Source organism: Cyclobacterium sp., assembly GCF_014762705.1.
Classification (GTDB): domain Bacteria; phylum Bacteroidota; class Bacteroidia; order Cytophagales; family Cyclobacteriaceae; genus Cyclobacterium.
Map to the genome: position 1 here is coordinate 1 of NZ_JABURL010000065.1, position 57,671 is coordinate 57,671.

Sequence of the window (57,671 nt, forward strand, 5' to 3'; positions counted from 1 at the left end):
TTATTAATTAAGTATTTTTTAAAAATAATATTTAATCAGAATTATTTTTATGTCAAATTTATTTTTTTAAATGCGTCTTAAATTATTAATTTAATTTGTTTTACGCTGATTAAAATAAAATTTAAGAATCATAAAATAATCTTTCTTAATAAATATTAAATGGAATAAAATATTGTGTTTAATGCTAAAAATACATTAATTGTAAGATAAAAATGTTTGAATAACCGATGATAGCAGACAATACATATTCGGTTCCCGAGCTTGTTGCCTTATTGAGGGCTGGAGACCCTAATGCTTTTCAGCAACTCTATGAAAAATTTTCCTCCAAAATCCTTAGTACCTGTAAAAAAATGTACCTGCCACAAGAGGATGCAGAGGAAGTGGTTCAGGAGGTTTTTTTAAAAGTTTGGGAAAAGAGGGAGGGATTGGACAGTTCCTTGTCTTTTAACGCCTACCTTTTTACCATTATGCGTTGCTCCATTTTTAAAAGGTCCCGAAAAAATGCCATGGACATTGCTTATAAAACATACCAGCTAAACAATGGCACTAATGCCAGTTGCTGTACGGAGGAAGCATTGGACTTTGAAGAATTGAAAGTTTTTTCTGAAAGGATCATTGATGCACTTCCCAAAGGTCAACAGAAAATTTTTAGATTGAAGTTCACCGAAAATCTCACAGCCGATGAAATTGCAAGTAGGCTTCATCTTTCGAAGAGAACAGTAGAAAACCAGCTCTATAAAGCCAATAAAAAGCTAAAACAAGAATTTATTTCCAATGATCTGATACCTTACGATTTGGTTGTTTTGTTTCTGATTTTTTAATTTACTCACCTTTATTTTTAATATTTTATAAAATAAATAATTTTCATTAAAATATATGGAAAATTTATTTTTCATGTGAGTAAATGACCTGAGTTATGGATATATACCATATAACCTAAGGGGTCAAGATGAAGGATTTCATTCAAAAGTGGAAAAAATTTCATAAAGGCAAGCTTTCCAGAAGCGATGCAGCATCATTTCTGGCATATTTGAATAGTCCCGAAGGGAAGAGTGATTTTCAGCAAATGTTGAAAATGATTTGGGAGGCAGAAAATAAAGCTGATCAAGCGAATTTGAGGTCTTCTCCAAATCACCCTGTTCTTAAAGTTTCAAGCCGGCAAAAAAAAACCGGGAGCCTAAGTCAGCAGAATAACAGAAAAGTCCGGCATGTATTCACCTGGATCCGATATACGGCTTGTTTGGTAGCCATTTTAATGATAGCCAAGGAATGGGGGATTTTCAAAAATTGGCCACAAGGACAAGAGGATCCACCGCCGGTAAAAGAGACTGCATGGATCACCAAATCAAACCCAAAAGGAGTCAAGTCCAAGATTTTATTGCCGGACAGTTCCTGGGTATTTTTAAATGCCGATAGCAGGATCAGGTATATCAGGGATTTTGCCAAAAACCGGAAGGTTATTTTAACTGGTGAAGCATTTTTTGATGTAAAAAAGAAAGCTGGATTGCCATTCTATGTGCAGGCTGGACAAGTTACGGCAACCGTCTTGGGAACCTCCTTTAATATCAATACCGAATATCTGGAATCTATAGAAATAGCTTTGGCTACAGGAAAGATTCGAATCTTGAATGAACAAACCGGAAAGGATATTTTGCTTCAGCCCGGAAAAGCCGGCAAGATATCCAAAAATACACAGTCTATGGAAATAATTGATGTAGATCCGGACAAAATATCTCTCTGGAAGGAAGGAATCCTCCACTTTGAAAAAGAACCATTTCAGCTTGTGATAAAGAAGTTGGAAAACTGGTATGGGGTCAGCATATCTGTTGAGGGAGAACTTCCAAATGACCTTTGTACAGGAACATTCCAAAGGAAAGCTTACCTGAGTGATGTGCTTAAGGTATTAGGCCATGCATTACAATTTGATTATGACTTAAATGGAAAAAATGTAGCCATCTATCCTTTGTCATCAGGCTGAATAGCCTGAATACTTTACTTAAAATGTTAACCATTTCCCAAAATCCCATGAAACATGTTTTATTAAAACCAATTGAAAATCTGAAAGTCAGGATACTGGCTTTAGTAATCCTGTGCATGCTGGTTTTTCATACCGGCTATGCCCTTGACAGCGCAAAAAGCATTGAAGATGTGTTCATTGAAATGGATATCATGCAGGGAAGCTTGCAGGATATATTGGAACACATTGAAAGTAAAACCGATTACCGTTTTTTCTATACGGAAAAGGGACTCAATGACCATGAAATTATTCATTTGGACCTGACCAAAGGAAGTGTAGCAGACATATTAAAGGAATTGGCAGGAGAAAAAGGACTTTATTTCAAGCAGGTGAACAACAGCATCAGTGTCCGTTTTCTTACCGATAATCCCAATGAAGAAGTGATGGAGGCCGGAATGGAACAAGCAGATATTGAAGTAGCTGGCAAGGTGGTCGCCGAAACCGGTGAGCCTTTACCGGGAGTTGCTGTATCTGTGGCAGGCACTACCATCGGCACCATAACCAATATTGATGGGGAATTTTCACTCACAGCACCTGAAGATGGTGTTTTACTGTTCTCCTATATAGGATTTGCCACCCAACAGGTCAATATCAATTCCCGGTCAATTATCAATATTACCCTGAAAGAAGATATTGCAGGTTTGGAAGAAGTGGTGGTAACGGCATTAGGTATAAAAAGGGAGGCAAAAAGTCTTGGATATGCCACTTCAACGGTGGAATCTGAAGAGATGACCATCAACAGAACACCAAATTTCATGAATTCCCTTCAAGGCAAAGTTGCAGGGGTCAACATCACTCCTATGGGTTCTGGACCACAGGGAAGCAGCAAAGTGAGGATCAGGGGGGTATCTTCTTTTGGAGGCAACAATTCCCCACTGATTGTGGTGAACGGGGTGCCCATAGACAATACCAATTTCGGGGTTAGTGGTGATGTGTCTGAGGTAGGCAGCAACCGAAAATCAGATAGCGGTGATGGATTGAGTAGTATCAACCCCGATGACATCACTTCCATGACGGTCCTCAAGGGTGCAGCTGCTTCTGCCCTTTATGGTGCAAGGGCCAAGGATGGGGTCATCATGATCACCACCAGGAACAGGGCTACCGGATCCGGAATCCAGGTAGAACTGAATTCAAACTTTACAACAGATACCCCATTTGATTTTACCGATTACCAATACGAATATGGTCAGGGGGAGGGTGGAATAAGGCCCAACTCTCCCAGACCGGTTTCTGGTGTATGGAGTTTCGGGGAAAAATTTGAGCCTGGAATGACCCAGATTTTATTTGATGGGATAGAGGTTCCTTACGAACCTCAACCCAACAAAGTAAGGGATTATTACCGGAATGGATCCACTTTTTCCAATACCATAACACTCTCTTCCGGAGGGGAAAATGGTGGATTTAGTCTTTCTGTAGCCAATATGGACAGCAAAGCTATTCTTCCAGGTTCTAATTATAACAGAAAAACCATTAACCTGGGTTTTACCCAAAACATCAAGAAACTGACTGTTTCGGGCAATATTAATTATTCCAAGGAAGACCGCATCAATCCTCCGAATATAGCCGAGCAGGACTTCAGCCCGGTGGTCATTTATACCTTGGCTACTTCCATGCCAATGGATCTGTTGGAAGAATATGCTTTTGATGAGAATGGGGATGAATTTCCCTATTCCAGGTTTACCAACCGGACCAATCCCTATTTTGCACTGTCGCGATTTGAAAATAATGTTCGTGACAGAATTTATGGTAACATTACTGCCAGGTATGAATTTACAGACTGGCTGTATTTGCAGGGAAGGTTTGGGCAGGATTTTTTCTCAAGGGACTCAGAGTATAATCTCCCCACTGGTTCTCAAAGACAGTCCTCACCTCCCCCGGGTTTTGTAAATGGCCAATATGTACAAGACATAAGGCGTTTCAGGGAAGTAAATGCAGATTTCCTACTTGGCATAAACCGTACTTTTGGAGATTTCGGATTACTAGTGAATCTGGGAGGCAACCAGATGTACAGAAGGTTGGATGTTAATACCCTGTTGGGGGAAAATTTTTATACCCGTGGCCTGTACACTATAGGCAATTCCAGTAAAATTACCACAGATTATTCCATCTCAGAAAGACAGGTAAATTCTTTGTACGCGAGTACTGAATTGTCTTACAGAGGCTATTTATACCTGAACGGAACTGTAAGAAACGACTGGTTTTCTACGCTCTCTCCGGCCAACAGAAGTATACTCTATCCCTCCATCACAGGTAGTTTTGTTTTTTCTCAGGCCTTTGCCAATTTACCCAATTGGATTTCTTTTGGCAAAATCAGGGTAGCTTATGCTGAAGTGGGTAGCGATACGGACGTTCAACCGTATGCCAACAACCTTTTTTACAACATCAACCAGCAGCAATTTCCTAATTCAAATGGTACCGCCCAGCCGGTAGGGGCCATTAGTGGATCCGTGGTGCCTAATGATAACCTTAGGCCAATGAGGGTTACTGAAAAGGAAATAGGCCTTGAAATGACTTTATTTGATAATCTCCGGTTTGAAGTTTCCTATTATGATAAACTTTCATCTGATCAGATCCTGCAAGCTCAGATTTCAGATGGGTCTGGGTTCCTGGATCAATTAATCAATGTGGGGGAAAGCCGAAATCAAGGAGTTGAAATGTTTGCAGCTATTTCTCCGGTAACCACCAATAATTTTAACTGGAATTTCAGCGCCAATGCTTCTTACAACCAATCTGAAGTGCTGAGTTTGGGCGATGATGTGGATGGCAGCTTTATCACGGTGGGTACCGCTGAGTTCCACGGTGAGGTAAGGCAGGAGGTGGGTAAACCCATGGCCCAACTTTATGGATGGGGATACCTCAGGGATGATCAGGGGCGACAAATATTTGATCCAAACAACGGACGTCCACTTCGTTCCAACCAGCAATTGAATTTTGGAACAGCAATTCCTATTTGGGTAGGGGGATTTACCAATGGTTTCACCTACAAAAACCTGAATTTTTCATTTCTGATTGACTACAAGTTGGGTCATAAGATGATTTCAGGTACCCATACCAATGCTTATAGACATGGCTTGGATAAGGCTACCCTGGTAGGCAGGGAGCAGGGGTTCGTTGTGGGAGATGGCGTCAATCCTAATGGAGAAATCAATACAGCCCAGTCTCCGGTACAAACCTACTATGAGACGATTCGCTCCGGAAGGATGTCTGAGCAATCTGTTTTCAATGCGGGTTCCTGGCAATTGAGGCAATTAACTTTGGGATATGATTTTACATCTCTTCTCCCTGAAAATAAATTCATAAGGGGGTTGCGTCTGAATCTGGTATCAAACAATGTGGCCGTTATCAAGAAATGGGTGCCGCATATCCATCCCGATCAAAACGGAATCATATCCGACAACAATGCGGGTCTGGAAGCCACAGGATTGCCGGTCACCAGAAGCACGGGATTCAATCTCAATGTTAAATTCTAAGCAATCCTTGCTTCAAAGAACCATTGATATTTACAAAAAACAACAACTGAAATGAAAAAGTCAAAAATAATATATCTGATTAAAGGGCTGCTTATAGTCCTGTTTATGGGCTCCTGTGATGAAGGTTTTGATGAAATGAATACCAATCCAGTGCGTCTTACCTCCATTGATCCAACATTTCAATTGAATCAAGCCATTATTTCCAGTTCTCCTGGATACAACAACCTGACGTATGAAACAACCATTGTCAAGCAAATGATTACTCCCTTTCAGGGGGTAGGAACAGGTGGAAACCTTAACCAGGATAACCGATCTGCTACTCAGGGAAACTGGCAAACCGGCTACAGGACAATCGTGAAAAATTTAATAGATGGCCTTGAAAGCCTGGGAAATGCCCCTGAAAGAACAAATCTCTACAGTATCATCCGGATCTGGAAGGCCCATGCCTTCATGATGCTTACCGATACCTATGGTGACGTTCCATATTCTGAAGCAGGTCTGGGCTACATTTCGGGAAATGTATTCCCAAAATACGATTCCCAGGAAGCTATTTACACCAACATTCTGAATGATCTGGAAATGGCCGTTCAGGGCCTTGATGAAAACAAGGACCCCATTAACCAGGAAATACTATACAGCGGCAATATTGAGCAGTGGAAAAGGCTGGGCAATTCCCTGTTGTTGCGTGCGGCCATGCGTCTGGTTAAGGTAAATCCAACTGTAGCTTCCCAATATGCCGTAAAGGCCGTAAATGGCGGATTAATGCAATCCAACGATGATAATGCGGTAATACGGCACAATGCCGATTACCGTAACAATGTAGGGACAAATTTAAATGGGGGACAGGCACCCTTTTATTACCTGGATGAAGATTTTGTCAACTTTCTACAAAGCAATAACGATCCAAGATTGGAATCCATTGCCGTAAGGTATGTTGGTGCGCTGAGTGGGGGCGAGCAGGTGGAAGCCAATGCAAACAGGTCACCAGAGGTTCAAATTGGAATGCCTCAGGGCTATGACAATACGACCATTATACCGGTGGCAGAAGCTGCCGGGCTGGCCAGCCTGTTTAGCTATAGTCAATTGGACCGTACCCGTCTGGGGAATCCCGAAGCGCCGAATTTTCTGGTTACTTATTCCCAGACCCTTTTGCTTCATGCTGAAGCAGCCACCAGAGGTTGGGTACCGGGAGATGCAGAGCAGCTCTATCATGATGGCATCCGGGCGCATATGGAGCAAATGGCACTTTGGCCCAATGACACCGAAATAGCTCCCGAAGCGATTGATGCCTATATCGAAAATCATCCTTTGGAAACAGGCAATGAGCTGGAACTGATCAATACACAGTATTGGGTTTCTTCTTTTCTTATCGGACCTGAAACCTGGGCAAACTTCAGGAGAAGCGGGTATCCGTTGGTAAATCCCAATCCTTATCCGGGAAGCGATTTACAAAACGAGGATTTCATCCGAAGATTGACTTATCCTGATTCGGAACTTACAGTGAATAAAGAAAATGTAGACGAGGCGACCAGTCGCATGGGGCCGGATGTATTGGATACGCGGGTTTGGTGGGATGTAAAGTAGGTTTTTATGTATATAATTCTAACTTTAGTACTTTCTTCCAAATAACCAACCTATAATATTGAATGAAGCAAATTAAAAAACGATTAAAATCCGGAGAATCCCTGATTGGCTGCTGGCTAAATCTAGGCAGCTCAATAACAGCAGAAATTGTGGGACTATCGGGATTCGATTGGGTATTGATAGACCTGGAGCATGGTGCAGGGGAACCAAAAGACCTGTTGCACCAGCTTCAGGCTTTGCAGCATACCCCGGCAGCAGCCATTGTCAGGGTAGAAAGTTACCATAAAGAACGCATTCACCGCGTATTGGACCTGGGCGCAGAAGGGGTCATGTGTCCCAGGATAAATTCTGCCATGGAAGCTAAAACAGCCGTCCGAGGCATGCATTACCCACCAAAAGGTATCAGGGGAGTGGCCAAAATGGTACGGGCTACGGGCTTTGGTAAGGATTTCAATCAGTATAAATCCAGTACCTGGGAAAATCTTTTGGGGGTTATCCAAATAGAAACCCTTGAAGCACTGGAGGAACTGGATCAAATAGCCGCAACTCCCGGCGTTGATGCCTTGTTCATAGGACCAGCCGATTTGACAGTTGCCCTGGGAATAGACGGAGACCTGAACCACCCCCTGTTTCTGGAGGCAGTAGACCGAATAGTAAGAGCGGCAAAAAATGCCTCCAAAGCTGTGGGTATTTTAATCTTTGATCCTTCGGATTTCGGAAAGTATCAGGACATGGGCATTCAATTGATAGCCTGTGGGTCAGATGCCACCTTTGTTGCCTCAGGGGCCCGGGACTTACAAAGCAAGCTAAGTCAATACAAAAAACCAGGAAAATGATACAGGACCCCTTTTTTATTTTATTGGTAGGGATGTTGATTGTGGTAGGGGGGATTTTAGCAGGCAAGTTAAATCCCTTTATTGCCTTGCTTCTTGCGGCATTGGTAGTAGCCTGGATGACTCCCGCTGAGGCAATTGTAGAATTTGCCCTCAGCAGGGGCCAATCTGATGCTAATGCCCAAGCCCTGGCAACCACACCTATTGGAGAAAGGATAGCAGGAGCATTTGGGAGCACGGTTGGGAAAATAGGGATCCTGATAGCCATGGCGGCGATTATTGGTAAATCCATGCTGATGAGTGGGGCAGCAGAACGGATTGTACGTTCCATTCTCGGATTGACCGGTGAAAAAAATGCCCCTTTGGCATTTCTTAGTGGTAGTTTTTTTCTTGGGATTCCAGTTTTTTTTGATACCGTTTTCTACCTCATGATCCCCCTGGCCAAGGCTATGGCAATGCGCCTTAAGGAAAGTTATCTTTTACTGGTACTTTGTATTACGGCTGGGGCGGCCATGGCCAATTCCCTTGTGCCCCCTACACCGGGCCCTTTGTTTTTGATTGCAGAAATGAACATTCCTATTGGCATGATGATGGTCGGGGGGTTTTTGGTTGGCCTGGTTACCATAGCCGCCGGATATATCTTTGCTGTTTGGACCAATAAAAGAAACCAAATCCCTTTAAGGGATTCATTGGATGCCCCTTTGAATGAAATTCAATCCCTGGCCGATAAAGACAGTGCCCAATTGCCATCTCTGGGATTTTCTTTATCCCCCATATTGGTCCCGCTTTTATTGATTACCGGAAGTGCTACCATCAGTACTTTTTGGGATCAGGCAGCAGGAGGTACGGTAGGGGTAATTTTTGATGTGATTCATTTCCTGGGTGAGAAAAATATGGCTTTAATTTTGGGGGCTTTGGCCGCTTTGCTGACATTATTTTTACAGCAGGATAAGGAAAGGGCTGGTATGAAGGGTGCGGTTCAGGCTGCCCTGACCAGTGGAGGGGTAATTATTTTGATTACAGCGGCAGGTGGTGCTTTTGGTGCCATGCTTCAGCAAACCGGGATAAGTATCCGGATAGAATCGATGACCGAAGGCTTTCAGATAGCCCTGATACCCCTGGCCTTCTTTATCACGGCCCTGGTTAGGACAGCACAGGGCTCAGCCACCGTAGCCATGATAACAGCTTCCGGCATATTGTCGGGAATGTCCACCGCAGGATTGGAGTACCATCAGCTGTATCTTGGGCTTTCCATTGCCTGTGGGTCAAAGCTGATCCCCTGGATGAATGACAGTGGTTTCTGGATCGTATGTAAAATGAGCAACCTTACGGAAAAAGAAGCCTTAAAGACCTTTTCACCATTATTGACAATCATGGGAATAGTTGGGTTGATTACCATTTTGGTGGCTGCCAAACTATTCCCATTGGTATAAAAAACAGATAAACCCATAGACTTATGAAACATTTCCTGAAAGATCTGCACAGAAGAAAATTTGTAAAGTTATTTGCCTCAGGGACAGCCGGGGCATTCGCCGCCGCTTCGGCTGCTTTTGGAACAGAAAATAGCCCTGATCAAAGGCCTGGCAAAGCAACAGCCAGGAAAAAGGAGGTATTGATGAAAGTTGGTTGTCAGTCCGGTGGCACTTCTGAAGAGAACCTGGCTTTCAAAGCCCGCCACGGGGTATTCAATATGGATGGAGGCATGCCAAAATTCATTGAAGGAAAGGGTTGGGATCTTGAAGATTCCCTTCGGAAAAGGGATGCCTGTGAGAAGTATGGTATCAGTCTGGACGCTTACCACCTGCCTTTATCTTCCGCAGGAATTGACCGGGTGATCATTCCCCACATCATGATGGGAAAAAGTCCCGAAAGAGACCATGAAATTGAAATGGTTCAGCAGATGATTGAGGTTGCAGCCAAAACAGGGGTTAAACTTCTGAATTACAACACCACCATCCTGCCGGTATTACGGACAGGAAGAACCATTGATCCTGCAAGAGGAAATGCCTCCTATAGCACATGGAATTACGAGGAGGCATTGAACCGCGAACAGCAGCTTACCAAAGCAGGAAGGGCAGATGCGGATGAAGTTTTCGAAAGAATTACTTATCTTTTGGACAGAATTCTTCCGGTGGCTGAAGAATACCAGGTCAAATTAGGAAACCACATTGCGGATCCACCGGTACCAGATGCATACAATGGCATCATGCGGTGGAATAGCCCTGAGGTTTTTGAGGGTATCAAACGTTTTGCCCAGCTATATGATAGTCCATATCATGGATTTAATTTCTGCATAGGTTCGATTGCAGAAGGTCTTCGGGATCCTAAAAACGAGATTTTCCCTATTATTGATTGGGTAGGTAAACGAAAACAGATTTTCAATATTCATTTGAGAAATATTAAGGGGCACTACAATAATTTTCAGGAAGTCTATCCGGATAATGGGGAAATGAATTTCTTTCATGTCATCCGGGCTTTGCGGGATGTGGAATTTGATGGTATGGTAATGCCCGACCATGTGCCACAACACGAAGCCGAAGGAGCCGGTTTGCAAGCCTTTGCTTTTGCGTATGGCCATATCATCGGTCTCCTTCAAGCCGTAAAAGATGAAGCCTGAAACCAGCTGATCTTAGAATTTTCAATATGTATTATAAATAAAATTTTAATTGTTATGACGAAAGTAGGATTTATAGGTTTGGGAATCATGGGGAAACCCATGGCTATCAATTTATTGAATGCAGGACATGAGCTAATTGTGCTGGAAACAAACAAGGCAGCAGGGGACTTGACCCATAAAGGTGCCACTGCATTTTCCACCTGTAAAGAAGTAGCTGAGAATGCGGAAATCATCATTACCATGCTGCCGGATTCTCCGGAAGTAAATGAAGTTGTTTTTGCTGATCATGGGGTATTGGCAGGCATCAAATCCAAAAGCATTTTTGTTGACATGTCTACCATTGCGCCCTCCACAGCAAGGGAAGTAGCTGAGGCCATGAAAAAAAAGGGAGTGGAAGCCTTGGATGCACCTGTTTCCGGAGGACAAGTGGGAGCTGAATCAGGAAACCTTTCCATTATGGTAGGTGGAAGCCAGGAAGCCTATGAAAAGGTAAAACCATTATTTGAGATAATGGGAAAAAGTGCCGTTTTGATAGGCGATGCCGGAGCGGGGCAGATGACCAAAGCTTGTAACCAGATGATCGTGGGAATGACCATACAGGCAGTGGCTGAATCATTTACTCTGGCTAAAAAGGCGGGTGTAAACCTGGAAAAGATGAGAGAAGCGCTTTTGGGAGGCTTTGCCCAAAGCAGGATTCTGGATCTCCATGGGCAACGGATAATAGACCGTAATTTTGATCCCGGCTTTAAAATTAAATTGCACCGCAAGGACATGAATATTGCATTGATGGCCGGAAAGGAATTTAAAGTACCTCTATATGGGTCAGCTCTGGTAGCCAGTCATATGGATGCGGTGCTGGCCGCTGGATTGGATGAAAAAGACCACAGTGCCCTGGCTTTATTGATGGAAAAGCTCAGTGGTCTTGAGTAATAATTTAGTCCATAGCAGCCCAATTTTATTTTACTTATGAAACAAGTTCATTCAGCAAAAGGGCCCTTGATCCGCGAAATCCGTATCACCCCTATTGCCATAACAGATCCTCCCTTGCTTAATGCCGCAGGATTACATGCACCATATGCCTTACGTACCATTGTGGAATTGGAAACAGAAGACGGTATTGTGGGCATCAGTGAAATTCCCGGCAATGAGGCTATTGATGAGGCCTTGCGGGAGGCTTCCCCTATAATTATCGGAAAAGATGTTTATCAATTGGGTAAAATTCAACAAGAGCTGGAGGCCTGGTTTGGTAAAGACTCCAGTCTTGATCGGGGTGATGCGCCTTGGGATCAAAGAAAACTGGTCCATATATTTTCAGCATTGGAGGTGGCATGTCTGGATATCATAGGCAAAATTGTTAACCGGCCAGTAGTAGATTTGCTGGGTGGAAAGATGAGAGATGCTGTCCCGTTTGCGGCTTATCTTTTTTTTAAGTATGAGGGGGCAGGAGGTAAATTAGGCTTTGCAAAGAAGCCCTCAGCTACAGGATGGGATGCTGCAAGGCAGGAGAAAGCCATAGATCAGGAAGGGGTTGTTGCACAGGCACGGGCCATGTGTAAAGCCTATGGTTTTCAATCCATCAAATTAAAGGGAGGGGCTTTTGAACCAGAACTGGAAGTAGCCAGTATGCAGGCCCTTTTCCAGGAATTTGGTGGGGGAGTTCCCCTGAGATTTGATCCAAATGCCATTTGGAAACCGGAAACTGGCCTGAAATATGGAAAAATCATGGAACCTATTTTGGAGTACCTGGAAGATCCGGTAAGGGGGCAGGAAAACATGGCCTGGCTGCGAAAAATGATCCGAACCCCTTTGGCCACCAACATGTGTACTACTTCATTTGATGAAATCCCTTCAAGTATTGCTTTGGGATCCGAGGACATAATTCTGAGTGACCACCATTTCTGGGGTGGTTTGAGGGCTTCCATGGAATTATCCAGACTATGTGACACCTTTGGCCGACACCTTTCCATGCATTCCAACAGTCATCTGGGAATTTCCCTGGCAGCCATGGTCCACCTGGGAGCAGCGCTTCCCCAACTTCCCTACGCCCTGGATACGCATTACCCCTGGCAGTCGGAAGAAATCATCAAAGGAGGTGCCATGAAATTCCAGGATGGTGCTGTGGCTGTGCCATCCGGACCGGGACTGGGAGTTGAATTGGATCGTGAGGCCCTGGCAAAACTCCATCAGCAATACCTGGATAGTGGTCTTAAAAAGAGGGACGATGAAATTGAAATGAAAAAGGTTCATCCAGATTGGACTTTTCAAAAGATCAGATGGTAATAGAAAACTTTCAATATTTCACAATTTGTATTCTTAATTGAACAAAAGATCTGTTTTTAGGAAAATAGTTAAAAAAAATAACATGAAGCAAATCGGTATCATTTTTCAGCATTTTGTTTTTACAGTATTCTTTTTCCTTATGGTTAATCCGCTGTACGCCCAACAAATCACCAAAGAGGAAATGCTTTTCCTTACCCCCCTATGGGAAGGAGAACGATTTGAAGACGGCAGGCCAAAAGTACCGGATGATATCATTCAGCGCATGAAGGAAGTAACCCACGACGAGGCCTGGGCAGTCATGAAAAATGAAGGATATAAGTACCAATATGCGGAAGGTTGGGAAACCATCCATCCGGATAGCATACTGGTGGGCAGGGCGGTCACGGCTACCTTTATGCCGGGCAGGCCGGATATACATGATGCCATCGATGAAAGGGGTAAGGCAGCAGGAAAAAAAGGGCAGAATTCCTGGCCCGTAGATGTATTGGTTCAGGGGGATGTTTATGTGGCTGACCAGTTTGGTGCCCATGTAGATGGCCCGACGATAGGCGACAATGTGGGAAATGCCATATTTGCCCGTTCGGGAAACGGGATTGTTTACGACGGTGCTATCAGGGATATTGTGGGTTTGAGAGAAATAGAAGGATTTACCTCCTTTTTTACCAGTTATCATCCCTCTCACCATAACCAAAGAGGAAATTTAAATACCATGCTGATTGGGATCAACCAGCCCACTAAAATACGGCAAGCCACTGTGATGGCCGGAGATGTTGTCCTGGGAAGGGATGGGGCTGTGTCGTTTATTCCACCTCACCTGGCAGAAAAGGTTGTCGTCACTTCAGAAATTGTAAGGCTGAGGGACATGTTTGGACACGAAAGGCTTCGGGCAGGAGTTTATTCAGCAGGACAGATCGATACCCGCTGGTCTGATGAAATAGAAAAAGATTTCTCTGGCTGGCTGAATGAACACATCGATGAATTGCCGGTACCCAGGGAGCAGGTTCAGGAAATTCTAAAAAACCGTACCTGGTAAAGCTGATTCAATAAATCAAATCTATTTTCTTCATTACCTAAAGGTTTAAACAATTTGTATGAAGAATGAATAAACCTCAAAATACACCAACATGAAAAACAAATTGAATAGAAGGTCCTTTCTTTCCAAGACTACTTTGGCTGGGATTACAGGGGCCGCCTTTCTTTCCAGTTATGGTTCTGGCCTTTCGGCAGCAGTGGAAAGGATGCCATCAGCTTCCAATCCCTCTGATCTGAAAATCACAGATGTCAAATGTGGTTACGTAAGGGGGGCTGTTTATGTAAAAGTATATACCAACCAGGATGTTTGGGGCTGCGGGGAGGCTGTGGATGCCATTCATGGTACTTATCACCTGGTCAAAAGATTGGGCAATCAAATCAAGGGACAAAATCCATTAAACCCCAATAGACTTGCCGAGCAATTGAGAAAAGGGGCTTTTTTTGGTGGGGCTCAGTCAGGCGTTTTCGTGGCCGTATTGACAGCCATAGAAACAGCCCTTTGGGACATTACCGGAAAAGTATTTAATGTACCCGTGTACCAGTTATTGGGTGGAAAATTTCGGGACAAAGTCAGGGTTTACTGTGATACAGCCCTATATACAGCTACAAACCCCAGCCCCTCGGACTATGCGGAAGCGGCCAGAGGTGCAGTGGACCGGGGTTATACTGCCGTCAAGTTTGATGTGGACGATGGAAGAGATCCAAATAAATATGATCGCTTCAACTGGACAGCAAGTCCCCCGGAGATTGAAAGGATGTATAATGCCATTGCTGCGGTCAGGGAGGAAGTTGGGCCTGATATAGATATTTGTGTGGACATGCATGGCAGGTATGACTTTATTACCGGGGTTAAGATGGCCCAAAAGTATGAAGATCTTGACCTGATGTGGCTGGAAGAACCTTTACCTGCTGACAATCCTGACCTTTATCAAAAGCTAACCAGCGAAACCTCCACGCCTATTTGTACTGGTGAAAACATCTACCTGGCCTATGGATTTGTCAATTTGTTGAACCAGGGCGGGGCAGACATTATCATGCCGGATATTCAGAAAGCCGGAGGATTGGGCGAAGCCCAGCGAATAGCCAATTTGGCCAATCTGTATTATGTTCCTTTCAGTCCCCATATGGTAGCATCCTTTTTAGGAGCTATGGCCTCCTGTCACGTTTGTGCTTCTGTTCCCAATTTTCAGATTATGGAATGGCAAATATATATGGATACCGACCAGATGTGGCAGGATATTGTCAGCTATGATGGTCCCAGAACCCAGGATGGATTTATTAGTCTTTCAGAGAAACCAGGTATAGGGGTGGAGATCAACGAGGAGGGGATGAAGAAATATGCCGTGGAGGGGATCCCCTTTTTTGAATAAGCCTATCAATTAACCAAACCCAGATACCATGAAACCTTATCACAATCCCAAATTCAATGACTTGTTCAAATTACCCGGAAAAAGCAAAGACAAAATAGAAAAGAAGTCTGAATTGCATCCGAAGCCGGTGCCTTCCCGGAGGGAATTTATGCAAAAAGCAGGACTAGGTGGCCTGACTTTAGGAGCCTTTATGTTCCAGCCCATAGAAGAAACGCTGGCCCACAGTACACAAAAGGTAAACAGAAATTCAAGCCCCTCCGAGCTGAGGATTACCGATCTCCGTATTGCTGAAGTGGCAGGGGCCCCCATGCGCTGCCCCATCATCAGAATTGATACCAACCAGGGAATTTATGGTTTGGGTGAAGTCAGGGATGGAGCCAGTGCCAGGTATGCACTCGTATTAAAAAGCCGCTTATTGGGAGAAAACCCCTGTCAGATTGAAAGGATATTTAAAAGGATCAAATTGTTTGGCAACCACGCCCGGCAGGCTGGTGGTGTTTGTGCTGTGGAAATGGCCCTTTGGGATTTGGCAGGCAAAGCCTATAATATCCCGGTTTATCAAATGTTGGGCGGGAAGTACAGGGATGAGATACGGCTTTATTCCGATACTACCCAATCAAAAGACCCGGAGGTTTTTGCGGATCGCCTAAAGGCAAGAATGGATCTGGGCTATACCTTTCTCAAAATGGATTTTGGGGTACAAATGGTCCGGGACAATGAGGGTTCTGTGGTCAATACCAAAGCATTTGATAAGGGGAATCAATGGGCATCTGAATATGGTAGCTACGGTAGGACCGCCCATCCTTTTACCGGCGTGCAGCTTACCGACAAAGGTGTGGCAGAGATGGTAGAATATGTGGCGGCGGTAAGAAGAAAGGTGGGATATGACATACCTCTGGCAGCAGACCACTTTGGCCATTTTGATTATAAGGAATGTATCCGCCTGGGCGAAGCATTGGAGCCCTATCGCCTGGCCTGGCTGGAAGACATGGTACCCTGGTTTTATACGGAAAAATGGAAGCAAATCACCGATGCCATCAAGACACCTACCTTGACAGGAGAGGATATCTTTTTAAAAGAAGAATTCATAAAATTAATAGATGCCAGGGCCATTGACATGATACAACCGGATTTGGCATCTTCAGGAGGTATCCTGGAAACCAAAAAAATAGGCGATTATGCAGAAGAGCAGGGAATTCCCATGGCCATGCATTTTGCAGGCACTCCGGTATCCTTTATGGCAAATATCCATTGTGCGGCAGCCACCGAGAATTTTATTTCCCTTGAGCACCACTCAGTGGATATTCCCTGGTGGGAAGACATGGTAAAAAATATACCCAAGCCCTTGGTTGTAAATGGATTTGCCAAGGTTCCCGAAGGCCCGGGATTAGGAGTTGAGTTGAATGAGGAGGTAATCAAACAGCACCTGGTAGAAGGGACATCTTATTTTGCTCCTACAGAGGAGTGGAATACCGACCGCTCCAATGACAGGTGGTGGAGTTGAAATTTCCGAATCCTAATTAAGAGAATCTGTGACCACTTGGATAAAAGGATGGGGTATGGGTTGCTTTATTAGGTTCTTTTCAAGAAATTGACGAAAAAAACTATTTAAACCTAAAATGATGATTAGAATAACGCTGGTATCTTTTGTTTTGTGTCTCACTATTACCGGATTGGGATTTTCCCAACAGATTTCCCCAACTCCGGATCAGATTAGGGCCCTGACTTCATCCTGGGAGGGGGAAAGATTTCCTGATGGGCGTCCAAAAGTCCCGGACGATCTACTGGAAAGACTCAAGGGGATTTCTATGGAGGAGGCCTGGGGCATCTTGCGGAATAATGGTTACAACAACCAGTTCGAAAATGACTGGATTATCCTAAAGGAAGACGAAGTATTGACGGGAAGGGCTGTAACAGCCCAATACATGCCGTTCAGGGAAGATGTTAATGAGTTGGTAAAAGAGGTTGGCAAAAAAGAAAACAGGGCCCAATCGGGGGGAACAAATTCCTGGCCTATAGATGTATTGGTAGATGGCGATGTTTATGTTGCAGATGGATATGGAAAAATCGTGGATGGTACCCTGATAGGTGACAATCTGGGTAACGCCATTTATGCCAATTCGGGTAATGGAGTAATTTTCAATGGTTCTGTAAGGGATATGGCAGGTCTTAGTAAAATTGACGGGTTCAATGCCTGGATCAAAGGTCATGACCCTTCTTATATTCAGGAAATGATGCTGACCACCATTAATTATCCCATCCGCATGGGCAGGGCAACTGTTTTGCCCGGAGATGCGGTTTTGGCCAATAAATGGGGTGTGATTTTTATCCCGGCTTATCTGGTGGCAGACCTGGTTATCAATGCGGAATTTACGGCCCTAAGGGACCAATTCGGCCATCAGCGACTCAGGGAGCAAAAGTATACCGCCGGTGAAATAGACAGTCGCTGGAGTGATGCCATCAAAGAGGATTTTTTGAATTGGCTTAACGACAAGCAGGACCTGCCCATGAGCAGGGAGGAGTTGGATGCCTATCTTAAAGAACGCAATTGGTAATTAGTAAAAATCCCTTTCGGCTCCGGTTGAAAGGGATTTAATTTTTTATTCCAATCAATCATTTGCGTGACAGGATCTTTGGTATTATATTAATGCTTACCGTTATGAATGATAAACCCAAATTAATGAAAATCTTTAAGCCCTTTTGTGCTGTTGTCGTATTTACCCTTTTTTTCCTGAGCGCATTTGTCTCACCAGCTTATCCGCAAACGAATAGCGAAGACCAATCAGTCGCGGGTAAAAGGTATTTATATGTAGCTGTACCTGGAATAAGAAATTACCTGGGGTATGGTGGTCACGGATTGCTGGTCTTTGACATGGACAATGACCACAAATTTGTAAAAAGAATACCTACCAGAGGTTTCAAAGCAGATGGAAAGCCCTCCAATGTGAAAGGGATAGATATCAGCATTCCACTGAACAGTATTTTTATCAGCACCCTTGAGGGTCTGCAAAGGATAGACCTGGAAACCGAGAAGTTGGTTTGGGAAAGGGAATATGAGGGTGGGGCAGATCGGATGTCCATCTCACCCGATGGGCTGACCATGTACATGCCCTCTCTTGAAAAAGATTTTTGGAATGTGGTGGATTGCGAGACTGGTGATTTGATTGCTAAAATCAAAGTGGTACAAAGAGCCCACAACACCATCTATGGGCCATCAGGAAGACAGGTTTATATGGCCGATATTGCCTCCCCTTTATTGCATGTGGCAGAAACACAAAACCATACAGTGGCTAAAAAAATCGGTCCCTTTTCCAATGGTATCAGACCTTTTACCATCAATAGCGATGAAAGTCTTGTATTTGTCAATGTGAATGATTTGTTGGGTTTTGAGGTGGGTGACCTAAAATCCGGGAAGAAATTGGCACAGGTGGTGGTGGAGGGTTGGGACAAGGGGCCTGTCAGAAGACACGGCAACCCCAGTCACGGCATAGGGTTAACCCCGGACGAGGAGGAAATATGGATTAGCGATGGTCACAACATGCGCATGCATGTTTTCAGTGCAAAACCTCCCTATCAACAATTGACAACGATCCCCCTTCAAGACATGCCAGGCTGGGTTACCTTTAGTCTGGATGGTAAGTACGCCTATCCTTCCAGTGGTGAGGTGATTGATGTGAAAACCAGGTCCATTCTCTATACGCTCCAGGATGAATTTTACAATTACGTAGCCAGTGAAAAAATGATAGAAGTGCACCTGGAAAACAAAAAGGCCATAGCTGCGGGAGACCAGTTTGGTTTAGGTAGAAAATAAAAGAGATTTTTCTGTTGCAAAAACATAAATTTAAAAGCCATTCAAAAAACCCTTAGTTCATTTAAACTTCAATTGAGTAACCTATGACTGAAAAAAGTATCATTATCCGCAATAATTTAAATCAGGAATATCAGGATGTCTATACCGATGAGGTATTGTCTGCCCTGGAATTAATGGCACCTTTTAATGCGGAGGTGAAAAAGTTAATGGAAGTCCGTTTGCGCAGGAGGCAGGAAAGAAGGCAAAAGCAGAAGCGGATTGATTTTTTAGACCCTTCTACAAATATCCCCGGTACTTCAATCAAAGTGGAAGATGCAAGAAGCGGGAAATTTGAAGGAACGGCCATACCCAAAGACCTGCAAAGGCAGTGGGTTCAGGGTACAGGGCCTGGAGCCAAACCCAACGCCCCTTTGGAAAGCAGTATACGAAATGTAGCCTATGCGCTGTTGTCAGGTGCCGACGGTTGGATGTTTGATGGTGAAGATGCTTTGGGTCAAACGGGTACCATGTCGCTGGATAATCAAAGAAACCTAAAGTTAGCCATTCATCGAGCACCCGTTTTTTTAACTGTGGCTGAGCAGGTGGCAGCACAAATGAACAGCTGGTCCAAAGAATTTTTTGGAGAGGAGAAGATCCGGGACTATAAATTACAGTTGGATTTTACTACTGTTATTTTCAGGGCCAGGGGCCTCCATCTGGATGACAGACACCTGCGCATGAAAGATGGCGCTTCATTTTCTGCCTCTATTGCAGATCTGGTGCTATATGTGACCAATAATTATCAGGTGCTCCGGGAAAAAGGTTCCTCTATCGTGCTTTACCTGCCAAAGATCCAGACAGCTGAAGAAGCGGCTTTATGGAACAAGATGATATCCCATCTGGAAAAGCACCTTGGATTGGAAGAAGGAGCGGTAAAGGTTTATATTTTGGTGGAACAGCTTGAGGCAACTTATCAGCTGATGGAAATCAGGGCAGCCCTGGGCAAACATTTTGTTGGTTACAATACCGGCAGGTGGGATTACATCAATAGCGTATCCGATGCCATGGCCTGGGATCCTTCCTTTATCAATCCAAATATAGAATCCATAGGGATGACCTATGGATACATGAGAAATTACGAGGACCGGGTAAGAAGGGCAGTCAATACGGCTGACCAGCTTGGGAATTTTGCCCTTTGGCAAGGAGGAATGGAGCCTAATATTCCGGTGGGCTCAGAAGAAGGCGTGAGCAATAGTATGAATAAAGCCATTTCAGGAGCAGAGAGAGAGCAGCGGGAGGGAGCGAGTGGCAAATGGGTAGCGCATTGGAAAATGGTTCACATCATTCGCCCGGTATGGGAAAAGAAAGGTGAAGCCAATCAACTGGGAAGAAAATTTCCTCCTTTGACTTATTCTTCCGAAGATGCAGCTGGCTTGATACTACTAGAAAAAGCACCAAGGACCATCAGAGGAGCCAGAAACCTGTTGAGTGTTGGTTTGCAATATGGCAATGCCTTTGGACAGGGCATGCAGGCTGCAGCTCTGAAACCTGCGGATTTCTTTGGGGATGATGATGTTCTTTACCTGATGGAAGATATGGCCACAGGAGAAATCCGTTTGAGTATTCTTTGGGAATGGCTTCACAAAGGCGCTGAAATTACGGAAGATGATCCAGAAACAGGCTTGGTCAAAGGGGACACTTTTTCTGAAAAAACATTCGATAAATTACTTAAAGAGGAATATGATAAGCTACTGAATGCCAATGATAAAGATGTATACAATGCATCTAAAGATACAACCCTTCCAATTGCAAGAAAAATCGTTGACGTGTACGTTAAAGAGGACATTAAGATTCCCTGGTTTATCGATTTATTGAATATCAATCTGAATAATACGAATTTGAAAATTGCGGAAGATAGGATACACCTTTATGTGAAAAAATTGAAAGAAAAGGGAGAGCGGGTCACTGAAAATCTGGATTTTACCGTTTAAGTCTTTCCGGAATGCCATGTCGATGAACCTGCTGTTTTTACTTGCTCTTTTTCCCATTTTACTTGCCGCAATCATGTTGGTAGGTTTTAGGCTGTCTGCCAGGATCACCATGCCGGTGACCTTTTTGCTGACATCGATTCTGGCCTATATCTTTTGGGAGATGTCATTGCTGACCATTGTGGCTGCCACCATACAAGGTTTTTTCATCACCTTTGATATATTGTATATTGTATTCGCAGCGATACTGCTACTCAATTTATTGAAATATTCCGGTGGGGTGGATACCATCCGGAATGGTTTTCAGGGAATAAGTGCCGACAGGAGAGTACAGGTGATCATCATCGTTTGGCTTTTTGGTTCTTTTATCGAAGGCGCAGCAGGCTTCGGTACTCCTGCTGCAATTGTTGCCCCCTTACTGGTGGCCCTGGGGTTTCCGGCCTTGGCTGCAGTGGTTTTGGGAATGATGGTGCAAAGCACAGCCGTAACATTCGGGGCCGTAGGTACGCCCATATTGGTAGGGATAAGGGGTGGTCTGGAAAGTCCCGAATTGACTTCCAGGCTTGATTTACTCGGTTGGGAATTTTCAGAAGTTTTGCTCAAAGTCACCGCCAATGCAGCCATTATTCATGCAGTGGTGGGAACCCTGATGCCATTTTTGATGGTATTGATGCTTTGCCGGTTTTTTGGAAAAAAGAGGTCATGGAGGGAAGGTCTCCAAATTTTTCCCTTTGCCTTGTTTGCTGGCTTTTGCTTTACATTGCCTTATTTGATTACAGGCATATACCTGGGGCCTGAATTCCCTTCATTGATTGGCTCCTTGGTTGGTTTGGCTTTAGTGGTTACAGCGGCTAAAATTGGTTTTTTGGTTCCGCGGAAGGTTTGGGATTTGGAAGCTTCTGGTGCCTGGCCACCTGCATGGAAAGGTACCTTAAATATCCCTGCTGCCGGCTCCAAGAACGCGGTTGCCAGGGTAACTTTGATTAAGGCATGGATGCCCTATATTATTCTGGCCATTTTATTGGTCATCAGCCGATTGCCCCAATTGCCCGTCAAAGCCTGGCTGACCGGTATTTCCTTTGGCCTGGAAGGTATTTTAGGTACCAACATTTCAGGCAGCAGTACCCCCTTGTATTTACCAGGGACCATCCTTTTATTGGTTTGTTGCATGACCTATTTTCTCCATCAGATGAAGGGTGCTTCGGTGAAGCTTGCTCTAAAGGATAGCGGTTTGATGATCCTGAAGGCAGGTGCAGTACTGTTATTTGCCGTGGCCATGGTGAGGGTATACATCAATTCCGGAGAAAATGACTCAGGCTTGGTGGCCATGCCAATCTTAATGGCTGAATGGACGGCAGAAAAGGTAGGGATGATTTATCCATTTTTTGCCCCCATGATTGGGGCTCTAGGTGCATTTATTGCCGGAAGCAATACTGTCAGCAACCTGATGTTCAGTCTTTTTCAGTATGGTGTTGCCGACAAGTTGGGAATGGCCCCCACCTGGGTCCTTGCCTTGCAAGCCGTAGGAGCAGCCGCAGGTAACATGATCGCTATCCATAACGTGGTGGCTGCTTCAGCTACCGTGGGTTTGTTGGGCAAAGAGGGGAGCGTACTGAGAAAAACTGTTTTACCTACCCTATATTATTTGGTTTTTACAGGATTGATAGGGATGCTTTTAATTGGTATGGTAGGAGTGGTGGATCGCTTTTTGATTAATGTTTAGTTAAATTATCACCTTTTTAATTGATAAAATTGATTATCATGTTTTTATGTGATATATTTAATTATCATTTAATAACAGGATATTGTAATGATTGCAATCATAACCGGAGACATCAAGGATTCCAGGATGGTACCAGCAGAAAAATGGATGGGGCTGCTAAAGGCTGAGTTGGAGATTTGGGGCAAAGCAGGAGTGGACTGGGACATCTACCGCGGAGACAGCTTTCAATTGAAATTGGAGGATCCTGCGGATGTGCTGCAGGTTGCTATCAGAATGAAGGCAAGAATCAAATCAATAGCCCCCTTGGATATCAGGATGGGTATTGGTTTGGGAGATGAAAATTTCAGGTCAAAACGCCTTCTGGAAAACAACGGAACAGCCTATATACATTCTGGGGAGGCATTTGAGAACCTGTCAAAAAGCAACCAGGCATTGCTGATCAAAAGTCCCTTTGATGTATTTGATCAGGAAATTAACCTGATGTTGAAATTAGCTCTGACAGTAATGGATGAATGGACAGAAAATTCAGCCAGTACGGTTTACCTGGTCATGAAGCACCCCGAAAAAACACAGCGGGAACTTGGGGAGTTGGAGGGAATCAGCCAGCATGCCATAAGTGCCAGGTTATCCAGAGCCAGGTTTGATACAGTCAATGCTTTGTTGGATTATTTTCCCCGTAAATTGGAAATGTACTTGTCATGATCATTTTAATTAAGCTCATATTGGCCCATTTATTAGGGGATTTTGTTTTTCAGCCCAGGAAGTGGGTAGCAGCCAAGGAAAGCAAAAAGTTGGGTGCTTATCAACTGTACCTGCATTTGCTGGTACATGGCTTGTTGCTGATGCTTCTGGTAGCCGATATTGATTTCTGGCCCTATGCTTTGGGAATCACAATGGCCCATGGGCTCATTGACCTGATAAAATTATATGCTCAAAATGAGCAAAGCAGGCGGTATTGGTTTTTTATCGACCAATCCGCCCATTTGCTTACTTTACTTGTCGCAGTATGGTTCTATGACCATTCCCTGTTTGACTGGATTTTTCAGCTCAGGGACAAGCATTGGCTGGCCGTCACAATTTTTGTGTTTTTATCTTTACCGGCATCCGTGATCATCAAAACCATTATATCCAGATGGAACCCGCTGCCGGATGATCATACGGCTTCCCTGGATAAAGCAGGCCAATATATAGGTATACTGGAGCGCTGGTTTGTATTTGTATTTATCATGGCAGGAAGATGGGAGGCCATAGGGTTTTTGGTAGCGGCAAAGTCAGTTTTTAGATTCGGAGATCTCCGGCAGTCAAAGGATAGAAAATTGACAGAGTACATTTTGATTGGAACTTTATTGAGTTTTGGATTGGCTATTTTAAGTGGCTGGATGTACGATCAATTTTAAAATAAAAGAGTGGATCTATAAATCGCTTTTTGGAACCATAAAAGAATCTTTTTTACTGTTGATGGAATGAGCCGGGGAATAACAAATAAAATTTCCCAGGCTACCTATACCTTTTCCTGTTAAAAACCTTGTAACCAATTGATTTTAAGTACCCTAAATTGGACAAATCCCTTTTAAGGCTTTGGCAAATGCAAAATAGTTGGTTTAAAATAATCCATACAATTAATTTTGTTTTTCAAAATTAAAAAAAATGTTTTGTTCATTTTAATAGTAAAAAATATGGTAAAATATTATAATTACCATTTTTTATCTGTTACCTTTATTTTATCAAACAGCAATAAGATAAAAGAATATTTGAGGTTTAGGTATCGGTTTTTTAAACCTGGCCCGTAAGGTCTGGGAAAAGAAAAAATGGTCAAAGTGTAAAAGCTTGGAAAGAATTTTGGTTAGTTGGTTATTTTTTAATGTAGGGTTTGTCCGGGGTTTCATGAAAATTGAAACTCCGGCCTTTTTGTTTATAGGGCTTTACAGCAATCAACTGAATTACCTGGGTTGAATTTGCTTTCAGACCATACCCTAAAAATCAGCCCTGTAATGTCCTACCATCAGGGCATCGATGATTTTGGCAACTTCTGTGGGAGGGGTTTTGGCCATGAGGTATTGTTGCTGCCCGTTTTTATCCGTTTTCCACGCATTGCTGCCATCATCATGAACAATGGCCATTCCTTTGGGGCTTAGCTCCCAATAGCTGTCTGGTGAGATAAGGTACAGCAATACCGATTGGTCCCAACTTTGCCTGCCCGAAAAGTCATTGTACAATTGATAACCCATATAGACGGGGCTATCGGGTTTTAGGGATTTTTTAAGATATTCTCCTCCGGTAATGACTTCATTGCCGATTTCCCATCCGGAATATATCACCCTGCCCGGCCATTGTTCCACTGTGATTTGGGTGGATTCCGGGTCAGGTCTGTAGAAATTGGCTTCTTTGCCCACTGGAAATTGTCCGCCCATACAGGCTCATAGCTTTACTTTTTTTCGGATCAGTTCAAAACCTGAGAGTTTACTGATATCATCAGGAGCAGACTGTATCAAATGCATCAGATTCGTCAAATGACCTATAGTAACAATGGTGACACTGCTGTCTGCTTCTTTTGCCAGGAGTTTACGGTATAGCCGGGTTGCATCTTCGGCATCGGCATACTCGTTCAGCCGCTTTGGAAAGGTATGGCTGATCGCCCGGGTGTATTTGGAGAATTCTCTCAAATCAATTCCTTTTTCTACTCCTATGGGAATCTGAGGCCTTCCGAAATAATGATTGATGGCATCGGCACAAAGTGGGGCATGAAGATCATCACTGGTAACAATAATGCCCAATATTTCTACCCGTTCATGATCTTCAAGGGTATGCAACATGGCCATAGCCCCCACATCATCTACATCCGAATCGAGATCTGTGTCCAGGATTAGCCTTTCGGTTTGGGCAAGAGTCAGTTTGCAGCAAATCAGGAAAAGCGAGGAAAGCAGCAAATTTTTCATAGGCCTATTTTTCTTTGACCTTAGCATGGGTCAGGTATGATACCAATACAATGGTTAACAAGCTGGCCAACATGGCAAAGGTTCGGAAAGGAAACTGTATGCCAGCAACAGGATCATTCATTGGGTAGGGTAGGAAGGGTTCTATACCGAAAATGGGTTCTCCACCGCCAAACCTCAAAATCAAGCCTACCAGAATTCCTGCAATGGCACCATATTGATTGCTTTTCTTGAAATAAAGAGCCAATACCAATTGGGGAAACAGCACCACATAGACCAGGTCGGCACATAGGTACCAAAGCTCATACACACTTTGAAGGGTCAGGGCCAGCCAGGTGGAAATGGCCCCGATTACCAGAATGGCCAGACGAATGGTTAATTTTATTTGTTTGTCGGTACAGGAGGGTTTGATGAGTGGGCGGTATAGATTCCAGGTAAACATAGAGGAGGCAGATAATATGGAGGAATCTACAGATGACATTACCGCGGCCGCAACTGCTCCCAGTCCCAGGGCTGCGATCAAAGGCGGTGTCATTTCCAGGAGTACATAGGGAAGTACCATGGTGGCTTCCGGAGCTGTACCCAGGGAGGATGTGCTCCAGTCAAAACCTACACCCGCTACTCCGATAAATATGGCAGGTATGGCCATCAGGGCGCAACAAATCCCACCAAATATGGAAAGCCTCACAGCGGATTTATCGGAATTGGAGGACAATACGCGCTGAAAATAAACCTGCCAGGGTATGCCTCCCATGACCAGCAACAAGGCAAAGTCCACCCAAACCCATATCCCGTTTCCCCAATCGGGATCATTGCCAGTGAAAGCATTGAGGGAAGGGAATAAGGTAAAGCCATTGGCTATGTTTTGGTCATAAAGTACCAAGGCCTGCTCTAATCCGCCGATTTTATCCAGGGCAAAAGGTATGCTGATGCCCAGACCAATGATAATAAATGCGAGCTGCACTACATCCGTATAGGCTACAGACCACAGGCCTCCCAGCATGGTATAGCCCACCGCAATACTCGCCGATACCAAAATGGCCGTCTCCAGATCCAGGCCAAATATAGTGGCAAAAGTAATTCCCAGGGCAGCCAATATAGCAGCACTCCAGAAAATCTCTCCTATCAAAGCAGGGATGAAAAGAACAGCGGCGGTCTTTTTGCCATATTTGTTTTCAAAAACATCAATAAAGGTGGTGAAACCAAAGCTTCTGATCTTTTTAGCAAAAAACAAACCTCCCAAAATCAAACTCAGGGCATAGCCCCAGGGAGCCTGGGCCCAGACCAGCCCCCGGGCACTGTCATATACTGCCTCACTGGTGCCGATGATATAGCCGCCACCTACCCAGGTAGCAGTCATGGTAAAAATCCCTATCCATGCCGGCATCCGCCTGCCTGCCAGTAGCATGCCTTGCGAACTTTGATCTCCCGATTCCTTTCTACTGGCATAATATCCAGTAAGCAGAATGATCAGGTAAAAGAAAAGGGTTACGAAAATGCCTAGCGTCCTGGTATCGATGATATTGTAGTTTTACTTCCCAAACCAATTTATGGGCTGGGGGTTAAAATTTTGGTAAATGTGCTTGATTTCCTGAAACTCTTCCAGGCCAGTATGACCCAGTTCTCTTCCAAGACCGGATTGTTTGTATCCTCCCCATGGCGCCTGGGTGAAGTACACGTTGAAATCATTGATCCATACCGTACCAAATCGGAGGGCCCTGGATACCCGATCAATCCGTTCGGGATCTCTGGACCAAAAACCTCCTGACAAGCCATATATGGTATTGTTGGATTTTTTAATGGCTTCTTCTTCCGTCTCAAATTTTTCCACATGGACTACAGGTCCAAAAACTTCCTCTTGTACGATGCGCATGTTTTCCTCGCATCCGACCAATAGGGTAGGTGCATAAAAAAAACCTTGTTTTAGATCCGGCTCCTCCGGTCTTTTTCCCCCAACGAGCAGTTTGGCCCCTTCCTGAACCGCAGTTTGAACATGATTTTCGACTTTCTGCAATTGGTCAGCGGAGATCAAAGGGCCCATTTGGGTCTTTTCATCCATACCATTTCCCAATCGGATATTTCGGATTCTTTGCTCCAATAAGGAGACTACCTGGTCATGGATACCTGAAGCAACCAGCAATCTGGTGCCGGCAGAACAAATTTGTCCGGCATGGAAAAAAACACCGTTGAGGATAAAATCTATGGCGGATTGCCAGTCGCCATCCTCAAAAAGGATATGCGGATTTTTGCCTCCCAGTTCCAGAGCTACTTTTTTGACGTTTCCGGCAGCGGCCTGCATGATCTTCTTGCCAGTCAGCACCCCACCCGTAAAGGAGATCATGTCTACGGAATGGTTTTCAGCCAGTTCTGCACCCACTGAATGACCCGGGCCCAGTACGGTATTGATCACCCCAGGGGGAAAACCGACCTGCATTGCCAATCTGGTCCATTCGATGGTAGTCAAAGGAGTTATTTCGCTGGGTTTGATGACTAGCGTACATCCTGCTGCCAGTGCCGGAGCAATTTTCCAGGCGGCTTGCAACAAAGGGTAATTCCAGGGGCAGATCATCCCTACCACGCCTACCGGCTCCCTTTCCAGGCGGCTATGCGTATTTGGGTTGGGACTGGCTATGACCTCTCCGGCATGCTTATCTGCCAGTCCGCCGTAATACCTGAAAATTCCCGCAATATCATCCATGTCCCACAGGCTTTCGGTGTAGGTTTTTCCCGTATTCAGGGTTTCCAATTCTGCCAGCTTTTCTTTTTGGGCCTCAATAAGGTTTCCCAATTCATAAATCATTTTACCACGTTCTGTGGCTGATATTTTTGACCACTCTCCCTGGTGAAATGCATTTTGGGCACTTTCTATAGCTGCTTTGGCATCTTCCCGGTCACCTTCTGACACATGAGCAATGACTTTTTGGTCAAAGGGATTTTGGATGGACCTTTGGGCTCCGGCTTTTGCCGGCACCCATTGGCCATTGATGAATTGATGAAGTAAATCCATTAATGGGTGAACTGATTTTTTTCCACCTTAGGTGAATGTTTGTAAAAAGGGACCTCTTGTGGGGCTTCGGGGGTATTTCCCAGCAAAATGTCAGCAGCTTTCTCTGCAATCATGATCACCGGTGCATAAATGTTGCCATTGGTAATATGCGGCATGACAGAAGCATCCACCACACTCAGATTAGAAATACCATGAACCTTTAGCTGGCTATCTACTACAGACATATCATCATAACCCATTTTACAGGTACAACTGGGGTGGTATGCACTTTCTCCCTCTCTGGCCACAAAATCCAGAATTTCCTCATCGGTTTCAACACCATCACCAGGTGAAATTTCCTTGCCTCTCAAGGTATCAAAAGCAGGTTGGTTGATCAGTTTGCGCGTACAGCGAATGGCTTCTATCCATTCTTTTCTTTCCTGATCGGTGGACAGGTAATTGAAAAGAATACTGGGGTATTCCGAAGGATCATCGGACTTTATTTTCACATGTCCCCTGACATCGGTGTTCATAGGCCCTACATGCAACTGGAAGCCATGTCCTTCATTGGGAGCCGAACCATCATAACGGATGGCAATGGGTAAAAAGTGATATTGCAGGTTGGGGTAGGCCACCTCATCATTGCCTCTGATAAATCCACCGGCTTCGAAATGGTTGCTGGCTCCAACGCCCGTTTTATTGAAAAGCCATTCCAGACCGATTTTGGGTTGGTTGTAAAATTTCAGGGAAGGGTAGAGGCTAACCGGCTTTTTAGCAGTCCATTGCACATAAACTTCCAGGTGATCCTGAAGGTTTTCTCCTACTCCTTTGAGATCGGCAACAACAGGAATGCCTAATTTTGTCAATTCTTCCCCGTTACCAATTCCGGATAGTTGCAATACCTGAGGGGAATTGATGGCTCCCCCACAACAAATGATTTGACCGCCATGCGCGGTATGCATTTTTCCTCCCTTGGAATAGGTCACACCAATTGCTTTATTACCATCAAACAGGATTTTAGAAACATTTGATTTCAAACTGATGGTCAGGTTTTTTCGATCCATCACAGGGTGCACATATGCCCGCGCAGCATTCCAGCGCCTGCCCTTATATATAGTGGCATCAAATTTCCCGAATCCTTCCTGCTTGTAACCATTTACATCCTCAGTCAATGGATAGCCTGCCTCCTGCACAGATTTAAAAAATGCATCAAAAAGAGGATTATCGCATTTTGGCGTGGTAAGGTGCAACGGACCGCCTTCACCCCGGTAACTATCCCCTCCGATCAGCCGGTTTTCCATGCGTTTAAAATAAGGAAGGCAATGGGCATAGCTCCAGGCCTCCAATCCTTCGTCTTGCGCCCACTTTTCATAATCTAAGGCATTGCCCCGGATATAAATCATGCCATTGATACAACTTGATCCCCCCAACACTTTTCCCCTTGGCTGGTAGATCCTTCTATTGTGCATGTATGGCTCGGGGTCTGATTCGTATCCCCAATTGTAAAAATTATTACTCAAGGGGTAGGTAAGCGCTGCAGGCATGTGGATCCTGAAATCCCAGCCATGGTCCAGCCTTCCTGCTTCAATAACGAGTACTTTGTTTTTAGGATCTTTGCTCAATCTATTGGCCAACACACTTCCGGCAGAGCCGCCGCCAATGATGATAAAATCATACTTATCGTTCGGCATTATTTAAAATTTGTAACTGGTAATAAGTCTTAGAATTTTTTCGGATATTCCATTATCTTAATGGATGAAAACAGGCAGTTTTCGCGAATGCTCTTTAAACCTAATTTCTAGGAAGGATTTTCACAATGCCTTTGCCTTCTATCCCTGCATAAATATAACCGTCCGGTCCCTGTATTACATTTCGGACCCTCCCCATGCCATCAATAACTTTTTCTCTTTTGGTTACTTCCTCGCCTTCCAGGCTAAGTTTTTCCAGGTAGGCAAAACTCAGGGAACCCACTAACAGGTCTCCTTTCCAAGCTGGGTACCTATCTCCTGTTACCAGGGCAAAACCACTTGGAGCAATGGAAGGAACCCAATAATAGAGGGGTTGCTCCATTCCGGGTTTGGCAGTATCCTCCGTCAGGATGGTTCCATTGTAATTGATGCCATAAGATATTTCCGGCCAGCCATAATTCGCTCCTTTTTTTACCACATTGATTTCATCACCTCCTCTTGGGCCATGTTCATGCACCCAAATTTCACCGGTTTCCGGGTGTAGGATCATTCCCTGAGGATTTCTGTGACCATAAGAATAAATGGCTTTTTTTGCAGCCGCATTATTGACAAAGGGATTATCGTCAGGTATGCTTCCATCATCCTTTAAACGATATACCTTGCCACCATCTCGCGTAATGTCTTGTGGGTTTTCCTGGTGATTGCCCCTCTCCCCGATAGAAAAGAACATGTAACCGTCCTTGTCGAATACAATTCTGGATCCATAATGCTGCCCGGCATCGGTATTTGGGGTAGCTTTATATAAGACCTCAAGGTTGGACAATTGATTGCCTTGTAATTTTGCCCGGCTGATGGCCGTATGGGCACCATCACCTGGTCCCTCTTCAGAGGAATAAGACATGTAAATCCACCCGTTGCTGGAATAATCGGGATGAAGGGTAATATCCAACAGGCCACCCTGACCTTTGGCCCTTACTTCCGGTACCCCTTTTATCATGGTTTTTTCACCATTTTTAAAGTGGATCAGTTCACCGGCTCTTTCGGTAATCAACATGCTGCCATCCGGTAAAAATGCCAAACCCCAGGGCAGTTTCAAATCACCGACTACTGTTTCGATGTCATAATTGCTCCATTCTGGCTCGGTGACTTCAGGGCCATTGGGAGGAGTCTGGCCCATACAGGCCACATATAGAAAAGTCATTATCACTGCAAGAAATGTCGATTTCATAAGGTTCGGTATAAATGGAAAGATTTAAATGATGTTGACAAATAAAGTTCTAATTTACGGCTAAAATCCCTCCAAAACAAGTTTTAAGCCAATAGTTCGGCTTGTAGGCGCTGGATTCGGTCTTCTATTTTTTCAGAACTCAGGCTGTTTCTGCTAAGCCTGTCCACCATAATAGGAAAGGCAAAAGGACTTATCCTCACGGTATTAAGCAACTGAATTTTTTGTTGGTTGATCCGCTGAATAACTTTCTGCAGCCTGCTTTTTTCCATTTGTATGTTTAGCACTTCACTTCTTGCCTGAGCCAGTAGCAGATTATCCGGATCATAGGTTTCAAATACGCCATACAAAATACCTGAGCTGGCCTGTAAGTGCCTGGTTTGGATTCCTTTTCCGGGATACCCCTGAAATACCAGGCCAGCAACGGCGGCAATTTCACGAAATCGCCGGCGGGCCATTTCACTTTCATTGATACTGGAAAATACATCTTCCATCAAATTCTCAGGAGAAAAAAGGTCAGTTTCAAGAGCGTCCCCGATGGGTATAGGACTATCAGAGAGCAATTCAAATCCATAATCATTCATGGCGATACTTATACTGATCGGATGGCTTACGCTTATTCGGTAGGCCACCAATGCCGCAAGTACCTCATGGACAAATCTACCTTCAAATGGAAAGATAAATACATGGTATCCTTCCCTGCTTTTGCAGGTTTCAATCAAAAGAGATTTTTTGTCGGGGATTTTGGACAAAGATTGCTGTAGCTGTAATATGGGTTGTATGGTCCGGAGTTCAATAGCACTTAATTGATTGTTTGCTGCTTTGTCGAGTTCATCCCGAATAAGTGCTGCCAATCTGGATGACAGGGGCATCCTTCCCCCCATCCACCTGGGGATGGTACCGGTTTTCTTTTTGGATTTCCTTACCTGGGCCTTCATTTCTTTGATATTTACAAATTCAAGGCTTCGGCCTGCAAACCAAAATACATCTCCCGTTTTGAGCTTACTAATGAAACTTTCTTCCACAGAACCTATGTAACCGCCCGTCATGTATTTCACCTGAATCATGGGGTCACTGACAATGGTTCCCATCGAAAGACGGTGCCTCATGGCCATTTTTTTATTGGTTACCTTGTGCAAGCCGTCTGATAGAATCTCTACTTTTGAAAATTCCTCATAGCTGCCCAGGGCTTTTCCTCCTATGGTGACAAATTCCAACAGCCAGGCAAATTTTTCAGTACTCAATCCTTCATAAGCATGTACTTTTTTGATCACCGGGAAAATTTTTTCCGGTAAGAAACCTTCACCGACTGCGAGCGTGACCAAAAACTGGATCAACACATCATAGCAATCTTCCAATGGTACCTGTTCTTCAAATTGGCCGGCTTCGATGGCATGCCTCAAGGCACTGGCTTCAATCAATTCAAGGGAGTGCGTAGGCACGAAATAGATGCTGCTTCTTGCTCCGGGACGGTGGCCCGCCCTTCCTGCTCTCTGCACAAAGCGGGTTACTCCCTTTGGACCGCCTACCTGTATGACGGTATCCACTGGACGAAAATCTACCCCCAGATCCAGACTGCTGGTGCAGACCACAAGTTTAAGCTTTTTTTCATGCAAGGCATTTTCTACCCAGGCCCTGACTCCCGGGTCCAGTGACCCATGGTGCATGGCAATAATTCCAGCCCATTCCGGTTTTGCCTCCAAAATTTTCTGGTACCAGATTTCAGTTTGGGAACGGGTATTGGTAAAAAGCAGCACGCTTTGGCTGGATGCAATGATAGGAATGATCTTAGACAATAATTTTACCCCCAAATGCCCTGCCCAGGGATATTTTTCCACTTCATCCGGAAGGATAGATTTTACCCGGATATCCTTTTTTATTGAAGACCGGACAATGAGTTTTGGAGTGGATTTCCCCAATAGGACCTCATGTGCCTGAGTAAGGTTACCAATTGTTGCTGAAATGCCCCATACCTTCAACGGTTCATGTGCCAGCGTGTGGACATGTTGTAGGGCCAATTGCACCTGAACCCCCCTTTTATTGGCGAGCAATTCATGCCATTCATCCACGACAAGCGTCTGCAGATCCTTAAAAATTTGGTGATTGTCCTTCTGGGTAAAGAGTAAATGAAGGCTTTCTGGTGTGGTCACCAGACATTCCGGCATGGACCTTTTCTGTTTTTGTCTCTCAGCAGTACTGGTATCGCCGTTTCTAACCCCAATCTGCCAGGGAATACCCATTTCTTCACAAACCTGTTTCATGGCCTGCTGTATGTCCTGTGCCAGAGCCCTGAGCGGTGTAATCCAAATCAGTTGCAGACCATTTTTTCTTGGTTTATCCCATGTTTTTGGGTGTTTACGAACGTATTCCATCAATACCGGAATAAATAGGGCCATGGTTTTTCCAGATCCTGTAGGAGCATTTAGCAGGCCGCTTTTTCCTTCCAGGTAATGCTTCCAACACTCTTTTTGGAAGTCAAAAGGCACCCAACCCTTGCTGGCAAACCACTCTTCTGCCCATCTATTTTCCATACTTTTCCAAAAGTAGTTGTAAATCTTCCAGGGTATTGGCCTCCTCAATGGGCTTGTCTTTTCTCCATCGGTGAATTCTTGGAAATCTCAATGCGATTCCTGATTTGTGTCGTGGGCTTTCCTGAATCCCTTCAAAGGCTATTTCAAAAACCAAATCAGGTTTCACGGTTCTCACAGGCCCAAACCGCTCTTTGGTGTTTTTTTTCACAAAGGCGTCCACAGATTGCATTTCCTTATCGGTAAGTCCGGAGTAAGCCTTGGCAAAGGGAATGAGTTCTTTTCCTTTCCATACGGCCAGGGTATAATCTGAGTATAGATCGGCCCTCCTTCCATGGCCCTTTTGCGCATAAATCATCACCCCGTCTATGGTTAAAGGATCGATTTTCCATTTCCACCAGCTTCCTCTTTTCCTGCCAGTTTCATAAGGAGAATCGATATGCTTCAACATCAGGCCTTCTGCTTTGACCTCCCGGGACTGTTCCCGAAAACCGGCCAGCTCTTCCCAGGTTTCTGATTCGATAAGTTTGGAGATTTCTAATTTTTCAGATGGCCAATCCGCCACTAGTTTTTCCAATTGTTTCCGTCTGGTTTTCAAAGGCCAATGCCTGATGTCCTCTCCCTGCCATTCCAGCAGGTCATAGGATATAAAGCTCAGAGGGGCCTTTTTCATCAGGCTGGCGCTCACCTGCTTTCGTCCGATCCTGGTTTGTAACAGGGCAAAGGGCAGGGGCTTACCATTCTCAAAGGGAAGTATTTCTCCATCAAGAACGGTGCCTTCAGGTAAATTTTCTACCATTACTTTTAATTCGGGAAATTTATCGGTGAGCAGTTCTTCCCCTCTTGACCAGATGTAAATTTCCCCTTTGCGGTTGATTACCTGGCCACGGATACCATCCCATTTCCACTCTGCCTGCCATTCAGCTCTCTTGCCTGGCAACTCATTGCTTTGGTCCAGGGGATGGGCAAGGAAAAAAGGGTAGGGGCGGGACAGGTTATCAGAAAAATCAGGTTCCAACAGCATGGCATTGAAGTCTGCCGTCCAGGGGTCCCATTTTCCCATGATGCGGTGGGCCACTTCTGTCTTTTCCAGGCCATAAGTATTCGCCAGAGCACGGGTAATCAGATTTTGGCTTACACCAATGCGAAAACCGCCTGTGATCAATTTATTGAAAACAAGCCTTTCCTCTTTGGTCAAAACCTCCCAGGCCTCCAGAATAGCAGATTTTTTAGCTGTTTCTTCTTTATCTTTAATCGATGCCAGGAAGCCTATCCAGTAATGTAGCGGCTGATCTGCGCTTTTTTTGGCTATGGGTAACAATAAAGCGATTGTTTCCGCCAGGTCGCCCACCGTTTGGTAGGATTCCTCAAATAGCCAGGGAGAAATCCCCGCAAGCTCACAACACCATTCCCTCAGTTGCCTGGTATTTACCGTCCTTTTGGGTCTTTTGTGTGTAAACAGGGCCAGTGTCCAGAGCTTGTCCAAATCAGAAGCCGACGAAAAATAGTTTTCCAGGAGTTTGAGTTTATCTCCGGTTTTGTTGGTTTGGTCGAGCTGACTGAATAAAATTGAAAATCTTTTCATTAATTTGGATGATATTCGTCAGTAAAGTGAATAAAATCTGATTATTGATAAACCAAAAAAGCCACCTATTCGTTTAGAAACAGAGGAATATTCAGCAAAAACATGATGGCAAACATGCGGGGAATTTCACGCAATAGGGTGATTATTAAGCAACTAACTCTCGGCAGATAGGAGCAAGATACTAATTCCATCGATAGACAGGCTAATGGCCGTTAAAACAATTATTAAAAATATGAGATATAATTTTCTATTTGCGTTGGTGTTTTTGGGGTTTATTTCCTGCCAACCGGAAGAAAACCTGGTAAATGATGCAGGTCTTTCATACGATCTTTACCAATCCAGTGATTTTGACTTTGATGGAAAAGCGACATTTCAAACCCTTGATAATGGAGATATCGAACTTCTTATCCAACTCTTTGGGGATAAATCCAATGATCCGTATTTCTATACTGGTCACCTTCATTTTGGGAGTTTTGATCAGGGCGATGCGCCTATCGCCCACGCCTTGAACCCCATTGACAGCAGAACATTGCAAAGCAGGACTGTTCTCGGAATATTATCCGATGGAAAGGAATTTGATTTTGAGGCCATAAATGATTTCGACGGACATATTAAAATACATTTGGCAGACCAGGGGCCGGATTACAATATCATTCTGGTAAGTGGTAATATTGGTAAGAATGACAACTCCAGGGAAGCTTTTAATGCGCAGCAATTAATGCTTTGCTCTCCTTATTTTCCTGCTGATTCGTTTTAATGAATATTAATTCTGTGTTCTGATTTCCGGCTTTGTATAAAACATACTTCCAACTTTTTAAAAGGGTTCATTTCTTTTGCAAACAGATTCGGGAAGGGTTTATTTACAAACTCCCGAATTTCATGGCTGTTTGTCCTGGTCTTCAGCTTTCTGTAAAAGCCTGAGCTACTAGGGTATGGCATTCTCCCCCTCTAAAACAACCTCAGAAGGGAAGTTTTTTCCTAATTGATAATTTGGTCATGATGAAATTGTTAATCTTTCGTCCAAATGAGTGATTGGTGTTATTACTAAATCAAATGAGGTTAAAAGAAATCAATGTATCAGGCTTTATAAAATCGGTATTGTTTTTTTCCTTATTGTTTATTAGTTGTAAAGAATATCCAATTCTACATCAGTTTGAATCAGAGACAGATGTGCCTATAAGAGAATACATTAACAATTTTGAAAATAAGGTTTTCTATGCGTATTCAACCGAAAAAGATGCGTATATTATTGATAATGTAGATAAAAACATTCCTATAAACTTTAGCGAGAGACTTGGATATTGGAAACTATCTGATGGAAAAATAACCTCAATTCTTCCAGAGGATATTGTTCAAGAAATTCATGGCAAGCTACTTTTTAATGGAGAACTTAAGACAGGAGGATTCCTTGTCGTTAAATTCCATTCTAATGGAAATCTAATGGAAAAATAGGTGTCATTAAGGGTCAATAAACGTTTTTGTGTGGTTTCATAAAAATATATAGCCCTTCAATTCAAGAAATTGGTTGTAGAAATGATTTTTAGCCTTTGTCGAGGAAATCCTATACAATTTGTTTACTCACAATCTCATTTGGTCCGCAGCTTATCCCGGACCTGTTGCCTTTGCAGTCCATAAAGGGGCAAACAAGAACAAGGAATTTTTACAAATTGAAGAGATTAAACTTTTTTCTGGAATTATTTTTCTTCTTCTCAAACATTTTTGTTAAACCATAGTTCATTAAATATTAAACAAATTATACCATGAAATTATCCTTCAAATACCTGGCAATAATTCTTTTTTTCTTTCTGATAAGTCAGAATGGAAATTCGTTTGCTTTTGACAATGAAGCTAAAAGCACTATTTTGTCAGGGATTGGGTATTTTTCCTGGGGAGACAGCTTTTTTTCTGAAAAAAACTACCTGAACCAATTGCTTGAACTACCACACACAAAAATTTTTGTTGAATGATAATTATCTTTTAACAAACAATATTAACTAGGCCAATAGCTATAACAAAGAAAGCGCATCACAATTGATGCGCTTTCTTTGTTATTTTCAGGAGGAAATGAACACCTCCAATTTATTATTCCACATGTATGGTAAAGATTTCTTCTGTTGTATTTCCATTGCTGTCTTCTGCTCTAATGATCAAATCCAGGTGATCTTCACCTGCAGGAACAATGATGGCATCATCTCCTGTCAATATTTTACTCAGGTCCAGCATTTCGTTGTGCGGCAAATCAGGACCATTTCCCTCGTCTATCCAGGCGGAGCTGCCCCACATTTTATCATAGAAATCTTCATCAGCAACACGGTGGTTGTGTCCATCGTCATCATGGCCATGATCATCTCCTTCTTCCGCAAGCCTGATCCAGAGAAAAGTAATGGCTGAGCTCAATTCATGCTCAGTCCTGGAGACTGTTCCCTGAACCTCCAGAGGCATTCCAGCGGCTGCTTCCAACTCTCCATCATGAAGATTGGAGATAGAAACCGCTGGTGCATAAGGAGTTCGGATTTGAATGGTTGCAATATAGCTGCTGCCATCAGCATATCCGGTTTGGTTGCCAAAAATATCTGTGGCCTCAATACCCACATCGTAGGATCCGGCGATTACAGGCCCGCTTAAAGTGGAATTGGTTCCAGCCCAATAAATATCAGAACTGGAGGCATCAATGTTTATCCTGGTACTTCCTTCAGGAAATCTAAAATCAGGGTTTTCTGCTGTTGGACTATAAATATTATTTATATCCAGACGGGCAAAAGTATTGCTTACCCGGGCATGGCTGTGTCCATCGAAATTGGCATGCACATTAACTCTCACCTGTCCTATACCTGAAAGATCTTCCACAGAAAACCGAACGTGCATGTGATCAGAATTTACACCATAATCCTCTCCATTTTCTGGTTCTATATGATCACTACCTTCCGCAGGGTCAATAACAGGTGCAGCCAGGTCGTTGGGTTGTTCTTCTGCCGGTTCACAAGCAAGCATAAAAGCAAATGCAAGGCCCAAAACTAAGTACGTTGGTTTGTTAAATTTCATGTTAATCATTATGGATGTGAGTTAAATTATTGCAGAACTATTACTTGTACAATATGATTGCAAATGCATTAATGTTGCAATAATAAAATATATCAGGCAAACTTCCTAAAATTGAAAACAAAAAATTAAGCTTATTTAATATGGAAAGGGATTTTCAGGTTGATGTTGACATTTCTTCCCTGTTCAGGGAGATTGAGTAACCTGTATCTGCTGAGGTGGTTGTAGTAAAATGTATCCAGGAGGTTTTGACCACTGATTTGAAGTTTCCAATCCTGATTTCCGACAGGTACCTCCCATCCCAAACCAGTGTCCAGCAGGCCGTAACCATCTGTGACGCGTTCATTTCTATCCACTCTTTCCTGAGTTGCTACATGCCTGTATTCCAGGTATATATATCCGTTTTTAAAAAAGCGTGAAAAACCGGCTGGCAGGGTCCATTCCAAACCTGAAAGCAGGCTTGCAGGAGGGGTCAGGGGCAGAGGAAGTCCACTATCCAGATTGTAGTTGTAAACGTACTCAGCTGCCATTGTAGCCTTCAATGATTTGAAGAGAACCCATTGCAACTTTAATTCAGCGCCAGAAAAAAAGGCATCGTTCTGCCGGTATTCCCAAAGGGTGCCTGCAGCTGGTAAAGTGGAAAACCTGCCGGTAGGGGCCAGGTAGATATAACCATCATAATAGGAAATAAAAGGACTAAAGCCTACCAGAAAATTATCTTTGGAGTAGGTATAATTCAAGTCAGCCTGAAAACTCCGTTCGCTATTCAGATTGGCATCTCCCACTTCATGTCTGAAATTTCCATGATGTACACCATTGGTAGCCAATTCTATGGGAGTAGGGATGCGGTAACTGCTTCCCAGATTTAGCTTGAAATTGTTTTTTTCATCTATAATCCAGGATAATCCCGTTGAGCCACTGAGGTTAAAGAAATTTCGGTTGATGTCGGGATTACGTTGGGTGGTTTCTCCTGTTGGGTTAAGCGAATTGTCATAAACGGGTTGATAGTGGGCTTGGATATCGTGCATGGCTCCATCCAAACGAAGACCTGCGTTGACGATAAAGTTGTCTTGCCAACGGTATTCATGGAAATAAAACAGGCCGGAACTCAGAGACTGAAAATCCGGAAGCAGGAATTCGAAACCCCCGAATTTATTTTCCATCCATGCAGATTGGAAACCTATGATGGATTGATGGTCTTGGTTAATATGGTAGTTGAACCTGACATTGGCGGTATAGGTATCCAAAAACAGGGCCAGGGCAAGATTTCCTTCTGGCGTGGGGCCGACGCCATGAATATGTGGCAAGGATTCTTCAAGCCTGTTGTTTCTTTGATAGCCCAGGTCAATTTCCAACCAGTTTTTATTCAATTGTATATTGGTATTGGAGATGACCTTTAAGTGCATATTGTCATGTCTGGGGTACTCAATATTCCCATAGGAGCCATTGTGCCGGAGGTTGTAACTGTTTGGAATACCTACTGCCCCTGTAAATATTCCCGCTGTTTGGTTAAATTGACTAATGGTTAGGGTGGATTTACCCCAATCTTTTCTCAAACCGGCCATGAAGGAAAAGTGTCTTTCTTTTCCTGCCGTATTTTTTAGCCGGTTATCATAGACAGGCAATTCAAATCCGGCATAGACAAAGCGATCAGCAGGCACCCGGTAATCCTGAAAATTCTGTAGGGTAACCCGAGCCTTGAAAACAAAATCATTTTCATTCCCTTCCACCATGGCAGAATGGCTGCGCATGTTGTTATTGGTTCGGTAACTGTTGATCAGGTGGCCCTGAAGGGTACCTTCTTCCGGAAGTGGAGCTGGAGAAATATTAATTACCCCGGACATGCCATCTGACCCATATATCAAAGAGGCAGGCCCCTTGACAATTTCCACCCTATCAACATCAAAAGGGTCGATTTCAAGGCCATGGTCAGCTCCCCATTGCTGTCCTTCCTGTTTGATTCCCCTGTCATTGACCATGATACGGTTGAAACTCATGCCCCTGATGACGGGTTTACTGATTCCCACTCCGGTGTTGATGGTACTGATGCCGGGAAGTTTCTCCAATGCATTGGAGAAAGTGCCTGAATTGTTTTTCTCAATAAAATCCCGGTCCACCACTTCGATGGTTTGGGATTGCTCTATGGGTCCGTTTTTAAAGGGATTGGCTTCTATTGTAAGTGATTGCAGGGTAATGGCAGTTTCTACCATAGTAAAATTGAGTTCCAAATCTTCTGATTCCAAATTAATGGTTTTGGTCAGTGATTTGTACCCAATATGGGTAATGTGCAAGTGGTAACTCCCAGGATTTAGTCCTTTTATACTAAATGTGCCATCCAAAGATGCTGCAGTCCCTTTTCCTAATTCATGTACCAGAATACTTGCGGGCAAGGGCTCACCCGATTCATCTACTACCTTTCCTTTTACAGTATAGGTTTGCTTTTCTTGTGCAAATACTAAAATAATGGGGAATAGAAATAGACAAAAACAGAATAGAAAGATATTTTTCACAAATCTGAAGGATGATTTAAACCGTAATTCGGTTACAAAGGTATCCTTAAATATCTATTCTTGCAACAATATGGCAGCGGAAGACAAGTTGCCTGCTATTTAGTTTTGAGTCTGTCAAGAAGATGTTCGAGGCCATTGAGTCTGATTTCATACATGGTTTCCAGCCAAATGCCCAATTTTCCTTCCGGAAATCCTTTTCTTTTAAACCAGATCAGGTAATGCTCAGGGATATCACAGATCAATTTGTTTTTATATTTCCCAAAAGGCATTTTTTTGGATACCAGGTCCAGGAGGATATTTTGATCCATAAGTTATTAATTCAACCAGGCATTCCAGGGGATCCTGCTCAGAATAAGAATAAAAGCAATTCCATAAAACATGTAAATGCTTCTAAAGCGGCTTCTACTTTCTGTTAGTTTTTTGGCCCTGCTATAGCCGATGGTGATCAGGGCTACTGCCAATATATTAATTAAAGGATGCTCCAAGGCATATAAGCGGCTCAAGCTATCTCCCATGGCCTCCCCACTCAGATTTGAAAATCCCAAAGGGCTTAAAAAATACAAGACAATGCCTATCAATAATTGTATATGTGCCAGTATCATTCCTATCAATCCAAATTTACGGTCTTTTTCCCCAAATTCTTTTCCGCTCAATGCTCCAAAAAGTGCTAAAATAAAACTGAAGATAATTCCTGCCAGTACGAGGTATGCCAGATAGGAATGAAGGTGTTGGAATCCGGTGGTCATATTTTTAATGGTTTTCTTTTACAAAAGTCTAAATAAAGAAAAAAAAACCAGTCCACCATTAAAAAAGCAGGTCTTTGTATCAAAATTATTTACTTCTATACTCAAATTTGAGTAGGCAAATTGGGATTATTCCAGCTGAAGGCCTTATAAGCTCTTCTTTCATTTTATATAATATCTAGGAATTATCTTTCATCTTTCTTTGGTTTGGTTTTTTGTAAATGTATTTTTTGGTAATTTCACAAATTATATTTCCATTTTCCCCAAAAGGCTTTTTATAAATTTGCATAAATCACAGCTGCGATGAATTATTGGAATTTTATATTGGAAAACAGGAGACTTTTGGCATTCGGGCTATTGATGACCTGTTTATCCGGGTATGGTCAAACCTATCTTTTGGCTTTGTATGTGCCTTATCTGATAGAGGAATTTTCGCTCCAAAATGCGCAGATCAGTGTTTACTATATGGTAGCAACCATTGGAAGTGCCTTTCTTTTGCCGCAGGTTGGAAAATACATAGATCAAATAAGCCTAAAAAAATATACCCTCCTGGCTACCCTGGTCTTTTTAATGGCCCTGGTTTTGATGAGTTTAAATCATTATTGGTACCTGCTTCCGGTAGCTTTTTTTGGCTTGCGAATTGCCGGACAAGGACTTTTTAGTCATATTGCCATTACCAGCATGTCCAAGTATTTTTTAAAGGGCAGGGGCAAGGCCATCAGTTTGGCTTCCCTGGGGCATCCCTTTGGTCAGGCTATTTTGCCCATTTTGGTGGTGGCATTAATCAATATTTTCGGATGGAGAGAATCCCTTATGGTAAATGCGGCCATAGTCTTATTAGTGGTGCCTATATACCTGTATTTTTTTATTGATGAAAAAAACCTTGTGGTCCATGAAGAAACTGCAGCTATAGGAAAGGATGGTTCAAAAAAGGAAGTTTCCCAATGGGAAATCCTCAAATCTGGTTCTTTTTGGTTGCTTGCTCCCAACCTGTTTGTGCTTTCTTTTACCGTCACAGGCTTGTTTTTTTATCAGTTTGCCATTGCTGATTTTAAGGGGTGGACACTGGAATGGATGGCTGTAGGGCTTACCTTCTATGCCATCGCTGGCTCCATGGCCATTTTGTTTGCAGGCCCCCTGATTGATAAGTTTTCAGCAAGAAAATTTTTTCCATTTTATTTGATACCCTTTCTCTTTGCCATCCTGTTTATTTGGTTGTTCAATGATCAGCTGGTCATTTTTCCTTACATGATTTTGATGGGTGCCTCAGCAGGATTTGGCAATGCCATCATGTCTGCCCTGCAGGTGGAATTGTTTGGGGCCACTTTTATTGGCAAGGTAAGAAGTATTTTTGCATCCATCATGGTGCTTAGCTCTGCTGTGGGACCTGCTGTATACGGTGTAGTTGTAGATGCAGGATTTAGCTTTGATGTAATCTTTATTGGCTCTACTGTTTTGATTTTATTGGTTATTATTCAGTCTTTTAGGATTATACCTGATTTTACTTATGCCAAGATGAAATATAAATTTAAAAAGCGGCACAGGAGGTTTGACTTTTTCAATATATTCAATTTAAAGCATTGAGCTTCTCCTGTTTATGCAGAAGAGTTATAATAAAAAAAATTACCCTGCTGAAAGCGGATAAACCCGATGAATTTTTGTGTTCTATCCCAATGAATTTATATTTGCAATAACAAAAAAATAGCCATGCAAACATTTGTAGCTCTCCTGATATTTACTTGCTGTTATGGTCTACTTTTTCTTTCCATGTTTCCGGTGAAGCAGTTCAAAAAATTCAACAAGATTACCCAATCTGCAAAAAATACGATCTATAAACAATATGACCTGACCTGGCCTTATTTTCTTTCCTTTTTAGGAGGTTATATTGTGGCCTCTTTTATGGTTTATCTTATTCAGGATTCTATATAGCCGCTGTTTATTGCCAGAGCTTCTCTTCCGCCTGGATGGCTTTTGAAAAGTCAATACCCGACGCCTTCATCTTCTCCTTGATTTCTTCCAAACAGAGGTTGCCAATACTACCCTCATGGGTGTGTTTTACTTTGGTACCCGGAGCGAAGTTGTCTTTTTCTATATCCATTCCGACTTTTTTGTAGGCATCCCTGAAGGGCATTCCTTCCAGCACCAAACGATTCACTTCTTCAACACTAAATAAATAGGCGAAAAAATCATTGTCCAGCAGATTCTTTTTAACCTTTATGTTTTCCAACATCAAACGGGCGATTTTCAGGCTGTCATTTAATTGTTCAAAGGCTGGAAAAATCGTTTCTTTTAACAATTGCAAGTCCCGGTGGTACCCTGTACTCAGGTTGGTCAACAGCATCATGATACTTTGAGGGTAAGCCTGGATCTGGTTGGTTTTAGCCCTGATCAGTTCAAATACATCCGGATTTTTCTTGTGCGGCATGATACTGGAACCAGTGGTCAGTTCATCCGGAAAATGGATAAAACCAAAGTGCTGGTTCATGTACATGATGGCATCTGTAGCCAGGCGGTTTAAAGTTCCGGCTGTACCAGCAAGCGCGAAGGATAGGAATTTTTCAGTCTTTCCCCGGCTATTCTGGGCGTTGATCACATTGTAATGCATGTCAGCGAAGCCCAGTAATTCAGTAGTCATGGTTCTGTTTAAAGGAAAGGAGGAGCCATATCCCGCTGCTGAGCCCAAAGGATTGCGATTGACCAAAGCATAGGCCGATTGCCAAAGATGCATGTCCTCTGCCAATCCTTCGGCCAGGGAACCAAACCAAAGTCCAAAAGAGGAAGGCATGGCCAACTGGGTGTGCGTATAGCCAGGCATCAGGTCATCCTTGTGCTTTTCGGCAAGGTCCACCAATAAATCAAATAGGTTTTGGGTTTCCTCTACGGTTTGCTGGATAGCATGCCGGTAATACAGCTTCAAATCCACCAAAACCTGGTCATTTCTAGACCTTCCGCTATGGAGTTTTTTGCCTATATCGCCATAGCGTTCTGTCAACAAAAATTCTACCTGGCTGTGCACATCCTCCACGCCTGGAGCAATGGTAAATATGCCTTTTCGTATTTCTTCCCGGATTTCCTTAAGCCCTTTAATCAGTACCTGCAGTTCTTTTTCGGTCAACAGGCCTATTGAAGCCAACATATGGGCATGTGCCATGGATCCGCTTACATCAAAAGGTGCTAATATAAGATCAAACTCCGGATCCCTGCCTATGGTAAAGGTTTCAACTTCCTTTTTGCTGGTTTTGTCTTTTTGCCAAAGTTTCATTTTTTGGGTTGGTTTAGTATGGAAAAATAGGTTTCCAACAGGTTGATGTAAATGGATATGCCCTGATTTATTTCTTCAATATAGATGAACTCGTCAGGACTGTGTGATCTGGCAGAATCTCCCGGACCGATTTTTACCGAAGGGTAGGGGATCAGGGCCTGATCTGATAAGGTAGGACTTCCGAAGGTTTCCAACTGCAAAGATTTCCCTGCCCTAACCATGGGGTGGTGTTCGTCAATATGAGAAGAGTTAAGCCGCAGTGAGCGGGGCTGAAGTTCGGCTTTTAATTCCTGTTGAAGTTCTTTCAAAGCTTCTTCCAGACTGTAGGCATCTGTTACCCGCACATCCAGGGTATAGGTGCATTGGTCTGGAACAACATTGTGTTGAGATCCTGCATGAATAATGGTGGCAGATACTTTATTGGGTCCCAGAAAGGGGGAGACTTTTTTAAATTTAAAGCCCTTTATGGCAATTAAATCATCCAAGGCCTCATAGATGGCATTAACGCCTTCTTCCCTGGCAGCATGACCTGCTTTGCCCTTCACGGTTGCGTCTACAACCATTAGACCCTTTTCGGCCACTGCCATTTTCATCTCTGTTGGTTCGCCTACTATGGCACAGGCCATTTCAGGGAGGAATGGAATCAGGGATTCCATTCCTCCCTTGCCGCTGATTTCTTCTTCTGCCGAAGCTACAAACAACAAATTGACAGGCAGTGGTCTGCCAAGGAAATAAACAAAAGTAGCCAGCAAACTCACCAGACATCCCCCGGCATCATTGGACCCAAGTCCAAACAATTTTCCGGCTGATGTGAGAGGATTATAGGGGTCGAGGGTATATCCCTGATTGGGTTTGACGGTATCATGATGAGAATTGAGCATGACAGTGGGAAGAGATGAGTCATAATCCCTATGGAATGCCCAGATATTATTGCCTTTTCGATGGGTGCCAACTTTCTTTTCTTTTAGAAAAGCCTGGAGTATATCAGCAGTTTTGTCTTCGGATTTACTCAAAGAAGGTGTCCTGATAAGTTCTTTTAGTAAGTGTAAGGCCTCTTTTTTTATAATATCTAAATTTTCCAAGCCAGATAGGTATTTAAAAGCGGAAGTGAGTTAATACAAATCATATTTTAGGGATTCTATGATAGTGCCTGCATTTTTACCCCTGGAGGCCAAAAGTAAGTTTTCCGGCAAACCCATCCAAACGTGATTCACTCCTTTATTAATGGCGTTAAAGGCGTTTTCCAATTTGGGAATCATTCCTGAATGAATGATTTTATCCTTCATCAATTCTTTATAAATATCCTCATTGATCAGAGGAATCAGGGAGGCTTCATTTTCGGGATCCATGAGTACTCCCGTCTTGTCAAAACAAAAATAAAGTTTTACCCGATGTATTTTGGCCAGTGCAGTAGCAATTTCCGAGGCGATGGTATCCGCATTGGTATTGAGCAACTGCCCCTTTCTGTTGTGGGTAATGGCGCAGAATACAGGGGCAATGTTTTGCTTCATCAGAGATTCCAATAGGGCTGTATTGACACTTTCCACATCTCCTACAAATCCAAAATCTACTTCCTTTACAGGTCTTTTTACCGATTTAATGGCATTGCCGTCTGCACCGGTAAGTCCGATGGCATTCTGTCCATATGCTTGCAGCTGAGCCACCAGGTTTTTATTGATCAGGCCCGCATACACCATGGTCACTACATCTAGTGTATCCTTATCCGTAATCCTTCTTCCAAGATGCATTTTTGGTGCTATGCCCAGAGATTTTCCTATTCTGCTGGCCATCACCCCACCTCCGTGAACAAGTATTTTGGTCCCGGGAAATTTGGCGAATAGTTTAAGAAAATGGTTGGATTTATCAGGATGATCTATGACGTTACCCCCTATTTTGATTACACTAATGTCCATTGGTTTATTTGGTTTAGATCATCGTGTCAATGACAGCCTGGGCGGCAAAAATTCTGTTTTTTGCCTGAGTTTGGACCAGACTGCGTTTTCCATCCAATATTTCATCACTGAGTTCTAAATTTCTTCTGACAGGAAGACAATGCATTATTTTGGCCTGTTGGTTATTGCCTAAAGTGCTTTCTTTGAGCAACCAGTTTTCGTCTACTTTAAGGATTTTTCCATAGGGATTGAATGCACTCCAGTTTTTCACATATACAAAATCCGCATCCTCCAGAGCCTTTTTTTGATTGTATTCAATGGTAGCTCCCTGGGTAAATTGTTCATCAAGTTCATAACCCACCGGATGGGTAATGGTGAGGTCATGCCCACATCCCAATGCCCATTCAGAAAATGAATTGGCAACGGCATGGGGGATGGATTTGATATGGGGGGCCCAGGTAAGCACTACTTTTGGCTTTCTTTTTTCCTGAAAACTTTCCCTGATGCTAACCATGTCTGCCAGGCTTTGTAGAGGATGCCTTATGGCACTTTCCAGGCTGATCACAGGAATACCTGAATATTTGATAAACTGATTGATAGTGAAATCTTCTGTATCTTCTTCTTTGTTTGTCAAGGTGGGGAAAGCCCGAATGGCCAGCATGTCAAAATATCCACCCAGGACAGCAGCGGCATCCTTGATGTGTTCCACCTTGTTTTTATTCATCAGTACCCCGTCCTGCATTTCCAGGGCCCATGTCTCTTTGTCCATGTTCAATACGAAGCTATCCACTCCAAGATTGGTAGCGGCCAATTGGGTGCTGACCCTGGTTCGCAAACTTGGGTTTAAAAAAATCAATCCTAGCCGCTTTCCCTGCCCTTTTGTATTGCTTTTTAGAGGATTAGCCTTAAATTCCAAGGCCTTTTCGATCAATGTTTCGGCGATGGTTTTGTTTTCAAATTGGGTGAATCTATTCATTTTGTTAAACGGTCTCTTTCTGGTTGATGGTTGATTCCAGACTATTGATAAATAATTGCAACTCTTCTTGTTGAATACCAAGTGGGGGTAGCAGACGAATGGTATGTTTTCCGGCGGCACTACCTGTAAATATGGCATGTTTCACCATAAGCTCAGAACGGTAGGCCGCAGCCTCTTGTTTCAAATCAAAGCCAATCATCAAACCTTTTCCCCTCACTCCGGTAATTTCAGATGAAACCCTGCTCAATGCCTTGATCAGGGAACTTCCCTGAGAAGCAGCATTTTCCATCAGGTTTTCTGACTCCATGACTTCCAGTACAGCCAACCCTGCCGCACAGGCGAGGTGGTTGCCGCCAAAGGTCGTTCCCAACATCCCATATTTTGCCTGAATATCAGGATGGATCAGAACCCCACCTATGGGGAAACCATTGCCCATGCCTTTGGCCATGGTGATTAAATCAGGCTCCAGTCCGTCCGTCCATTGGTGGGCAAAAAATTTACCTGTCCGTCCATGGCCAGTCTGTACCTCATCCAAAATCAATTTGGCTCCGTATTGTCTGGCCAACCTGGCCAAACCTGTCAAAAAATCCGGTTCGGCCACCTGAATTCCATTTACCCCTTGTATGGCCTCAACAATGATCGCCGCAATATCTTTGCTTTTGAGTTGCTTTTCTACTCCGGCTAAATCACCGGACCTTTCAAAATATACCTGGTGGCCAGCATTGAAAGGAGACCTAATATTGGGGTTGTCCGTAACAGCTACTGCTCCGGAAGTTCGACCATGAAAAGCTCCTTTAAAAGCGATCACACCTGATTTTCCTGTGGCAAAAGAGGCCAATTTGAGTGCGTTTTCATTTGCTTCGGCACCCGAGTTACACAAGAATAGCTGGTAATCCGGCAGTCCGGATAATTCACCTAATTTTCCTGCGAGATCTTTTTGAATCGGTATATTTACCGAATTGGAATAAAAGGCTATTTTTCCCAATTGTTCGTTTATCCGGGAGACAAAATGAGGATGGCTGTGTCCTATAGAAATCACCGCATGGCCACCATACAGGTCCAGGTATTTCCGGCCTTCTCGGTCCCAAATATATACCCCTTCCGCCTTCTCGGGCGTTACATTCATCAATGGATAGACATCAAATAATTGCATTTTTTTGTGTAAGTTTAAATGGAAGATAAGAGCTTTTCCGCTCTATCTACAGGGGACGTAAATCATTAAAATGCAACGCTTTTTAATTGCAAACCTGCTTTTTCCTCCAATCCAAAGGCAAGGTTCATGTTTTGCACTGCCTGACCAGAGGCCCCTTTCAATAAGTTATCAATGGCTGCATAGGCCACCAATTGACCAGCTTCCTTTTTAAGATGCACCAGACATTTATTGGTGTTGACTACCTGCTTGAGGTCGATATCATTTTTGCTGACATGGGTATAGGCAGCATTCTGATAAAAGTCCCCGTAGACCTGATAAGCCTCCTCCAAAGAGCCTTCGAATGGAAAATAGGCTGTTACCCAAATCCCTCTGGTGAAATTACCCCTGTAGGGTACAAACAGCACCTGCTTATCAAAACCTGTATTCAGCTTGCCAAAAGTCTGATTGATTTCTTTGAGGTGCTGGTGGGTAAAAAGCTTATAGACTGACACGTTTTGGTTTCTGTGACTGAAATGCGTGGTTGCACTTAGGCTTTTCCCTGCCCCGGTGCTACCGGTAATTCCCGACACATGGAGGTTGTCCTGAACCCATCCCTTTTTAATGGCCGGGGCCACTGCCAATTGTATGCAGGTGGCAAAGCATCCCGGGTTAGCTATTTTTATAGCCTGCTGAATTTGATTTTTATTGGTTTCAGGCAAGCCGTAAACAAAACCGTTTGACTCATCCCTGAAATCCGTACTCAGGTCGATAATCACTGTCTTTTCAGCAAAGGATTGTTTTTCCAGAAATGGTTTTGCTTCTCCATGAGGCAAACAAAGAAAAACCAGGTCCAGGTTATTGCTGTCAACCTGGTCTGTGAATACAAGAGAGGCATCACCAATCAGATCCGGGTGGACCTCCTCCAGTTTTTTACCTTTCTGGCTGTTGCTGTGGATCCAGACTAGTTCAACATGAGGATGATGCACCAGAAGCCTCACCAATTCACCACCTGTATATCCGGCCGCACCGACAATTCCCGTTCTAATGGTCTTCATGAGCATGATTTTGATTAACCTGATAAAAAATAGCTGTCTGGTTGCCAAATATTTTGGTGAAACCTTTGACATCCTCTGCGGTATAACCTTTGTTCATTTCCCCATAACTGCCAAATTTGGAGGACATCAGGTCATGTTTGGAGTTGATACCAATCATACTGAATCGATAGGGATGCAGCTGAATTTTGACTTCCCCGCTAACGTAAGTCTGGGTGCTGGCCATAAAACTTTCCAAATTGCGCATGACCGGATCCAGGTAATGTCCTTCATGCAGGTGGTTGCCATAGAACTCGGCCAGCTGATTTTTCCAGTAACCCTGCCATTTGGTGAGGGTATGTTTTTCCAATAGCTGGTGGGCTTTGATGATGAGCATGGGTGCGGCGGCTTCAAAGCCAACTCTTCCCTTGATTCCAATGATGGTATCCCCCACATGGATGTCCCTGCCTATACCAAATGGTCCTGCTATTTCCTGGACCTTTAAAATGGCTTCTACAGGATGGCTGAACAGTTGCCCGTTAACCCGCGTTATTTCTCCTTTTTCAAATCCAATGCTGATGGTCTCGGAATCAGTTTTGCTCACCTGAGTAGGATAAGCTTCCTCTGGCAAGGCCTGATCGGATGAAAGGGTTTCTTTTCCTCCTACTGAGGTGCCCCAGATGCCCTTATTAATGGAATAAGCAGCTTTTTCAAAATTCATGCTTACTCCGTGCTTCTTAAGGAAGTTTATTTCTTCTTCCCTGCTAAGTTTGAGATCTCTTATAGGAGTGATGATTTCCACATCCGGGAGGATGGTTTGGAAAATCATGTCAAAACGCACCTGATCATTACCTGCACCCGTACTTCCGTGTGCGATACAATTGGCTCCTATACTTTTTGCATGTTCGGCCAGGGCCTTGGCCTGCAAAATTCGCTCTGCACTTACAGAAAGTGGGTAGGTTTGGTTTTTCAATACATTGCCGAAAACCAAGAATTTAATGACCTCATCATAGTACGTTCTGGTCACATCCAGAACTTTAAATGAAGCTACACCTAATTTTTCGGCCCTTTCTCCAATACCTTTTAATTCCTCTTTTTCAAAACCTCCGGTATTTACCAATACAGCATGCACTTCGTACCCTTTTTCCTTACTCAAATGGATGGCACAAAATGTAGTATCCAAACCGCCACTGTATGCTAAAACTACTTTTTTCATATGTTTATAATTGGTTTTTATAGGTCATAACTTTTCCCAAACCAAAGGTCCCCAGCTTTCGGGAGAATCTCGCATGCTTCATAATCATCCTCATGTGTGCCTTTCTCTTCATGCCCGGTTTCATGTGATTGATTGCTTTTTAGTTGATTATTGAGATCCAAATAAAAGACTAAGAAGACTGGTTTACTTTATCTTTGACTTTTGCCAGGGCATTTTTTCCCTTGGCAATATTAAGAAACATGGCCCGTTTGATCTTGATCAAACGCTCAAAAAGACTAAGATTCTTGTTGAATTGAGCGGAAAGTTTCTTCTGTTCCGCTTTTTTTACGCTTTTTGGCTCATAAAGCATGGCTGTACAAAGGCAATTGGATCTGTTTTTACTTGTGAGTATTGGGTAATTTACACAGCTTTGACAGCCTTTCCAGAAATCGTCATCTGTAGTAAGGTCAGAATAGCTGACGGGATAATATCCGAGTTCGGAGTTGATTTTCATAACAGCAGCCCCTGTGGTTAGGCCAAATATTTTGGCATCAGGATACTTCTTTCTGCTGAGTTTGAATACCTCTCTTTTTATTTCCCTGGCCAATCCGTGTTTTCTGAATTCAGGTGAAACAATTAATCCGGAATTGGCCACAAATTTCCCATGACCCCAGGCCTCAATATAGCAGAATCCTGCCCACTGGCCGGACGCAGTAAGGGCAATGACCGCCTTTCCTTCTTTCATTTTGGTTTTGATGTACTCAGGAGAGCGTTTGGCTATTCCTGTACCCCTGGCCTGGGCTGAAAGTTCCATTTCTTCAGTGATGGTTTCAGCATATTGGCAATGTTCTTCGCCGGCAGGTTTAATGATAAATTTTTGATTGGCCATTGTATCAATTATTTGGACCCATGGCTGTAATAATTACGCATGCCCTTGAGCCCTTAGAAAGATGGTTTGATTGTTAATGAATATTGTCGATAAATACGTATCTCCGTAGGATACAATAAAAATTAAATAGGGACTATGCCCTGAAAACTGCCCTGAGGGTTTTTTTCGAAAACAATATCGGATACCCAAAAAGATTGTTATGGGCAAGGTAGGGGTTGTAGTTTATGTGTGCTTCTTTTTTCATCGTAAACCATACAAATATTTATTTTTTTAATGAAAAATACAAATGTTGTCACACAATAATTTGCAATCTGCTTTTTTTTGGTATTCCATTTTTTGAGATGTCTGGTGTTTCCGCTTTACCGAATTCCAGGCTATATCCGAAAACCGGCAAAATAAAATGCTCTATTTTGATTATTTTAAGATAGGAATTAAATAAAATAGGAAATTTTTTTTATTTTTCTATTATAATTGACTTTAGCCTGTTTTTTGTTGTAAAAGAAAACGAACCAAAAAACTATATAAAAATGGCAAAATGTTTCGCACTAATGGGTTGGAGTTTACCCGTAATTGAAAGTATGCAAAAACTTAACAAACCCTATGTTGTAGTATCCTACCCGGATTTTGAAGGCTATGCCAAAGAAAATAATATTCCTTTCGTCTCTTATCAATTTGATGAATGGAGCGATTCTTCCAATTCTTTGGACCTGAAAGCCAAGCTGGATGAATTTGGTGCCGATGTTGCCGTGCCTCTTTTTGAGGAAACTGTAGAATGGGCGGGAGCTTTGAATTCACTTTACAGGGACGATCCAAGGGTGCTCAACAGGGCTTTTTTGTTTAGAAATAAGGCCATGATGAAGCGAAAAGCATTAATTGGCGGCCTTCGTGTAGGACTATTTGAAGAAGTTTATAGTAAAGAAGGTGTCTTAAATTTTATGGAAAGGCTGAATCAGGCCAATCTTCAGATAGATGGTGAAGAAGATAGCTGGGTACATATTAAACCTTTTGCATCAGCGGGAACGGTAGGTCACCGGTTGCTGCGATCCAAAAAGGACGTTGAAAACAAATGTGTTGACGAAGATTTCCCCTGCCTAGCTGAGAGTCATCTGCCGGGTAAAGAGTTTTCATGTGAAGCGTTTATTCACGGTGGTAAAATCAGATTTTTAAATATTACTGAATATGTAAAACTGGGCTACAGCAACTTTATCCCTGAAGGCAATTACCTGCATACCAAAAGGGATAAAATAATGAAAGAAATGCAAAAGCTGGTGGATATTTTTGGTATTCAGTATGGAATGATCCATCCGGAATGGTTTCTGACCGAAAATGATGAAATCAGCTTTGGTGAAACTGCCTGCAGAATTCCTGGTGGACATATATTGGAACTTTGTGGTAAGGCCTATGGTTTTGATGCCCTGGCTGCTTTTGTCCTTTGTCACGATCCAGATTTAACGGAAGAGGAATTAGCAGAAATTTTACCACCTTTGGATGCCAGGCCTAAGGAATTTTATGGAAATGTCATGATTTATCCCCATAAAAATCAGATTTCCAAACTGATTATTCCGGAGGAATTAAAAGAAGAGTCTTATTTTCTGGACCATAATTTGATACCTCCCATGACCACTCAAAAAATCAGTGACAGAGAGGGGTTTGGAAATCATTTCGGAACTGTTAATTTTAAGGGAGAAGATCCGGACAGGATGACGGAACTATTACTCCACTATGAAAATGTGGATTTTTATCATTAATCAGTAAAAGCTAATAAGTTATATTTGATAGTCTAGTGATTTATTTCTTCATTATGTAAAATCAGGTAGAAAAAATATTGACAGCTAAGTTTGTCAATATTTTTTCTTTTCACAATTGTAAATATTTTAAGTGTTAAACCATTCATGCAAAATCAGGAGATAGTAGAGAGAAGCCAGGAGCTTTTTGAGGAGTTATTCAAAGAATACAAAGAAGCTACAGCGCTAACCAGCAAACAAAAAGCCCAGAAAATAATGGGGCAATTGGATACCTGGTGTGATAGTGAGGAAGGAATATCCAGGATTTACGAAAATATTCCCAAATTGGTGGGTGCAGGCATTTTAAAAGATTCACCCTGGGAGCATCCGGGAAAATTGGTTCCTGCTTTGGTCAATGGCACTTATAAAAGTGGACACCCCAATTCCACCATTGAATTGCTCAGTGAGCTTAGGATGCTGGCCATTGCAAAAGGGAAAATGAAATCGGATGAAGTTAGTGCCGCAGAAGCCGAAAATTTTGTTCAGGAGGTAATCGTCTACAATCTGGAATTTGTTTTCAATGAGCCTCAGGAAGAAACCCGGTTGATAATGAGTGGGCATGAGTTGAAAAAAGTACATTCTCTTTTTCTTTTTTTATCCAATAGTGTTAAACTTTCGAAAGTCAAGTCAAAGCTTGCGGAGGAATTGAAATTGATCTGTGAGCAACGTCCGGTGGTCACAGAGAAACAACGAAGGATCATCGCCTTGGTGAAAGAAAAAATTGAACTGGACCCCAATGACCCTGAGGATGAAGATCTATTGGCATTTCAAAGGAGCATTTACCGACCTACCGAAAGAACAACTGGTAAAACGTTTCAGAAATACCGGCAGGAATTGGATAAACTGACCATTGCAGAACTTGAGTATGAAGCAAAGGAAATGGGAAAAGTGATGTTGCAATTTGGCCTGGTTAGTCAATACCATGCGGTATTATTGCTTCATCTTGTAAGAAAAGAATTGTATGAACTGGTACCTCCATGTTTTGCGCTAAGTGCGGCAGGTGAAGCCAGGTATCACGAATACAGGGATTTTGTGAGTTTTTTAATTGTTCAGGTAATTGATCCCTTCAATGCACAATGTTTGTATGGGCTCGCCAAAATGCTTGAGAACGGCGTATTGGCCAGAGAAGCTGTTCGTTCGGGTTTATTTAATCTTTCTAAGATTACCATTCATCCTGAGGTAGTCAAAAGAATCTTGAAATCCACCAGAACGCCCCACGAGAAGGTTACCCCTAAACAATACCTGATAGGGTCACTTTTCAGGATTTTGGGTCAGCCACTTGGCGTAGGCCAGGGAAATAATCCCACCTGCCAAAGTGCCCGGGGTATCAGCATGTGGAGTCAGCATGCACCGGCCAAATTGATCCATATGGTGCAAACAGCAGCAGAATATGATGACCTATCCTTCAGGTTTGAGGGGCAGGAGGTGAAATATTCTCAAACGCAACCGGGATTGGTACAGGTTCTGGACCATCACCTGGATGCCGTATCCGTCACTTTGGTTCCCATGCTCGACAGGATTTATAACGACATGATGTTGCGCGCTTCGGGAAGGGGAGAGGATCCGCACAAGTGGGTCAACCCAGCCCTGTATGGCCAATGGATTCAGATTGGCTTTGCCTCTGCATACGACTATCTGTACAATGCCATCATTGATTTTGATGGATTTGTCAGGGTATTTTATTCCATGTTTCATCCGAAATACAACGGAGGTCACAGGATGGTATACCCAAATCCGGTCGGAATTTTTGTTACTACGGCAAAAGGGGAAATGTTGGGCTTTCATGCTGTTTCTTTGCTCCGCATAGATGAAGACAATACAGGGGAATTGAGGGCATATTTTCTCAATCCGAATAATGAAGGCCGGCAAGATTGGGGGCAGGATATCAAACCTTCTGTTTATGGTAAAGGTGAAATTCACGGTGAATCTTCACTTCCCTTTCACCAATTTGCAGCCAGGACTTATGCCTTTCACTACAATAATCTTGAAGCAGCGGGTATAATGAACAATGTGCCCGCCAAAGAGGTTGAAAAAGTAAAAAAACTAGCAAAAGAAAGTTGGGGAAAATCTTATACCTGGTTAGAAACCAAAAGAAAATGGTAAGACACTCATCAAGAATAGAATTAAAACAATCTGCTTATAAAAGTAATATCAATTTTATCAGGAAGAAGATAGGCGAAAAGCCTATCCTCTCTTCTGTTGTTAAGGCCAATGCCTACGGACACGGGATTGAATCTTTCGTGCCTATGGCAGAAAAGTGCGGTATCAATCACTTTTGTGTGGCCTCCTCATTCGAAGCCGAACAAGTTTTGCGGGTTTGCAAAAAGGAGAGTCATGTGGTGATTATGGGTATCATCTATCAAGAGGATATACCATGGGCAATAGAGAATGATATTGGCTTTTTTGTATACAATTATGACCGGTTACCAATAGCCCTTGAGGCAGCCAAAAAGGTAGGCAAACCCGCGAGAGTACATGTAGAAGTAGAAACCGGAGCCAACAGGACTGGAATGCATGAGAAAGAATTTCCAAAAGCTTTGACATTTTTGAAAAAAAATACGGAATGGATTTACTTTGAAGGTCTTTGTACTCATTTTGGAGGAGCGGAAAGTATTGCCAACCAGTTTAAAATTGACATGCAGCACAAGAGGTATAAAGCGGCCCTTAAAATATGTAAGGAAAAGAACATTCTACCAGAATTACGCCACATTGCTTGCTCTGCAGCAGCCCTTGCGATGAAGGATACTGTTTATGATATGGTACGCATAGGAGTGGCACAGTACGGTTTCTGGCCAAGCCCTGATGTATATTTTGCCCATCTGCATGAAACCAACAAAAAATCCGACACTTCCCTAAAGAGGATTTTTAGTTGGAAAACCGATGTAATGGATATCAGAAATGTGGATCAGGGAGAGTTTATTGGATACGGGACAGCTTTTCAAGCCACCCAGCCCATGACAGTTGCCGTTTTACCATTGGGATATTCCAATGGATATCCCCGGGCTTTGTCCAATAGGGGTCAGGTGTTGATAAAAGGCAAAAAAGCTCCGATAGTTGGCCTGATCAATATGAACTTGTTTATGGTGGATATCACCCATATCCCGGAAGTAAAGGTTGGAGACGAAGTGGTGTTGATTGGAAGACAAAATAATAGTGTAATCAATGTTTCCAGTTTTACCAATGTCACCCAGCTGCTTAACAATGAAATGCTTAGCAGGCTTCCTGCCGCCATACCAAGAACAGTGGTCAGGTAAGGGTTTCAATCATTTTAAATATAGGTGTTTTACCGAATTAATGTAAACAACTTTTCCGGTTCATCTGTAGTAATAAAGTCTACCTTCTGGTTTAGCAGCCAACGCATGTCCTCTTCCTTATTTACGGTCCAGGAATTTACTGTAAGGCCCAGAGATTGTGCTTCCTGAATCCAATGGGGATTTTCTTTCAGTTTATTGATGTTATAATCAAAACCAAAAAATCCGGCTTTCTTTAGATCGGCTGGAGTTTTGTCTCCTGTCAGGTAGGCAACATTGGCATTGGGATCCATTTCCAGTACTTTTAAACCAATGTCA

46 protein-coding genes (1 of these 46 running past the window's edge) are annotated in these 57,671 nt (G+C 43.2%); 25 read left to right on the top strand and 21 right to left on the bottom strand.

What is annotated here, in order from left to right:
- Positions 1–227: 227 nt before the first annotated feature.
- From HUJ21_RS12035 to HUJ21_RS12120, 18 genes are all read left to right on the top strand, one after another.
- Complete coding sequence (locus HUJ21_RS12035) at positions 228–821, top strand: RNA polymerase sigma-70 factor (protein WP_291370093.1); 594 nt, start codon at positions 228–230, stop codon at positions 819–821.
- A gap of 128 nt (positions 822–949) precedes the next feature.
- Positions 950–1,978, top strand: coding sequence for a FecR family protein (locus HUJ21_RS12040; RefSeq protein ID WP_291370095.1), 1,029 nt, complete (start codon positions 950–952; stop codon positions 1,976–1,978).
- Positions 1,979–2,025: 47 nt separating this feature from the next.
- A complete protein-coding gene (locus tag HUJ21_RS12045) occupies positions 2,026–5,487 on the top strand; it encodes a SusC/RagA family TonB-linked outer membrane protein (RefSeq protein ID WP_291370096.1) in 3,462 nt (1,153 codons plus the stop codon).
- 51 nt (positions 5,488–5,538) lie between these two features.
- Positions 5,539–7,071: a SusD/RagB family nutrient-binding outer membrane lipoprotein gene (locus tag HUJ21_RS12050; protein ID WP_291370098.1), complete on the top strand. Its 1,533-nt coding sequence runs from the start codon at positions 5,539–5,541 to the stop codon at positions 7,069–7,071.
- Between the two features lie 62 nt (positions 7,072–7,133).
- Positions 7,134–7,907 carry an aldolase/citrate lyase family protein gene (locus HUJ21_RS12055; RefSeq protein ID WP_291370100.1) on the top strand — a complete coding sequence of 258 codons (774 nt, stop codon included), beginning with the start codon at positions 7,134–7,136 and terminating at the stop codon, positions 7,905–7,907.
- Complete coding sequence (locus HUJ21_RS12060) at positions 7,904–9,337, top strand: SLC13 family permease (protein WP_291370102.1); 1,434 nt, start codon at positions 7,904–7,906, stop codon at positions 9,335–9,337. Before HUJ21_RS12055 ends, HUJ21_RS12060 begins: the two co-directional genes overlap by 4 nt.
- A gap of 23 nt (positions 9,338–9,360) precedes the next feature.
- The gene (locus HUJ21_RS12065; RefSeq protein ID WP_291370104.1) at positions 9,361–10,521 is read left to right on the top strand and encodes a mannonate dehydratase; all 1,161 of its coding nucleotides are present in this window, start codon (positions 9,361–9,363) and stop codon (positions 10,519–10,521) included.
- A gap of 54 nt (positions 10,522–10,575) precedes the next feature.
- A complete protein-coding gene (locus HUJ21_RS12070) occupies positions 10,576–11,451 on the top strand; it encodes a 2-hydroxy-3-oxopropionate reductase (RefSeq protein WP_291370106.1) in 876 nt (291 codons plus the stop codon).
- A 36-nt stretch (positions 11,452–11,487) separates the two neighbouring features.
- On the top strand, positions 11,488–12,801 hold the full coding sequence (locus HUJ21_RS12075; protein ID WP_291370108.1) for an enolase C-terminal domain-like protein: 1,314 nt from the start codon (positions 11,488–11,490) through the stop codon (positions 12,799–12,801).
- A gap of 139 nt (positions 12,802–12,940) precedes the next feature.
- Positions 12,941–13,834 (top strand): RraA family protein, encoded by an 894-nt coding sequence (locus HUJ21_RS12080; protein ID WP_291370237.1) that lies wholly within the window; start codon positions 12,941–12,943, stop codon positions 13,832–13,834.
- A gap of 91 nt (positions 13,835–13,925) precedes the next feature.
- Positions 13,926–15,203, top strand: a complete 1,278-nt coding sequence (locus HUJ21_RS12085) for a mandelate racemase/muconate lactonizing enzyme family protein (RefSeq protein ID WP_291370110.1) — start codon at positions 13,926–13,928, stop codon at positions 15,201–15,203.
- Between the two features lie 148 nt (positions 15,204–15,351).
- The gene (locus HUJ21_RS12090; protein ID WP_291370239.1) at positions 15,352–16,707 is read left to right on the top strand and encodes a mandelate racemase/muconate lactonizing enzyme family protein; all 1,356 of its coding nucleotides are present in this window, start codon (positions 15,352–15,354) and stop codon (positions 16,705–16,707) included.
- 118 nt (positions 16,708–16,825) lie between these two features.
- Entirely contained in the window at positions 16,826–17,758 is a 933-nt protein-coding gene (locus tag HUJ21_RS12095; RefSeq protein ID WP_291370241.1) for an RraA family protein, read from the top strand.
- Between the two features lie 125 nt (positions 17,759–17,883).
- Positions 17,884–19,014 carry a hypothetical protein gene (locus HUJ21_RS12100; RefSeq protein WP_291370112.1) on the top strand — a complete coding sequence of 377 codons (1,131 nt, stop codon included), beginning with the start codon at positions 17,884–17,886 and terminating at the stop codon, positions 19,012–19,014.
- Between the two features lie 83 nt (positions 19,015–19,097).
- Complete coding sequence (locus tag HUJ21_RS12105; RefSeq protein ID WP_291370114.1) at positions 19,098–20,984, top strand: malate synthase; 1,887 nt, start codon at positions 19,098–19,100, stop codon at positions 20,982–20,984.
- A gap of 16 nt (positions 20,985–21,000) precedes the next feature.
- The gene (locus HUJ21_RS12110; protein ID WP_291370116.1) at positions 21,001–22,704 is read left to right on the top strand and encodes an L-lactate permease; all 1,704 of its coding nucleotides are present in this window, start codon (positions 21,001–21,003) and stop codon (positions 22,702–22,704) included.
- Positions 22,705–22,791: 87 nt separating this feature from the next.
- A complete protein-coding gene (locus HUJ21_RS12115; RefSeq protein ID WP_291370118.1) occupies positions 22,792–23,406 on the top strand; it encodes a transcriptional regulator in 615 nt (204 codons plus the stop codon).
- On the top strand, positions 23,403–24,101 hold the full coding sequence (locus HUJ21_RS12120; protein WP_291370120.1) for a DUF3307 domain-containing protein: 699 nt from the start codon (positions 23,403–23,405) through the stop codon (positions 24,099–24,101). Before HUJ21_RS12115 ends, HUJ21_RS12120 begins: the two co-directional genes overlap by 4 nt.
- Positions 24,102–24,677: 576 nt before the next feature.
- Here the strand turns inward: HUJ21_RS12120 and HUJ21_RS12125 are convergent.
- From HUJ21_RS12125 to HUJ21_RS12160, 8 genes are all read right to left on the bottom strand, one after another.
- The gene (locus tag HUJ21_RS12125) at positions 24,678–25,115 is read right to left on the bottom strand and encodes a hypothetical protein (RefSeq protein ID WP_291370122.1); all 438 of its coding nucleotides are present in this window, start codon (positions 25,113–25,115) and stop codon (positions 24,678–24,680) included.
- Between the two features lie 6 nt (positions 25,116–25,121).
- Positions 25,122–25,640, bottom strand: coding sequence for a nucleoside hydrolase (locus HUJ21_RS12130; RefSeq protein WP_291370124.1), 519 nt, complete (start codon positions 25,638–25,640; stop codon positions 25,122–25,124).
- A 4-nt stretch (positions 25,641–25,644) separates the two neighbouring features.
- Positions 25,645–27,045 carry a sodium:solute symporter family protein gene (locus HUJ21_RS12135; protein ID WP_291370126.1) on the bottom strand — a complete coding sequence of 467 codons (1,401 nt, stop codon included), beginning with the start codon at positions 27,043–27,045 and terminating at the stop codon, positions 25,645–25,647.
- Between the two features lie 123 nt (positions 27,046–27,168).
- The gene (locus HUJ21_RS12140; protein WP_291370128.1) at positions 27,169–28,644 is read right to left on the bottom strand and encodes an aldehyde dehydrogenase family protein; all 1,476 of its coding nucleotides are present in this window, start codon (positions 28,642–28,644) and stop codon (positions 27,169–27,171) included.
- A complete protein-coding gene (gene betA, locus HUJ21_RS12145; protein ID WP_291370130.1) occupies positions 28,644–30,314 on the bottom strand; it encodes a choline dehydrogenase in 1,671 nt (556 codons plus the stop codon). Before betA ends, HUJ21_RS12140 begins: the two co-directional genes overlap by 1 nt.
- A gap of 100 nt (positions 30,315–30,414) precedes the next feature.
- Positions 30,415–31,539 (bottom strand): PQQ-dependent sugar dehydrogenase, encoded by a 1,125-nt coding sequence (locus HUJ21_RS12150; RefSeq protein WP_291370132.1) that lies wholly within the window; start codon positions 31,537–31,539, stop codon positions 30,415–30,417.
- 83 nt (positions 31,540–31,622) lie between these two features.
- Positions 31,623–34,067: a ligase-associated DNA damage response DEXH box helicase gene (locus HUJ21_RS12155; protein ID WP_291370134.1), complete on the bottom strand. Its 2,445-nt coding sequence runs from the start codon at positions 34,065–34,067 to the stop codon at positions 31,623–31,625.
- Entirely contained in the window at positions 34,057–35,649 is a 1,593-nt protein-coding gene (locus HUJ21_RS12160; RefSeq protein WP_291370136.1) for an ATP-dependent DNA ligase, read from the bottom strand. The genes HUJ21_RS12155 and HUJ21_RS12160 overlap by 11 nt, the downstream gene beginning before the upstream one ends.
- 232 nt (positions 35,650–35,881) lie before the next feature.
- On the opposite strand from HUJ21_RS12160, the gene HUJ21_RS12165 reads away from it, so the two are divergent.
- The 3 genes from HUJ21_RS12165 to HUJ21_RS12175 all read left to right on the top strand — a co-directional run bounded on the left by HUJ21_RS12165 (position 35,882) and on the right by HUJ21_RS12175 (position 37,616).
- On the top strand, positions 35,882–36,406 hold the full coding sequence (locus tag HUJ21_RS12165) for a hypothetical protein (protein ID WP_291370138.1): 525 nt from the start codon (positions 35,882–35,884) through the stop codon (positions 36,404–36,406).
- A 296-nt stretch (positions 36,407–36,702) separates the two neighbouring features.
- Entirely contained in the window at positions 36,703–37,101 is a 399-nt protein-coding gene (locus tag HUJ21_RS12170) for a hypothetical protein (RefSeq protein WP_291370140.1), read from the top strand.
- Positions 37,102–37,409: 308 nt separating this feature from the next.
- Complete coding sequence (locus HUJ21_RS12175; protein WP_291370142.1) at positions 37,410–37,616, top strand: hypothetical protein; 207 nt, start codon at positions 37,410–37,412, stop codon at positions 37,614–37,616.
- A gap of 115 nt (positions 37,617–37,731) precedes the next feature.
- Here the strand turns inward: HUJ21_RS12175 and HUJ21_RS12180 are convergent, their stop codons facing one another.
- The 4 genes from HUJ21_RS12180 to HUJ21_RS12195 all read right to left on the bottom strand — a co-directional run bounded on the left by HUJ21_RS12180 (position 37,732) and on the right by HUJ21_RS12195 (position 41,944).
- A complete protein-coding gene (locus tag HUJ21_RS12180; RefSeq protein ID WP_291370144.1) occupies positions 37,732–38,691 on the bottom strand; it encodes a DUF4625 domain-containing protein in 960 nt (319 codons plus the stop codon).
- 131 nt (positions 38,692–38,822) lie between these two features.
- Complete coding sequence (locus tag HUJ21_RS12185) at positions 38,823–41,198, bottom strand: TonB-dependent receptor (protein ID WP_291370146.1); 2,376 nt, start codon at positions 41,196–41,198, stop codon at positions 38,823–38,825.
- 95 nt (positions 41,199–41,293) lie between these two features.
- A complete protein-coding gene (locus HUJ21_RS12190; RefSeq protein WP_166146966.1) occupies positions 41,294–41,506 on the bottom strand; it encodes a DUF3820 family protein in 213 nt (70 codons plus the stop codon).
- A 6-nt stretch (positions 41,507–41,512) separates the two neighbouring features.
- Entirely contained in the window at positions 41,513–41,944 is a 432-nt protein-coding gene (locus tag HUJ21_RS12195) for a hypothetical protein (protein ID WP_291370148.1), read from the bottom strand.
- 300 nt (positions 41,945–42,244) lie between these two features.
- On the opposite strand from HUJ21_RS12195, the gene HUJ21_RS12200 reads away from it, so the two are divergent.
- Positions 42,245–43,525 carry an MFS transporter gene (locus tag HUJ21_RS12200; protein WP_291370150.1) on the top strand — a complete coding sequence of 427 codons (1,281 nt, stop codon included), beginning with the start codon at positions 42,245–42,247 and terminating at the stop codon, positions 43,523–43,525.
- A gap of 352 nt (positions 43,526–43,877) precedes the next feature.
- Here HUJ21_RS12200 and argH read toward each other — a convergent pair whose 3' ends face one another.
- From argH to HUJ21_RS12240, 8 genes are all read right to left on the bottom strand, one after another.
- Complete coding sequence (argH, locus tag HUJ21_RS12205; protein WP_291370152.1) at positions 43,878–45,203, bottom strand: argininosuccinate lyase; 1,326 nt, start codon at positions 45,201–45,203, stop codon at positions 43,878–43,880.
- The gene (locus HUJ21_RS12210) at positions 45,200–46,285 is read right to left on the bottom strand and encodes a M20 family metallo-hydrolase (RefSeq protein WP_291370153.1); all 1,086 of its coding nucleotides are present in this window, start codon (positions 46,283–46,285) and stop codon (positions 45,200–45,202) included. The genes argH and HUJ21_RS12210 overlap by 4 nt, the downstream gene beginning before the upstream one ends.
- A 30-nt stretch (positions 46,286–46,315) precedes the next feature.
- Entirely contained in the window at positions 46,316–47,116 is an 801-nt protein-coding gene (argB, locus tag HUJ21_RS12215) for an acetylglutamate kinase (protein ID WP_291370155.1), read from the bottom strand.
- A gap of 13 nt (positions 47,117–47,129) precedes the next feature.
- Complete coding sequence (locus HUJ21_RS12220) at positions 47,130–48,071, bottom strand: acetylornithine carbamoyltransferase (protein ID WP_291370157.1); 942 nt, start codon at positions 48,069–48,071, stop codon at positions 47,130–47,132.
- Between the two features lie 4 nt (positions 48,072–48,075).
- Positions 48,076–49,224 (bottom strand): aminotransferase class III-fold pyridoxal phosphate-dependent enzyme, encoded by a 1,149-nt coding sequence (locus tag HUJ21_RS12225; protein ID WP_291370159.1) that lies wholly within the window; start codon positions 49,222–49,224, stop codon positions 48,076–48,078.
- 65 nt (positions 49,225–49,289) lie between these two features.
- Complete coding sequence (gene argC / locus HUJ21_RS12230) at positions 49,290–50,258, bottom strand: N-acetyl-gamma-glutamyl-phosphate reductase (protein ID WP_291370160.1); 969 nt, start codon at positions 50,256–50,258, stop codon at positions 49,290–49,292.
- On the bottom strand, positions 50,245–51,450 hold the full coding sequence (argG, locus tag HUJ21_RS12235; RefSeq protein ID WP_291370162.1) for an argininosuccinate synthase: 1,206 nt from the start codon (positions 51,448–51,450) through the stop codon (positions 50,245–50,247). The genes argC and argG overlap by 14 nt, the downstream gene beginning before the upstream one ends.
- A 169-nt stretch (positions 51,451–51,619) precedes the next feature.
- A complete protein-coding gene (locus tag HUJ21_RS12240) occupies positions 51,620–52,318 on the bottom strand; it encodes a GNAT family N-acetyltransferase (RefSeq protein ID WP_166146984.1) in 699 nt (232 codons plus the stop codon).
- Positions 52,319–52,845: 527 nt separating this feature from the next.
- Here HUJ21_RS12240 and HUJ21_RS12245 point away from each other — a divergent pair.
- From HUJ21_RS12245 to alr, 3 genes are all read left to right on the top strand, one after another.
- Entirely contained in the window at positions 52,846–54,066 is a 1,221-nt protein-coding gene (locus HUJ21_RS12245; RefSeq protein WP_291370165.1) for a carboxylate--amine ligase, read from the top strand.
- Positions 54,067–54,210: 144 nt separating this feature from the next.
- Complete coding sequence (locus HUJ21_RS12250; RefSeq protein WP_291370166.1) at positions 54,211–56,205, top strand: hypothetical protein; 1,995 nt, start codon at positions 54,211–54,213, stop codon at positions 56,203–56,205.
- Positions 56,199–57,356, top strand: a complete 1,158-nt coding sequence (gene alr / locus HUJ21_RS12255) for an alanine racemase (protein ID WP_291370168.1) — start codon at positions 56,199–56,201, stop codon at positions 57,354–57,356. The genes HUJ21_RS12250 and alr overlap by 7 nt, the downstream gene beginning before the upstream one ends.
- A 29-nt stretch (positions 57,357–57,385) precedes the next feature.
- On the opposite strand, the gene HUJ21_RS12260 is transcribed toward alr, so the two are convergent.
- On the bottom strand, positions 57,386–57,671 hold the 3' end of the coding sequence (locus HUJ21_RS12260; RefSeq protein WP_291370170.1) for a glycerophosphodiester phosphodiesterase family protein. The gene runs 425 nt beyond the window's last position; only the last 286 of its 711 coding nucleotides appear in the window; the start codon falls outside the window, past its right edge; the stop codon is at positions 57,386–57,388.

Excerpts from the sequence above, each read along its gene's own strand:
- HUJ21_RS12035 (WP_291370093.1), top strand. The coding sequence starts at position 228 with ATGATAGCAGACAATACATATTCGGTTCCCGAGCTTGTTGCCTTATTG.
- HUJ21_RS12040 (WP_291370095.1), top strand. The coding sequence starts at position 950 with ATGAAGGATTTCATTCAAAAGTGGAAAAAATTTCATAAAGGCAAGCTT.
- HUJ21_RS12045 (WP_291370096.1), top strand. The coding sequence starts at position 2,026 with ATGAAACATGTTTTATTAAAACCAATTGAAAATCTGAAAGTCAGGATA.
- HUJ21_RS12050 (WP_291370098.1), top strand. The coding sequence starts at position 5,539 with ATGAAAAAGTCAAAAATAATATATCTGATTAAAGGGCTGCTTATAGTC.
- HUJ21_RS12055 (WP_291370100.1), top strand. The coding sequence starts at position 7,134 with ATGAAGCAAATTAAAAAACGATTAAAATCCGGAGAATCCCTGATTGGC.
- HUJ21_RS12060 (WP_291370102.1), top strand. The coding sequence starts at position 7,904 with ATGATACAGGACCCCTTTTTTATTTTATTGGTAGGGATGTTGATTGTG.
- HUJ21_RS12065 (WP_291370104.1), top strand. The coding sequence starts at position 9,361 with ATGAAACATTTCCTGAAAGATCTGCACAGAAGAAAATTTGTAAAGTTA.
- HUJ21_RS12070 (WP_291370106.1), top strand. The coding sequence starts at position 10,576 with ATGACGAAAGTAGGATTTATAGGTTTGGGAATCATGGGGAAACCCATG.
- HUJ21_RS12075 (WP_291370108.1), top strand. The coding sequence starts at position 11,488 with ATGAAACAAGTTCATTCAGCAAAAGGGCCCTTGATCCGCGAAATCCGT.
- HUJ21_RS12080 (WP_291370237.1), top strand. The coding sequence starts at position 12,941 with ATGGTTAATCCGCTGTACGCCCAACAAATCACCAAAGAGGAAATGCTT.
- HUJ21_RS12085 (WP_291370110.1), top strand. The coding sequence starts at position 13,926 with ATGAAAAACAAATTGAATAGAAGGTCCTTTCTTTCCAAGACTACTTTG.
- HUJ21_RS12090 (WP_291370239.1), top strand. The coding sequence starts at position 15,352 with ATGCAAAAAGCAGGACTAGGTGGCCTGACTTTAGGAGCCTTTATGTTC.
- HUJ21_RS12095 (WP_291370241.1), top strand. The coding sequence starts at position 16,826 with ATGATTAGAATAACGCTGGTATCTTTTGTTTTGTGTCTCACTATTACC.
- HUJ21_RS12100 (WP_291370112.1), top strand. The coding sequence starts at position 17,884 with ATGAAAATCTTTAAGCCCTTTTGTGCTGTTGTCGTATTTACCCTTTTT.
- HUJ21_RS12105 (WP_291370114.1), top strand. The coding sequence starts at position 19,098 with ATGACTGAAAAAAGTATCATTATCCGCAATAATTTAAATCAGGAATAT.
- HUJ21_RS12110 (WP_291370116.1), top strand. The coding sequence starts at position 21,001 with ATGTCGATGAACCTGCTGTTTTTACTTGCTCTTTTTCCCATTTTACTT.
- HUJ21_RS12115 (WP_291370118.1), top strand. The coding sequence starts at position 22,792 with ATGATTGCAATCATAACCGGAGACATCAAGGATTCCAGGATGGTACCA.
- HUJ21_RS12120 (WP_291370120.1), top strand. The coding sequence starts at position 23,403 with ATGATCATTTTAATTAAGCTCATATTGGCCCATTTATTAGGGGATTTT.
- HUJ21_RS12125 (WP_291370122.1), bottom strand. The coding sequence starts at position 25,115 with ATGGGCGGACAATTTCCAGTGGGCAAAGAAGCCAATTTCTACAGACCT.
- HUJ21_RS12130 (WP_291370124.1), bottom strand. The coding sequence starts at position 25,640 with ATGAAAAATTTGCTGCTTTCCTCGCTTTTCCTGATTTGCTGCAAACTG.
- HUJ21_RS12135 (WP_291370126.1), bottom strand. The coding sequence starts at position 27,045 with ATGCTACTGGCAGGCAGGCGGATGCCGGCATGGATAGGGATTTTTACC.
- HUJ21_RS12140 (WP_291370128.1), bottom strand. The coding sequence starts at position 28,644 with ATGGATTTACTTCATCAATTCATCAATGGCCAATGGGTGCCGGCAAAA.
- betA (WP_291370130.1), bottom strand. The coding sequence starts at position 30,314 with ATGCCGAACGATAAGTATGATTTTATCATCATTGGCGGCGGCTCTGCC.
- HUJ21_RS12150 (WP_291370132.1), bottom strand. The coding sequence starts at position 31,539 with ATGAAATCGACATTTCTTGCAGTGATAATGACTTTTCTATATGTGGCC.
- HUJ21_RS12155 (WP_291370134.1), bottom strand. The coding sequence starts at position 34,067 with ATGGAAAATAGATGGGCAGAAGAGTGGTTTGCCAGCAAGGGTTGGGTG.
- HUJ21_RS12160 (WP_291370136.1), bottom strand. The coding sequence starts at position 35,649 with ATGAAAAGATTTTCAATTTTATTCAGTCAGCTCGACCAAACCAACAAA.
- HUJ21_RS12165 (WP_291370138.1), top strand. The coding sequence starts at position 35,882 with ATGAGATATAATTTTCTATTTGCGTTGGTGTTTTTGGGGTTTATTTCC.
- HUJ21_RS12170 (WP_291370140.1), top strand. The coding sequence starts at position 36,703 with ATGAGGTTAAAAGAAATCAATGTATCAGGCTTTATAAAATCGGTATTG.
- HUJ21_RS12175 (WP_291370142.1), top strand. The coding sequence starts at position 37,410 with ATGAAATTATCCTTCAAATACCTGGCAATAATTCTTTTTTTCTTTCTG.
- HUJ21_RS12180 (WP_291370144.1), bottom strand. The coding sequence starts at position 38,691 with ATGAAATTTAACAAACCAACGTACTTAGTTTTGGGCCTTGCATTTGCT.
- HUJ21_RS12190 (WP_166146966.1), bottom strand. The coding sequence starts at position 41,506 with ATGGATCAAAATATCCTCCTGGACCTGGTATCCAAAAAAATGCCTTTT.
- HUJ21_RS12195 (WP_291370148.1), bottom strand. The coding sequence starts at position 41,944 with ATGACCACCGGATTCCAACACCTTCATTCCTATCTGGCATACCTCGTA.
- HUJ21_RS12200 (WP_291370150.1), top strand. The coding sequence starts at position 42,245 with ATGAATTATTGGAATTTTATATTGGAAAACAGGAGACTTTTGGCATTC.
- argH (WP_291370152.1), bottom strand. The coding sequence starts at position 45,203 with ATGAAACTTTGGCAAAAAGACAAAACCAGCAAAAAGGAAGTTGAAACC.
- argB (WP_291370155.1), bottom strand. The coding sequence starts at position 47,116 with ATGGACATTAGTGTAATCAAAATAGGGGGTAACGTCATAGATCATCCT.
- HUJ21_RS12220 (WP_291370157.1), bottom strand. The coding sequence starts at position 48,071 with ATGAATAGATTCACCCAATTTGAAAACAAAACCATCGCCGAAACATTG.
- HUJ21_RS12225 (WP_291370159.1), bottom strand. The coding sequence starts at position 49,224 with ATGCAATTATTTGATGTCTATCCATTGATGAATGTAACGCCCGAGAAG.
- argC (WP_291370160.1), bottom strand. The coding sequence starts at position 50,258 with ATGAAGACCATTAGAACGGGAATTGTCGGTGCGGCCGGATATACAGGT.
- argG (WP_291370162.1), bottom strand. The coding sequence starts at position 51,450 with ATGAAAAAAGTAGTTTTAGCATACAGTGGCGGTTTGGATACTACATTT.
- HUJ21_RS12240 (WP_166146984.1), bottom strand. The coding sequence starts at position 52,318 with ATGGCCAATCAAAAATTTATCATTAAACCTGCCGGCGAAGAACATTGC.
- HUJ21_RS12245 (WP_291370165.1), top strand. The coding sequence starts at position 52,846 with ATGGCAAAATGTTTCGCACTAATGGGTTGGAGTTTACCCGTAATTGAA.
- HUJ21_RS12250 (WP_291370166.1), top strand. The coding sequence starts at position 54,211 with ATGCAAAATCAGGAGATAGTAGAGAGAAGCCAGGAGCTTTTTGAGGAG.
- alr (WP_291370168.1), top strand. The coding sequence starts at position 56,199 with ATGGTAAGACACTCATCAAGAATAGAATTAAAACAATCTGCTTATAAA.